This is a genomic window from Microvirga sesbaniae (assembly GCF_025460805.1).
Taxonomy (GTDB): Bacteria; Pseudomonadota; Alphaproteobacteria; order Rhizobiales; family Beijerinckiaceae; genus Microvirga; species Microvirga sesbaniae.
Genome location: NZ_JAMXFJ010000005.1, coordinates 1 through 43,540, shown reverse-complemented (window position 1 = coordinate 43,540; position 43,540 = coordinate 1). Strand labels below are relative to the sequence as shown.

Annotated in this window: 42 protein-coding genes; 17 read left to right on the top strand and 25 right to left on the bottom strand. The window is 68.3% G+C overall.

Going from position 1 to position 43,540, the window contains the following annotated elements; all coding sequences use genetic code 11:
• Positions 1-139: 139 nt before the first annotated feature.
• Positions 140-1,084, bottom strand: coding sequence for a glutathione synthase (gene gshB, locus OCW50_RS09890; RefSeq protein ID WP_262297370.1), 945 nt, complete (start codon positions 1,082-1,084; stop codon positions 140-142).
• Between the two features lie 163 nt (positions 1,085-1,247).
• Between gshB and OCW50_RS09885 the strand changes: the two genes are divergently transcribed.
• The gene (locus tag OCW50_RS09885; protein WP_262269374.1) at positions 1,248-2,129 is read left to right on the top strand and encodes a lipid kinase; all 882 of its coding nucleotides are present in this window, start codon (positions 1,248-1,250) and stop codon (positions 2,127-2,129) included.
• On the opposite strand, the gene OCW50_RS09880 is transcribed toward OCW50_RS09885, so the two are convergent.
• Positions 2,126-2,335, bottom strand: coding sequence for a DUF1127 domain-containing protein (locus OCW50_RS09880; protein WP_262297369.1), 210 nt, complete (start codon positions 2,333-2,335; stop codon positions 2,126-2,128). The two genes, OCW50_RS09885 and OCW50_RS09880, sit on opposite strands and share 4 nt — an antisense overlap.
• A gap of 104 nt (positions 2,336-2,439) precedes the next feature.
• Here OCW50_RS09880 and OCW50_RS09875 point away from each other — a divergent pair, with 104 nt between their 5' ends.
• Positions 2,440-3,312: a LysR substrate-binding domain-containing protein gene (locus tag OCW50_RS09875; protein WP_262297368.1), complete on the top strand. Its 873-nt coding sequence runs from the start codon at positions 2,440-2,442 to the stop codon at positions 3,310-3,312.
• Here OCW50_RS09875 and OCW50_RS09870 read toward each other — a convergent pair.
• Positions 3,309-3,686 (bottom strand): YraN family protein, encoded by a 378-nt coding sequence (locus OCW50_RS09870; RefSeq protein ID WP_262297367.1) that lies wholly within the window; start codon positions 3,684-3,686, stop codon positions 3,309-3,311. The two genes, OCW50_RS09875 and OCW50_RS09870, sit on opposite strands and share 4 nt — an antisense overlap.
• Positions 3,683-4,621, bottom strand: coding sequence for a 16S rRNA (cytidine(1402)-2'-O)-methyltransferase (gene rsmI / locus OCW50_RS09865; protein ID WP_262297366.1), 939 nt, complete (start codon positions 4,619-4,621; stop codon positions 3,683-3,685). Before rsmI ends, OCW50_RS09870 begins: the two co-directional genes overlap by 4 nt.
• A gap of 137 nt (positions 4,622-4,758) precedes the next feature.
• Between rsmI and OCW50_RS09860 the strand changes: the two genes are divergently transcribed.
• Positions 4,759-6,057: a penicillin-binding protein activator gene (locus OCW50_RS09860; protein WP_262297365.1), complete on the top strand. Its 1,299-nt coding sequence runs from the start codon at positions 4,759-4,761 to the stop codon at positions 6,055-6,057.
• A gap of 257 nt (positions 6,058-6,314) precedes the next feature.
• On the opposite strand, the gene OCW50_RS09855 is transcribed toward OCW50_RS09860, so the two are convergent.
• The 4 genes from OCW50_RS09855 to OCW50_RS09840 all read right to left on the bottom strand — a co-directional run bounded on the left by OCW50_RS09855 (position 6,315) and on the right by OCW50_RS09840 (position 9,589).
• Positions 6,315-6,824, bottom strand: a complete 510-nt coding sequence (locus OCW50_RS09855; RefSeq protein ID WP_262269380.1) for an OsmC family protein — start codon at positions 6,822-6,824, stop codon at positions 6,315-6,317.
• A 19-nt stretch (positions 6,825-6,843) separates the two neighbouring features.
• Positions 6,844-7,632 (bottom strand): ABC transporter ATP-binding protein, encoded by a 789-nt coding sequence (locus OCW50_RS09850; RefSeq protein WP_262297364.1) that lies wholly within the window; start codon positions 7,630-7,632, stop codon positions 6,844-6,846.
• Positions 7,632-8,537, bottom strand: coding sequence for an ABC transporter permease (locus OCW50_RS09845; RefSeq protein ID WP_262297363.1), 906 nt, complete (start codon positions 8,535-8,537; stop codon positions 7,632-7,634). Before OCW50_RS09845 ends, OCW50_RS09850 begins: the two co-directional genes overlap by 1 nt.
• 83 nt (positions 8,538-8,620) lie before the next feature.
• On the bottom strand, positions 8,621-9,589 hold the full coding sequence (locus OCW50_RS09840; protein ID WP_262297362.1) for an aliphatic sulfonate ABC transporter substrate-binding protein: 969 nt from the start codon (positions 9,587-9,589) through the stop codon (positions 8,621-8,623).
• A 264-nt stretch (positions 9,590-9,853) separates the two neighbouring features.
• On the opposite strand from OCW50_RS09840, the gene OCW50_RS09835 reads away from it, so the two are divergent.
• The 3 genes from OCW50_RS09835 to OCW50_RS09825 all read left to right on the top strand — a co-directional run bounded on the left by OCW50_RS09835 (position 9,854) and on the right by OCW50_RS09825 (position 13,816).
• A complete protein-coding gene (locus tag OCW50_RS09835; protein ID WP_262297361.1) occupies positions 9,854-12,604 on the top strand; it encodes a [protein-PII] uridylyltransferase in 2,751 nt (916 codons plus the stop codon).
• Positions 12,605-12,669: 65 nt separating this feature from the next.
• Positions 12,670-13,287 (top strand): nucleotide exchange factor GrpE, encoded by a 618-nt coding sequence (gene grpE / locus OCW50_RS09830; protein ID WP_262297360.1) that lies wholly within the window; start codon positions 12,670-12,672, stop codon positions 13,285-13,287.
• A 229-nt stretch (positions 13,288-13,516) separates the two neighbouring features.
• A complete protein-coding gene (locus OCW50_RS09825) occupies positions 13,517-13,816 on the top strand; it encodes a hypothetical protein (RefSeq protein WP_262297359.1) in 300 nt (99 codons plus the stop codon).
• On the opposite strand, the gene OCW50_RS09820 is transcribed toward OCW50_RS09825, so the two are convergent.
• The 10 genes from OCW50_RS09820 to dnaK form a co-directional block, all read right to left on the bottom strand.
• Positions 13,813-14,751, bottom strand: coding sequence for a hypothetical protein (locus OCW50_RS09820; protein WP_262297358.1), 939 nt, complete (start codon positions 14,749-14,751; stop codon positions 13,813-13,815). The two genes, OCW50_RS09825 and OCW50_RS09820, sit on opposite strands and share 4 nt — an antisense overlap.
• A gap of 42 nt (positions 14,752-14,793) precedes the next feature.
• Positions 14,794-15,414: an alpha-ketoglutarate-dependent dioxygenase AlkB family protein gene (locus OCW50_RS09815; protein WP_262297357.1), complete on the bottom strand. Its 621-nt coding sequence runs from the start codon at positions 15,412-15,414 to the stop codon at positions 14,794-14,796.
• Positions 15,415-15,561: 147 nt separating this feature from the next.
• Positions 15,562-16,182, bottom strand: a complete 621-nt coding sequence (locus OCW50_RS09810) for a 2,3-bisphosphoglycerate-dependent phosphoglycerate mutase (RefSeq protein WP_262297356.1) — start codon at positions 16,180-16,182, stop codon at positions 15,562-15,564.
• A 37-nt stretch (positions 16,183-16,219) separates the two neighbouring features.
• Positions 16,220-17,026, bottom strand: coding sequence for a 4-hydroxy-tetrahydrodipicolinate reductase (dapB, locus tag OCW50_RS09805; RefSeq protein ID WP_262269412.1), 807 nt, complete (start codon positions 17,024-17,026; stop codon positions 16,220-16,222).
• 228 nt (positions 17,027-17,254) lie between these two features.
• Complete coding sequence (locus OCW50_RS09800) at positions 17,255-17,557, bottom strand: DUF1330 domain-containing protein (RefSeq protein WP_262297355.1); 303 nt, start codon at positions 17,555-17,557, stop codon at positions 17,255-17,257.
• 4 nt (positions 17,558-17,561) lie between these two features.
• Entirely contained in the window at positions 17,562-17,849 is a 288-nt protein-coding gene (locus OCW50_RS09795) for a DUF1330 domain-containing protein (protein ID WP_262297354.1), read from the bottom strand.
• Positions 17,850-17,903: 54 nt separating this feature from the next.
• On the bottom strand, positions 17,904-18,632 hold the full coding sequence (gene pyrF, locus OCW50_RS09790) for an orotidine-5'-phosphate decarboxylase (RefSeq protein ID WP_262297353.1): 729 nt from the start codon (positions 18,630-18,632) through the stop codon (positions 17,904-17,906).
• A gap of 8 nt (positions 18,633-18,640) precedes the next feature.
• Positions 18,641-19,264, bottom strand: a complete 624-nt coding sequence (locus OCW50_RS09785; protein ID WP_373371358.1) for a class I SAM-dependent methyltransferase — start codon at positions 19,262-19,264, stop codon at positions 18,641-18,643.
• Positions 19,265-19,440: 176 nt separating this feature from the next.
• On the bottom strand, positions 19,441-20,583 hold the full coding sequence (dnaJ, locus tag OCW50_RS09780; RefSeq protein WP_262297352.1) for a molecular chaperone DnaJ: 1,143 nt from the start codon (positions 20,581-20,583) through the stop codon (positions 19,441-19,443).
• A 325-nt stretch (positions 20,584-20,908) separates the two neighbouring features.
• Complete coding sequence (gene dnaK, locus OCW50_RS09775) at positions 20,909-22,825, bottom strand: molecular chaperone DnaK (protein WP_262297351.1); 1,917 nt, start codon at positions 22,823-22,825, stop codon at positions 20,909-20,911.
• Positions 22,826-23,163: 338 nt separating this feature from the next.
• Between dnaK and OCW50_RS09770 the strand changes: the two genes are divergently transcribed.
• Complete coding sequence (locus OCW50_RS09770) at positions 23,164-23,601, top strand: GFA family protein (RefSeq protein WP_262297350.1); 438 nt, start codon at positions 23,164-23,166, stop codon at positions 23,599-23,601.
• A 209-nt stretch (positions 23,602-23,810) separates the two neighbouring features.
• On the top strand, positions 23,811-24,203 hold the full coding sequence (locus tag OCW50_RS09765) for a hypothetical protein (protein WP_262297349.1): 393 nt from the start codon (positions 23,811-23,813) through the stop codon (positions 24,201-24,203).
• Positions 24,204-24,253: 50 nt separating this feature from the next.
• On the opposite strand, the gene OCW50_RS09760 is transcribed toward OCW50_RS09765, so the two are convergent.
• Positions 24,254-25,168, bottom strand: coding sequence for a methylated-DNA--[protein]-cysteine S-methyltransferase (locus OCW50_RS09760; protein ID WP_262297348.1), 915 nt, complete (start codon positions 25,166-25,168; stop codon positions 24,254-24,256).
• Positions 25,169-25,778: 610 nt separating this feature from the next.
• Positions 25,779-26,288, bottom strand: coding sequence for a DUF2244 domain-containing protein (locus OCW50_RS09755; RefSeq protein WP_262269396.1), 510 nt, complete (start codon positions 26,286-26,288; stop codon positions 25,779-25,781).
• Between the two features lie 20 nt (positions 26,289-26,308).
• Between OCW50_RS09755 and nth the strand changes: the two genes are divergently transcribed.
• Positions 26,309-27,064, top strand: a complete 756-nt coding sequence (gene nth / locus OCW50_RS09750; protein ID WP_373371357.1) for an endonuclease III — start codon at positions 26,309-26,311, stop codon at positions 27,062-27,064.
• Between the two features lie 129 nt (positions 27,065-27,193).
• Here the strand turns inward: nth and OCW50_RS09745 are convergent, their stop codons facing one another.
• Both OCW50_RS09745 and OCW50_RS09740 read right to left on the bottom strand, forming a co-directional pair.
• Positions 27,194-27,442, bottom strand: a complete 249-nt coding sequence (locus tag OCW50_RS09745; RefSeq protein WP_262269397.1) for a hypothetical protein — start codon at positions 27,440-27,442, stop codon at positions 27,194-27,196.
• A gap of 3 nt (positions 27,443-27,445) precedes the next feature.
• Positions 27,446-28,243, bottom strand: a complete 798-nt coding sequence (locus OCW50_RS09740; RefSeq protein WP_262269398.1) for an undecaprenyl-diphosphate phosphatase — start codon at positions 28,241-28,243, stop codon at positions 27,446-27,448.
• 178 nt (positions 28,244-28,421) lie between these two features.
• On the opposite strand from OCW50_RS09740, the gene OCW50_RS09735 reads away from it, so the two are divergent.
• Complete coding sequence (locus tag OCW50_RS09735; RefSeq protein WP_262297347.1) at positions 28,422-29,114, top strand: glutathione S-transferase family protein; 693 nt, start codon at positions 28,422-28,424, stop codon at positions 29,112-29,114.
• Entirely contained in the window at positions 29,012-30,238 is a 1,227-nt protein-coding gene (gene queG / locus OCW50_RS09730) for a tRNA epoxyqueuosine(34) reductase QueG (RefSeq protein WP_262297346.1), read from the top strand. The genes OCW50_RS09735 and queG overlap by 103 nt, the downstream gene beginning before the upstream one ends.
• A 4-nt stretch (positions 30,239-30,242) precedes the next feature.
• On the opposite strand, the gene olsB is transcribed toward queG, so the two are convergent.
• Positions 30,243-31,175 (bottom strand): l-ornithine N(alpha)-acyltransferase, encoded by a 933-nt coding sequence (olsB, locus tag OCW50_RS09725; RefSeq protein WP_262297345.1) that lies wholly within the window; start codon positions 31,173-31,175, stop codon positions 30,243-30,245.
• 40 nt (positions 31,176-31,215) lie between these two features.
• On the opposite strand from olsB, the gene OCW50_RS09720 reads away from it, so the two are divergent.
• Complete coding sequence (locus tag OCW50_RS09720) at positions 31,216-31,356, top strand: hypothetical protein (RefSeq protein ID WP_262297344.1); 141 nt, start codon at positions 31,216-31,218, stop codon at positions 31,354-31,356.
• Here OCW50_RS09720 and OCW50_RS09715 read toward each other — a convergent pair.
• Positions 31,353-32,891 (bottom strand): YifB family Mg chelatase-like AAA ATPase, encoded by a 1,539-nt coding sequence (locus tag OCW50_RS09715; RefSeq protein ID WP_262297343.1) that lies wholly within the window; start codon positions 32,889-32,891, stop codon positions 31,353-31,355. The genes OCW50_RS09720 and OCW50_RS09715 overlap by 4 nt on opposite strands.
• Positions 32,892-33,158: 267 nt before the next feature.
• Between OCW50_RS09715 and OCW50_RS09710 the strand changes: the two genes are divergently transcribed.
• Both OCW50_RS09710 and OCW50_RS09705 read left to right on the top strand, forming a co-directional pair.
• A complete protein-coding gene (locus OCW50_RS09710) occupies positions 33,159-34,259 on the top strand; it encodes a sensor histidine kinase (RefSeq protein WP_262297342.1) in 1,101 nt (366 codons plus the stop codon).
• Positions 34,252-34,704, top strand: coding sequence for a response regulator (locus tag OCW50_RS09705; RefSeq protein WP_262297341.1), 453 nt, complete (start codon positions 34,252-34,254; stop codon positions 34,702-34,704). Before OCW50_RS09710 ends, OCW50_RS09705 begins: the two co-directional genes overlap by 8 nt.
• Positions 34,705-34,727: 23 nt before the next feature.
• On the opposite strand, the gene mutS is transcribed toward OCW50_RS09705, so the two are convergent.
• Positions 34,728-37,454 carry a DNA mismatch repair protein MutS gene (gene mutS, locus OCW50_RS09700; protein ID WP_262297340.1) on the bottom strand — a complete coding sequence of 909 codons (2,727 nt, stop codon included), beginning with the start codon at positions 37,452-37,454 and terminating at the stop codon, positions 34,728-34,730.
• A gap of 149 nt (positions 37,455-37,603) precedes the next feature.
• Here mutS and OCW50_RS09695 point away from each other — a divergent pair, with 149 nt between their 5' ends.
• The 3 genes from OCW50_RS09695 to hrpB all read left to right on the top strand — a co-directional run bounded on the left by OCW50_RS09695 (position 37,604) and on the right by hrpB (position 43,363).
• The gene (locus tag OCW50_RS09695) at positions 37,604-39,895 is read left to right on the top strand and encodes an NADP-dependent malic enzyme (RefSeq protein ID WP_262297339.1); all 2,292 of its coding nucleotides are present in this window, start codon (positions 37,604-37,606) and stop codon (positions 39,893-39,895) included.
• A gap of 146 nt (positions 39,896-40,041) precedes the next feature.
• Positions 40,042-40,653, top strand: coding sequence for an HAD family hydrolase (locus OCW50_RS09690; RefSeq protein ID WP_262297338.1), 612 nt, complete (start codon positions 40,042-40,044; stop codon positions 40,651-40,653).
• A gap of 187 nt (positions 40,654-40,840) precedes the next feature.
• Positions 40,841-43,363, top strand: a complete 2,523-nt coding sequence (hrpB, locus tag OCW50_RS09685; protein ID WP_262297337.1) for an ATP-dependent helicase HrpB — start codon at positions 40,841-40,843, stop codon at positions 43,361-43,363.
• Positions 43,364-43,540 lie beyond the last annotated feature (177 nt).

The window sequence follows — 43,540 nt, the reverse complement described above, 5'->3', positions numbered from 1 at the left end:
ATCGTCCCAACAATTTTCTTTTCACGTCCGAGGCTCCCTCTCTTGATTGGCGCATCGGATGAGGCGGACCCAGCGGGCCGCGCAAGCGAAAACCGGTTCCACTTTTCGCTGACGCGGCCCGCTGGGTCCGTCCGATGCGCTAGCGGCCCACCTTGCCCTCGATCACGTCCCAGACCCTCACGGCGAGATCGGGCCCGCCGAGGCGCTTGATCGCCCGGATGCCCGTGGGGGCCGTCACGTTGATCTCCGTGAGGTTGCCGTCGATCACGTCGATGCCCACCAGGATCAGGCCCATGCGCTTGAGATCGGGGCCGATCGTCTCGCAGATCTCGCGCTCGCGCGGCGTCAGGTCGGTCGGCTTCGCCGCGCCGCCGCGCACCATGTTGGAGCGGATGTCGTTGGCCGCCGGCACCCGGTTGATCGCGCCCGCCGCCTCGCCGTCGATGAGGATGATGCGCTTGTCGCCCTCGGTGATCTTGGGCAGGAAGCGCTGGATCACCCAGGGCTCGCGGAACAGGTTGGCGAAGAGGTCGTAGAGCGAGCCGAAATTCGGGTCCTCGCGGCCGACCTTGAACACGCTCGCGCCGCCGTGGCCGTAGAGCGGCTTCATCACCACGTCGCCGTGCTCGCGCCGGAACTCGTCGATCTCCTGCCTGTCGCGGGAGATCAGGGTCGGGGGCATCAGGTGCGGGAAATGGGTGACGAAGATCTTTTCCGGCGCGTTGCGCACATGGGTCGGATCGTTGACCACCAGGGTCTTGGGATGGATGCGCTCGAGGAAATGGGTGGCCGTGATGTAGGCCAGATCGAAGGGCGGGTCCTGGCGCATGAGCACCGCATCGACACCTGACAGGTCGATCCGCTCGGGCGTTCCGAGGGTGAAATGATCGCCTTCCACGTCGCGCGCCTCGATGGTCTCCGCCATGGCGACCACCGCGCCGTCGCGCAGGGAAAGCCGGTCGGGCGTATAATGCAGGACCCGGTGTCCGCGCCGCTGGGCTTCGAGCAGCAGCGCGAAGCCCGTATCGCCCGCGATCTTGATGCTGCGGATGTGATCCATCTGGAACGCAACGGTGAGGGTCATGCGTCAGGTCTCCTTGGGAAGCAGGGTTATTGGCCTTAAAAAGCGGGATGGCAACTCTTCATCGCGGGCCGCGTGAACGAAAAGCCGGGAGGCGGGTTATCCCACGGCCCCGCTTCGACGATGCCCCTTGCGGATCCCCTCAAGCTTTTCCATGTAGTCGAGCATGCCACGCCGCGCCCTTCTGATCGTCAATGCCAAGAGCCGCAGCGGCGCCGCCCAGTGCGAGATCGCCATCGAGCGCCTGAAGGATCATGGCATCGAGCCCGTTCATCTGGAATGCAGCCGACGGGAAGACCTGTCGCCGCTCATCGTCAAGTATGCGAAAGATGTGGACTGCGCCGTCGTGGGCGGCGGCGACGGCACCTTGAACGCGGCGGCCTTCGGCGTGATCGAGGCGCGATTGCCCCTGGGAATTCTGCCCCTGGGCACGGCCAACGATCTCGCCCGCACGCTGGGCATTCCCTTCGATCTCGACGGGGCCGCCCAGGTCATCGCGGACGGCCTGACGCGCAAGATCGATCTCGGCATCGTCAACGGCGAGCCCTTCTTCAACGTGGCGAGCCTCGGGTTGTCGGCGGAGCTGGCGCAGAAGCTGACGCGGGACATCAAGCGCCGCTGGGGACGCCTCGGCTATGCCCTGGTGGCCCTGAAGGTTCTGGCCCGGGCGAAGCCCTTCCGGGCCACCATCACCAGCGAGAACGAATCCGTTCGCGTGCGGACGCTGCAGATTGCGGTCGGCAACGGGCGCTTCTATGGGGGCGGGAACGCGGTGGAGAAGGATGCCGCCATCGACGACCAGCATCTCGATCTCTACAGCCTCGAACTGGAGCGCGCCTGGAAGCTCGCCCTCATGGCACGCTCATTCCGCCATGGGCAGCATGGCGCCTGGAACGAGGTCCGGGCGGTCCGGGCTCAGGAGTTCGACATCCGCACGCGCAAGCCGAGGCCGATCAATGCGGATGGCGAGATCGTGACCCGGACGCCCGCCCATTTCTCGATCCGGCCGGCGGCCGTGACCGTGTTCGCTCCGAAATCCGGAGATTAATGTCGGCCGCACCGGACCACGTCCTCGACGTTGCCGGGGGTGAGGCCGATGTCGTGCATCGCGGCGTCGTCCAGGGCGCTGACCTCGCGCAGGGCGCGGCGGATCTCGATCTCGTGCATGAGCGAGGCAAAGAGGCTGCGGATGCGCGACGGCTTGCCGGACGATGGGTGAGAGGTCCGAAGAAGGGTGACCGGATGGGTTGTCATGGCTGTCTCCTCAAGTTCGATGAGACCAGGATGCGCCTACCCCTTGCATAACGGAAACGAATGTTCATTATGTTGATGATAATGATCCGTTATTGAGGCCGATCATGGCGCGCAATCTCGATGTCAGCCTTCTGAGAGCCTTCGTGGCCGTGGTGGATGCCGGCGGCATGACGGCCGCCACGGGGGTTCTCAACCTCACCCAGGCGGCCGTGAGCCAGCAGATCAAGCGGCTCGAGGAGACGCTGGGCGAAGAGCTCATCGTCCGCGACCGGCGCGGCGTCACCCTGACCACGGCCGGCGAGCGCCTGTTCGGGCGGGCCAAGCGGATGCTGGCCCTCAACGACGAGATCTGGACCGAGATGACCACGCCCGAATTCGAGGGCGAGGTGAGGCTCGGCATCCCGAGCGACATCATCACCACCTACCTGCCGACCTTCCTGAAGGATTTCGCCCGCCTTTATCCGCGGGTGCAGATCTCGCTCAACAGCGGCTCCAGCGCGTCGCTGCGCGCGAAGCTCTACGACGGCAAGGTCGACGTGGTGCTGGCCACCGAGATGGCCTGCGATTCCGACGGCGAGAATCTCGTGATGGACCGGCTCGTGTGGGTCGGAGCCCGAGGCGGCGATGCAGCGCGCCAGCGGCCTCTGCCCGTCTCCGTCGGCTGTTCCGACTGCGCGTTCCGGGCTCCGATCCGCGAGGCCCTGCAGAAGGCGGGGATCGAATGGCGTTCGGTCTCCGAAGTGACGAACACCTCGGCCCAGGTGGCGACGGTCGCGGCCGACATCGCCGTGATGGCCTGGATGGCCTCGACCGTGCCGGGCGGGTTCGACGTGCTGGGAGCGGATTCGGGCCTGCCGGCCCTGCCGCCCTTCATGGTCAATCTCTACCTGCCGCGCGACGGCGGCAATCACGTGGTGCAGGAGCTGGCCCGGCACATCCGCGAAGCCGTCGCGGATCGGCACCGGATGGCTGCCTAGAGCATCTCCAGCTCGAAGGCCGACACGATGTGCCGCGGCCATCGTCGGGGCGCCAGGAACACCGCATCGGCCCGCCAGGTCCTGCCCGCCGCCCACGGATTGCGGGAGAGCCACGCGCGCGCCGCCCGCGAGAACCGTTGGCGCTTCCTGGCCGTGATGGCCGAGAGCGCATCGTCCATCAGGCCCCGAGCCTTCACCTCGACGAACGCGACGGTGTCGCCGCGCATGACGATCAGGTCGATCTCGCCGCCCGCGGCCGCGTAGCGGCGGGCGAGGGGGCGATAGCCTTTGGCCAGGAGGACCAGCAGGGCGATCCATTCGGCGCGATGACCGCGCAGAAAAGTCGCCTGCCGACGCTCCAGGGCGCTCTTCATGGGTCCTTCTTCGCAAGCGCCAGCGCGCGGGCATAGACCTCGCGCTTGGGCAGGTCGAGGTCCGCTGCGACGAGGGCCGCCGCGTCCTTGATCGAATGGTTCTTCAGGGCCGCTTCGAGCCGGCCGTCGAGCGCCGCATCGGCCTCGGCCGCGTGCATCTCTTTCGTCGACTCGCCGATCAGCACCACGATCTCGCCCTTGGGCGGGCCCTCCTGGGCGAATTGCTGGGCCAGCTCGGGCAGGGTGCCGCGCCGGATCGTCTCGAACATCTTGGTGAGTTCGCGCGCCACCACGGCCTGGCGCTCGCCGAGAACCTCCGCGGCATCGGCCAGCATCTCGGGCAGGCGATGCGGTCCCTCGAACAGCATCAGCGTGCCGGGGATCGCGCCGATCTCGGCAAGCCTCGCGCGGCGCGCGCCGCTCTTCGAGGGCAGGAAGCCCTCGAAGAAGAAGCGATCCGTCGGCAGGCCCGAGGCGACGAGGGCAGTCAGCACCGCGGAGGGGCCGGGAATCGGGGTGACCGGCAGGCCTTCCTCGATCGCCGCCTGAACGAGCTTGTAGCCCGGATCCGACACCAGCGGCGTGCCGGCATCCGACACGAGGGCCAGCGCCTGGCCTTCGCGGATCCGGTGGATCATGCGCTCGCGCACGGCGTCGTTGGAATGCTCGTGATAGGACACGAGCGGGGTGGTGATGCCGTAATGGGCCAGGAGGGTCTTCGTCACCCGCGTATCCTCGGCCAGAACCGCGTCCGCGGCGGCCAGCACGTTGAGCGCCCGGAAGGACACGTCCTGCAGGTTGCCGATGGGGGTCGCGACCACGTAGAGGCCGGCCGACAGGGGCTTGGCCTCGGCCGCGAGGCCGAAGGCCGTGAAGGTGGCGATCCGGTCGGTCGGCTCGCGCCGCTTGGTTCTGTTGTCGATTCTCTGGCTCATCGTCGGTCACTGTCGCATGAGGGGCGTCGGCGCGGAAGCTGGGACGTCGGGGCCTCGGCCCCGCATTGGAAACAATGTTTACCTTTTGCTGTCACGCTTCCCTCCATTGCCAGGGCTGTTTCCAAAGGGGGGTGGAGATGGCGCGCTTCATCGATCGACCAGGCGGCGGTTCCGGCCGCGCGGCCTGGATCGCCGCTGTGTCCGCGGCGCTGTTTGTGCCCGCAGGCTTCCGTTCCGCCAGCCGCGGGCCGGCCCGCAAGCCGAGCCGGCCCGCCGCGACCGCACCGGCCGAGCCGCTCTATGCGGCCGATATCCCGCCGTCCGGCGCTCCGCTGCCGGGCGCTCCGCTGCCGGACGCTCCGCCCGTCCGGGCGATGCCGGGCACCACCATCGGCAGCGGCCCCGTCAAGGTCGCGTTGGTCCTGCCCATGACCGGGGCCGGGCAGGGCGCCGTGGCGGCGCAGAGCCTGCGCAACGCCGCCGAACTGGCGCTCAGCGAATTCCAGGGCTCGGACCTCACGCTTCTCGTCAAGGATGACGGCGGCACACCGGAGGGCGCGCAGGCGGCCGCGCAGCAGGCCTTCGCCGAGGGAGCCGAGCTCATCGTCGGGCCGCTCTTCGCCGGCTCCGTCCAGGCCGTCGGCCAGGTGGCGCGTCAACGGGGCAAACCGGTCATCGGCTTCTCGACGGATGCGAGCGTCGCCACCCAGGGCGTCTATCTCCTGAGCTTCCTCGTGCAGGAGGAGGTGGACCGCATCGTGTCCTTCGCGGCCAGTCAGGGGCGTCGCTCCATCGCGGCCCTGATCCCCGAGACCCAATACGGCCGGGTGGCCGGAGCGCGGCTGCAGCAGGCGGCCGCCCGGCAGGGAATCCGCATCGCGGCGCTCGAATCCTATCCGCCGGGGCAGCCTCAGGATGCCGTGCGGCGCTTGACCGGCGTGATCGGCGGCCCCGCGCCGCAGGCCGACGCCCTGTTCATGCCCGACAACGGCGACGGGCTGCCCGCCGTTGCTCAGGCGCTGCAGATGGCGGGCTTCGATCCGCTGCGCGTCAAGCCGCTCGGGACCGGCCTGTGGGACGAGCCGCGGGTGACGGCTCTGCCCGTTCTGCAGGGCGGCTGGTTCGCGGCTCCCGACAAGCGCGGCTTCACGGCTTTCGCCGAGCGCTACCGCGCGCGCTTCAACGTCGATCCGATCCGGCTCGCGACCCTGTCCTACGACGCCGTGACCCTGGCGGCGGCGCTCGCCCGGATACAGGGGGCGCAGGCCTTCACCGACGGGATGCTCACGAACCCCGCAGGCTTCGCCGGGGCCGACGGGGTGTTCCGGTTCAATCCCGACGGCACCAACCAGCGCGCTCTGACCGTGCAGGAGATCCGCGGCGGTACCGCCGTTGCGATCAGCGGCGCGCCGCGGACCCTGGTGGCTGGGAACTGAGGCCATGGCAACGTCCTGGAGCATTTTTCGGCGAAGTGGATCCGGTTCGCGGTCAAAAATGCGGCGAGGCAAGGAAGAGAGGTGATTCCACGCCAGTGGAAGCAGCTCTCGCCCTTGCTCGACCGTTCTCCTCGTCATCACGGGCCTCGTGCCGGTGATCCCGGTGGATCGAAGCGCTGCGCTCCACCCCATCGGGATGGCCGGGACAGGCCCGGCCACGACGTCAGAACCTCACACGGGCGAGCGAACAGACCGCCTTACTTGCGCGTCAGCGTGGCGCTCAGCTCGGGCTTGTTGTTGAGACTCTGGAAGACCACGCAGTAGCGCTCGGTGAGCTTGAGCAGCTGGTCGACCTTCTCCTGCGGGGCGTCCGTGTCGACCTCGAAGGAGAGGCGGATGTTCCGGAAGCCCACGGGCGCGGTCTTGTCGACCCCGAGGGTGCCGCGGAAATCGAGGTCGCCTTCCGCCTTCACGGCGCCGTGGCGCAGGTCGATCTCGAGGGCGGTCGCGACCGCCTTCAGGGTCACGCCCGCGCAGGCGACGAGCGCTTCGAGCAGCATGTCGCCCGAGCACAGCTCCGCGCCGGAGCCCCCGGTGGCCGGATGGAGGCCCGCGACGGCGAGCGCGCGGCCGGTCTCGACCTTGCAGGCGATGTGCTGGTCGTCGAGCGTGCCCTGAGCCTTCAGGGTGATCACGGCGGAGTTCGGGTCGCTGCGGTATTGATCCTTCAGCGGCGCCTGGAGGGCGCGAAGCGCAGTCGCATCCATGATGATGTCCTTGAGAGAGTTACCACCACAACGCGGCGGCCTGGCGGTCGCGCTCGCGTTGCGGCTGCTGCTGGGGAGCTTTGAGGGAATGGTCCAGGGCCGTCAAGACGCGGCGCACGGAGGTCTCGAAGGGCAGGCCCGTCCGGTCGCGCGGGCGCGACAGCGTCAGCGGCAGTTCGTCGAAGATGCGGCCGGGCTTCGGCTGCATGACGACGGCCCGGTCGGCCAGCGTCACCGCCTCCTGCACGTCGTGGGTGACGAGAACGACGGTGGGGCGCGTCTCCTCCCACAGGCCGAGCAGATGCTCGTGCAGGCTGGCGCGGGTGAAGGCGTCGAGCGCCGAGAACGGCTCGTCGAGAAGCAGCACCTTCGGGTTGGTCACGAAGGCGCGCGCAATGGAGACGCGCTGCTGCTGGCCGCCCGACAGGTCGCGGGGCCAGCGGTTCGCGTGCTCGGACAGGCCGATCTTGTCGAGCGCATGGGCGACCCGCGCCTTCCTCTCGGCGGCGACGACGCCGTCGAGACCGAAGGCGATGTTGTCGGCAACGGACAGCCAAGGCAGCAGGCGCGGCTCCTGGAACACGATGCCCACGGAGGGGTGAGGGCCCGACAGCACCTCGTCGTCGAGGCGGATCCGGCCCGCGCTCGCCCGGTCGAGCCCGGCGATCAGGCGCAGCAGGGTGGTCTTGCCGCAGCCCGAGCCGCCGATCAGCGAGACGATCTCGCCTTCCTGCACGGTCAGGTTGATGTCGGAGAGCGCGCGGGTGCCGTCGGCATAGGTTTTCGAGAGGTGCTCCAGGTTCAGCATCACAACCGCTCCCGCACGGTGTCCTGCCAGCGCACGAGCGGCTTCGTGCCCGCGACCAGGAGGCTGTCGGCGATCTTGCCGAGAAGCGCGAAGGCGATGATCGCCGCGAGGATCTGATCGGGCTTGCCCATCTGCTGCCCGTCCACGAGCAGGTAGCCGAGGCCCTCCGAGGCGCCCATGAACTCGGCCGCGACCACGAACATGAAGCCGAGACCGAGGCCCGAGCGCAGGGCAATGACGGCCTCGGGCAGGACCGCCGGCAGCAGGATGCGGCGGGCGAGCTGAACGCGCGAGAGACGGAACACGTGGCCCACCTCCACGAGCTTGCGGTCGACGGACAGGATCGCGCCCGCGATCCCGAGATAGACCGGGAAGAACACGCCCACGGCGATCAGCGCCACCTTCGAGGCCTCGAAGATGCCGAGCCACAGGATGAAGAGCGGCACCCAGGCGATCGAGGGAATTGCCCGCAGGGCCTGGAGGGTCGGGTCGAGAAGGTGCCGGATGGTCTTGCTGGAGCCGGACAGCGCTCCCAGCACGATGCCGGCGACGGCCCCGATCACGAAGCCGACGAGGACGCGCCAGAGCGTCATCCAGGCATGGGTCCACAACTCGCCGGTCTGCGCCAGCCCCCAGAGCGTCGCGACGATGCGGCTCGGCGGCGGAACGAGGCGGCCCTGCGCGAGGCCGAGACGAACGGCGGCCTCCCAGAGAAGCGCCACACCGATAGGCAATAAAAAGCCGAGAAGGAGGCGCCAGTCGAAGGCGCGTCGCTTCTCGGTCGAGGCAGGGGCCGCGAGAGCGGCGGCACCCTCATGGGAGGACCAGGCTTGGCCGGCGTGTCGTGCGGAAAAGTGGTTCGGGTTTTCCGCACTCGATGACACGCCCTTCGAGAAAGCAGGCATCGGATCGATCCCAAAAGTGGGGACCACTTTTGGGTCCGATGCCGTGGCTTGGCCTGTCACGGCGCTCTCCCGTGATGAAGTCATCAGCGCGATGCGGTGGCGAAGCGGCGGTCGATGAGGGAATCGACGGCGGTGCGCACATTGGTGTCAGGGGTGATGACGCCGGCCTGCTGCAGGGCCAGGCCCGCGGCGAGGATCGTGTCGACCTGGGGCTGACCGATATTGGAATGGGTCAGCTCCGTACGCTCGAGCTGGCGCTCGATCACCGCGTCGGACAGCTTGGTGTAGGCGACCAGGGTCTTCTTCAGCTCGTCCTTGTTGGTGAGCGCATATTTGCGGGCTTCCTCATAGGCCTTGAGCACGCGCTGCACGAGGGCCGGATTGTCCTTGGCGAAGGATTCCGAGACGTTGAGCACGCCCCAGGTGTTGGCTCCCGCATTGCGGTAGAAGAGCTGGGCGCCGCTTTCCACTTCCGCGGCTGCCATCAGCGGGTCGAGGCCGGCCCAGGCGTCCACGTCGCCGCGCTCGAGAGCGGTGCGGCCGTCCGGGTGCTGGAGAAGAACGAGCTTCACGTCCTTCTCGGTGAGCTTGGCCTCCTGCAGGGCGCGCACCAGGAAGATGTGCGGATCGGTGCCGCGGGTCACGGCGACGCGCTTGCCCTTCAGGTCCTCGACCTTCGTGATGCCCGTGTCCTTGCGGGTGACCAGCGCCGTCCATTCGGGCCGGGAATAGACGTAGATCGACTTGATCGGGTTGCCGTTGATCTTGCCGATCAGGGCGGCGGCGCCGGCCGTGGAGCCGAAGTCGATCGAGCCGGCATTGAGGAATTCGAGCGCCTTGTTGGAGCCCAGCGACTGCACCCAGCGCACGCTGATGCCGTCCTTCTCCAGTTCCTTCTCGAGGAAGCCCTTGTCCTTGAGGACGAGGCTGACCGGATTGTAGGTCGCATAGTCGATGCGGATTTCCTTCACCTGCGCGGAGGCGGCGGTTGCGAAGGAGGCGAGTCCCGTGGCCAGGGAAGCGGCGATCAGGAGGCGGCGGGTCAGGCTCATCGTGTTCGGTCCCATGTTCCGCGCATGGGAGCCTGGACCGTTATGGCCTTCACGCACCCGGCGCTTTAGCTGCACTTGTTTCGCGCCCGCAATCTGCATGCTCAAATCGGCGCGTGTCCGGTTTATAGAACCGGTTGTTTTTTATGTCAAACACTATCTCTTATAAAGAACAGGCTATCCGGATCGGCGGACCCTGTCACTCCGCCCTTGGGCGGAACCCTCATCCGGTGGTAAGTCAAACGGTTCCTCGTGCGCGGTTGTTCCATGACCCTTCCCAGTCCCAAGAGCGTCCTCAAGAACCTCGGCAGCCAACCGATCGGCGATGCGGCGGAGTTGCGCGCGAGGCTCGTCCCGGAGCTGAAGGTGCTGCTCGACCGGGGCCATGAGGAAGCTCAGGAGAAGCTCCTGGAGAACCAGAACGGTCTCGTCTGCGCCCGCTATCTCTGCGACCGCATGGACGACGTGGTGCGCATCGTCCACGACGCCGTGGTGCACCATCTCTATCCGGCGGCCAATCCCTCGGCCGGCGAGCGGCTCGCGGTGGCGGCGACGGGCGGCTACGGGCGCGGGACCCTGGCGCCGGGCTCCGACGTCGACCTCCTGTTCCTGCTGCCCTACAAGCAGACGGCCTGGAGCGAGAGCGTCGTCGAGGCGATGCTCTACGTGCTGTGGGACCTCAAGCTGAAGGTCGGTCACGCGACCCGCTCGGTGGAGGAATGCCTGCGCGAGGCCCATGCGGACATGACGATCCGCACCTCCCTGCTCGAGGCCCGGTTCCTGTTCGGCGACCGGGAGCTCTTCGACAATCTGGAGAAGCGCTTCGACCAGGAGATCGTCGCCACCACGGCGGCGGCCTTCGTGGACGCCAAGCTGAAGGAGCGCGATGCCCGCGTCGCCAAGGCGGGCGCGTCGCGCTACCTGGTCGAGCCGAACGTAAAGGACGGCAAGGGCGGCCTGCGCGATCTCAATACGCTGTTCTGGATCGCCAAATACGTCTACCGGGTCAAGGAGCCCAAGGAGCTGGTGAAGGCCGGGCTCTTCACTCAAGGAGAGTTCAACCTGTTCTCGCGCTGCGAGGAGTTTCTGTGGCGCGTGCGCTGCCACATGCACTTCGCCACCGGCCGCGCCGAGGAGCGCCTGACCTTCGACCTTCAGCGCACCATCGCGGAGCGCATCGGCTTCGCGCCGCGCGGCGGCCTGTCGGCGGTCGAGCGCTTCATGAAGGCGTACTTCCTGATCGCCAAGGATGTGGGGGACTTGACCGCCATCGTGTGCGCCGAGCTCGAGGCCCGGCAGACCAAGCGGCGCCCCATGCTCGACCGGATGTTCGGCCGCTTCCGCCGCCGCAGCGGCGGCGCGCAGGTGAGCGAGGGCTTCATCATCGACAACAACCGCCTGAACGTGGAGAACGAGGAGACCTTCGCGCGCGATCCGGTCAACCTGATCCGCCTGTTCTGGCTCGCCGACCGGCGCAATCTCGCCATCCATCCCGATGCGACCCGCCTGGCGACGCGATCGCTCCGCCTCATCGGCCACACCCTGCGCAACGATCCGGAGGCGAACAAGCTGTTCCTGGAGATCATCACGTCCAAGAACGCCCCCGAGGTGGTGCTGCGGCGCATGAACGAGACAGGGGTGCTCGGCCGCCTGGTTCCGGATTTCGGCCGCATCGTCGCGATGATGCAGTTCAACATGTACCATCACTACACGGTGGACGAGCATCTCATCCGCGCGGTCGGCGTGCTGACCGAGATCGAGGCCGGCCAGCTCGGCGGCGAGCATCCGCTGGCCAACCAGATCTTCCCCACCATCCGCAACCGCCGGGCGCTCTACGTGGCGGTGTTCCTGCACGACATCGCCAAGGGCCGGCCCGAGGACCATTCGGAGGCCGGCGCGGCGATCGCCCGCAAGCTCGGGCCGCGCTTCGGCCTGACGGACGCGGAGACCGAGACGGTGGCGTGGCTGGTCGAGCATCACCTGCTCATGTCGAACACGGCCCAGAGCCGCGATCTGTCCGATCCGGCCACCATCAAGAGCTTCGCCGAGGTGGTGCAGACCATGGAGCGTCTGAAGCTCCTGCTCGTGCTCACCATCGCGGACATCAAGGCGGTCGGGCCCGGCACCTGGACCGGCTGGAAGGGCCAGCTCCTGCGCAACCTCTACCAGGAGACGGAGGTGATCCTCGGCGGCGGCGCGGTCGATCTCGCCCGCTCCGAGCGGGTGCGCCTGGCGCAGGAGCGGCTGCGCCAGGAACTGCCGGACTGGTCCGATGCGGAGTTCGAGGCCTTCGCGTCGCGCCATACGCCGGGCTACTGGCTGAAGACGGACGAGACCCGGCGGGCCAAGCAGGCGAGGCTCCTCCGGGAGGCCGAGAAGGGCGGGCGCACGGTCACCACGACCTACGAGACGGACCAGTTCCGCGGTGTCACGGAGCTCACCATCCTGTCGCCGGACCATCCACGCCTGCTCGCCATCGTGACGGGCGCCTGCGCGGCGGCGGGCGGCAACATCGTCGATGCGCAGATCTTCACCACCACGGACGGCATGGCGCTGGACACCATCGTGCTCTCCCGCGCCTTCGACCGGGACGAGGACGAGCTGCGCCGGGCCGAACGGGTCGCCAAGGCCATCGAGCGGGCCCTGAAAGGCGAGGTGAGGATCGCCGATCTCGTGGACGGCAAGCGCCCGGCCAAGGAGCGCTCCAAGGCCTTCCACGTGCCCCCGGAGGTGAACATCGACAATTCCCTGTCGAACCGCCAGACCGTGATCGAGATCTCGGGCCTCGACCGGCCCGGCCTGCTCTACGATCTCACCACGGCCCTGGGGAAGCTCAACCTCAACATCGCCTCGGCCCACATCGTGACCTTCGGCGAAAAGGCCGTGGACGTGTTCTACGTGACCGATCTGACGGGCACGAAGATCACCCATGCGGGCCGCCAGGCCACCATCACCCGCACCCTGCTGGAGGTGTTCAAGACCGAGGAAACCGAGCCGCTCCAGCGGCGAAGCGCTTGATTTGTTGGGCCAGGGACCTGATATGTGCCCCGAACCTTTCGTTTCCCACCTTTAGTTGATCGACCATGAATCCGAACGACACGGAAAACCAGAACGCGGCCCCGCAGGCCGAGCCCGCCAACGACGTGGCCCCCGAGGCCGACTCCGCGGCCGATCCGATTGCCGTTCTCGAGGCCGAGAAGTCGGACCTGAAGGACAAGCTCCTGCGCCTGATGGCCGACATGGAGAACCTGCGCCGCCGCACCGAGCGTGAGATGGCGGATGCCCGCACCTATGCGGTGGCGAACTTCGCCCGCGATATGCTGAATGTGGCCGACAACGTGCGCCGCGCCATCGAGAGCGTGCCGGACGAGGCCCGCAGCACCGCCGAGGGGGCCTTCAAGGGCCTGATCGAGGGCATCGACCTCACCGAGCGCGACCTGCTCAAGACCCTCGAGCGGCATGGCGTGAAGAAGCTCGACCCGCAGGGCCAGAAGTTCGACCCGAACGTGCATCAGGCCATGTTCGAGATCCCCAACGCGGAGGTGCCGAATGGCACCGTCCTGCAGGTGGTCCAGTCCGGCTACGTCATCGGCGAGCGCGTCCTGCGCCCGGCCCTGGTCGGCGTCTCCAGGGGCGGCCCGAAGGCGCCCGCCAACGGCAACGGCGCCGAGGCCGCGGACAATTCCTCCACGGCTTCCTGAAGAAGCCCCGACGGGACAGCCTGAGGGCTTCCATCCCGAGCATCGCGCCCGTCCGTGACACCGCCCCGTCACGGCCGAGCTTGTCCCAGCCATCCCGACTGGAAAATCCCGGCGCTCGTCCCATCGGGGTCGCCGTCTTCGCTCTCGGGCGCCCTCATGGCGGCCCGCAAGGGCATGGACCCGTTCGCCTTCGCCCTGCTCGCCACCCTCACGGGCACCGGCAAGGCGCTTGCCGCGGGCGTCCCGGCCCTCCCAGCGGTTGCGCTCGGCACCACCACGGCCACCTTCGGGGCATCATCCGCGACATCTTCGCCGGAACCACCCCTCTGGTGCTGCGTCAGGAGATCTCTGTCACGAGGAGATCTATGTCACGGCCGCGACGCTCGGCGCCTCCGTCATGGTCGCCCTGCAGGCGGCGGGCATGGAGCCGTTCCTGAGCGGCGCGGCGGGCTTTGCCGCGGCCTTCACCCTGCGGGCCCTCCCCCTGCTGCGCGGCTGGTCCCTGCCGGCCTTCCCGCGGCGCGTTTAGGGGTTCATGTCGATGCCGTCGATCATCGTGCGGAAGCGGGGCAGGTTCTGGTCGCGCTGCTCGACCCGGGTGAGGCCGACCATGCGCACGTAGCGGTCGGTCTCGAAGCGGATGGTCTGCATCACGATGACCGGCTGGCCCGACGCCGCCTCCACGGCCTTGGCGACGATCTCGTGCCAGTCCTGTCCCTTGAACCGGAAGGACTCGGACCGTTCGACCTTGATGTCCTTCAGGATCTGGTTGGAGTTCAGGGCCGCGTGGGCGAACTGGCTGCGCCGCTCGGCCGGCGGCACGGGAACGTTGAGGGTGGCCGCCAGGATGACCATCGGCTGTTCCACCGCCTTGATCGCGTCCTGAGGGCCGTCGGTCAGCAGGACCGAGTTGCCCGACATCACCCGCACCGGACGGAATCCGGCCTTGTCGCCGAGCCGGAAGGGCAGGGCGGAGACCTGCTCGTCGATGGACACGGGGCCGCGCAGGGCGATGCTCTTCAGGGCGTTCTGCATCTGGGCGTCGCTGTATCCGTCCTGGCCGCCGCGCACCTGCGCGATCACGAGGGCGGTGAGGTCCTCGTCCTTGACCGCCATCACCCATTTGCGGCCCTGAACGGCCCCGCCCATGGTGCCGCCGACCAGAACGCCCGTCCTGGAGCCGAGCTTCAGGGTCTCGCGCGACGTCTCGCTCATGCCCTGGCGCTTCAGGGCGTCCCTGGTGAGGCCGCCGACCAGCTGCCCGTAGGCCGCGGCGGGCATTTCCACGAAGGTGATGGCCGCGGCCTTCTCCTCGCTCTCGAACCCGCTGAAGCGCTTCGAGACGATCATGTCCTCGGGTGGGACGATGCCGATGCGGGACGCCGGCGGAAAAACGGGATCGGCCGCAAAGGCGGCCTGGACCGACAGGAGGATGCCGAGAGCGGCGGCTGCGAAGGCTTTCATGGATGCCCCTCCAGGAAATGTGCGAGGTTCGTACGCAGAAGGCTAGAGCGGCTTCTCGACCCTACGCAAGGTGAGATTGAGACGCCCGCCTTGCGGCAGCAGGTCCGCGCTTCCCGGCACCAACCGGTCGATGCCATGATAGATCAGCCGCGCGGGACCGCCGAACACGATCGCGTCACCGGAGCGGAGCTTGACGGAGCGGGTCGGGTCCCTGCGCTCGAGGCCGCCATAGCGGAACAGGGCCGTGTCGCCGAGGGACAGGGACACGACGGGAGCGTCGAACTCCTCCTCGTCCCGGTCCTGGTGCAGGCCCATGCGGGCGGCCGGCTCGTAGAAATTGATCAGGCAGGCGTCGGGCGGGTGCGGATAGCCGCTCAGCTCTTCCCAGGCGCGCAGCACCTGCTCGGGCATGGCCGGCCAGGGCCGGCCGGTCTCGGGATGGGTCGGCTGGTAGCGGTAGCCGTTCACGTCCGAGACCCATCCGAGCCGGCCGGCATTGGTCATGCGCACCGAGAAGGGTTTTCCCGTGCGTGGCATGCGCGGACTGTAGAGCGGCGCCTGGCGGGTGATCCCGCGCAGAGATTCCAGCAGCCGCTCCTGGGCCGCACGGTCGAGATAGTCGGGGTAATAAGTCAGGCCGGGCGCGAGGGGGAGGGAGGACATCGTCTATCCTGATCCATGCCATCTGTGGTCATCATCGGCCTTGTGCCGGTGATCCCGACGCGGTGGAGCACAGCGCCGCAAGCGATCGGGATGGCCGGGACGGGCCCGGCCATGACGTGACAGGGGGCAGCACGATCGAAGCGTCCCTTACCCCTCCAGCACCTGCTTGCCGGCGACGGTGGTGTCCTCGTTGAGGGTGTAGACCAGCGGGATGCCCGTCGCGAGCTCGAGGCTCGGGATCGTCTCGGAGGTCAGGCCGTCGAGCACCATCACGAGGGCGCGCAGGGAATTGCCGTGGGCGGCGACCAGGACGCGTTCCCCACGCATGACCCGGGGCAGGATCTCGCGGATGTAATAGGGCAGCACGCGGGCCACCGTGTCCTTCAGACTCTCGCCGCCGGGCGGCGGCACGTCGTAGGAGCGGCGCCAGACATGGACCTGCTCCTCGCCCCAACGGGCGCGGGCGTCGTCCTTGTTGAGGCCCGAGAGGTCGCCGTAATCGCGCTCGTTCAGGGCCTGGTTCGCGATGGTCTTCAGGTCAGGCTGGCCGATCTCCTCGAGGATCAGCTTGCAGGTCGCCTGGGCGCGGGAGAGGTCGGACGTGAAGGCCACGTCGAACTGGACGCCCATCTCCTTGAGCCGGCGGCCGGCGTTGCGCGCCTCCTCGATGCCGAGGGCGGTTAGCCCCGGATCCTTCCAGCCGGTGAACAGGTTCTTGAGGTTCCATTCGCTCTGGCCGTGGCGTGCAAGGACGAGAAGGCGGTTCATGTCGCGGCGTCTCCGAAAAAGTAGGGTGGGGCGTGATTTAGAGCCGATCGAGGCCAAGGACATTGGCCATGGTGTAATAGCCGGGCTTCTTGTCGAAGCCCCAAAGCGCGGCCCTGACGGCCCCGCGGGCGAAGATGCTCCGGTCCTCGGCCCGGTGCGCCAGCTCCAGGCGCTCGCCCTGGCCGGCGAAGATCACCGAATGCTCGCCGACCACAGACCCCCCGCGAAGCGTCGCAAAACCGATATCGCCGGGCGTGCGGGCGCCGGTATGCCCGTCGCGGCTGCGCACGGAACGCTCCTTCAGGGAAATCTGTCGCCCCTCGGCGGCGGCTTCGCCCAGGAGCAGCGCGGTGCCCGAGGGCGCATCCACCTTCATGCGGTGGTGCATCTCCAGAATCTCGATGTCGAAATCCTCGCCCAGCGTCGCGGCCACTTTGCGCACGAGGCCGGCGAGCAGGTTCACGCCGAGCGACATGTTGCCGGACTGGACGATGCGCGCATGGCGCGCGGCCGCCTCCAGCCTGACGAAATCGGCCTCCTGCAGGCCGGTGGTGCCGATCACGTGGACGATGCGCGCCTGTGCGGCGAGGGCCGCGAAGGCCGTCGTGGCGGCGGGCGCGGTGAAGTCGAGGACGCCGTCGGCCTGGGCGAAGACGGCGAGCGGATCGTCGGTCACGTCCACGTCGAGCAGCCCGATGCCGGCGAGCAGACCGGCGTCGTGCCCGAGCGCCGGGGAGCCCTCCCGCTCGATGGCGCCGACGAGGGTGCAGCCCTCGGTCTCGGCCACGGTCTTGATGAGCATGCGCCCCATGCGTCCGGCTGCGCCCACCACGACGAGTCGCATCTCGCTCATGCCGCTCTCCTGCTGTTACGGGCTCCGGGTATAGCCGCTTCGGGTGGGGCTGAGAAGCGTCGAGGTTGTTCTCCCGACCTCGCCCCGCGACCGGCAAGTCCGGGGCGACGAATGCAGCCCCGTCACGTCATCACCGGCCTCGTGCCGGTGATCCCGGTCCGGAAAGCTCGGCGCTTCGGACGAGCGGGATGGCCGGGACAGGCCCGGCCATGACGGGCACTAACCCGGCTGCGGGCCCTCATAGGCCTCGATGATGATGATGTCGGCCACCGCATGGCCGTCGCGCTCGGCCTTTGCCGCCTGATATTCGGGCGAGTCCCAGCATTCCAGGGCCGCCTCGTAGGTCGGAAACTCGATCACCACGTTGCGGGCGCGGGCCGCGCCCTCGGCGACCCGATAGGCGCCGCCGCGCACCAGGAAGCGGGCGCCGTATTTGGCGAACGGGACCGCATTGGCCCTCACGTAGTTCTGGTAGGCGTCGGGATTCGAGACATCGACGCGGCCGATCCAATAGCCCTTCATCGCTTCAGGCTCCTTCCACGAGAACGAATTCCGCCACGCAGGCGCCTTCGCGCTTGGCCTTGGCCACCTGGTATTCCGGCGAGTGGTAATAGGTCCGGGCCTGCTCCACCGAGTCGAACTCGATCACCACGTTGCGGGCGCGCGCCTCGCCCTCGAGCGCCTCGTAGGCGCCGCCGCGCACCAGCGGCCGCCCGCCATACTGGCGGATCGCCTCCGTGGCGCCCTTGGCGTATTCCGCGTAGGCTTCGGGGTTCGTGACGGTCACGCGGGCAATGACATAGCCTTTGGGCATGGGCGCTCCTCTCGATTGACGGGACGCGCAGCGAACGCCAGAGGCGTCCGAGCGTCAAGCCTTCACGCCGGCGATTTCCCGGACAATCGCTTCCGCGGCGGCACGCGGATTGGCCGCTTTGACGATGGGACGAGCCACCACCAGGTGGTCGGCGCCGAGCCGGATCCCCTCGGCGGGCGTCACGACGCGCTTCTGATCGCCCGCGTCCGCGCCCGCGGGCCGAATGCCCGGCGTGACGATGAGCCGGTCGGGCCCGACGACCGTGCGCACGCGCTCGGCTTCCGTCGCCGCGCAGACGATGCCGTCGATGCCGAGATCGCGCGCCTGTCCGGCCCGGCGGGCGACGAGGTCGGCGGCCGGCCCGGGAGCATAGCCCGCCTCGGCGAGATCGTTGTCGTCGTAGGACGTGAGCACGGTCACGGCGAGGATCCTGAGGGAGGAGCCGGCCTTCCCGGCCACCGCCGCCCGCATGGTCTGGGGATAGGCGTGGACGGTCAGGAACGTGACGCCGAGGCGCGCCACCGAGCGGACGCCTTCCTCCACGGTGTTGCCGATGTCGTGGAGCTTGAGGTCGAGGAAGACCTTCTTGCCCTGGCCGATCAGCTCGCGGGCGAATTCGAAGCCGCCCGCATAGGCGAGCTGGTAGCCGATCTTGTAGAAGGTGCCGGCCTCGCCGATGCGCTCGACGACGGCGCGGGCCTCTTCCACGGACGGGAGGTCGAGGCCGATGATGAGCTTGTCGCGAATGTCTCCTGCGGGAACGGGATTCGTCGGAAGAGACATCGCGGCGCTCATGGATGGTTGACCTTGTTGTAGACCCAGACCCGGGCCGGGGGCAGGTTGCGCCAGATCCGGTTGGAGGCTTTGGACCGGTAATGCGGCGACCGCGCCGGGATCGGCGGCACCACCGCGTAGGTGAACTGGATGAAAGGCGCGCTCGGATGCATCAGGCCCTGGGCGGTCTCCAGGAGCTCCAGGCGCTGGTCCATGGGCTTGGTGAAGAGCGGCAGGCTCGACACGGTGGCGGCCGCCGGCTCCTTCAGGATGTCGCCGAGGGTTTCCTTGAGGTCGTAGGCATCGCCCTGGATGATCGTCGCCTTCGGGAAGCGGCGCTTCAGGAGCTGGCAGAACTCGGGATTGTACTCGATGAGGACGAGCCGCTCCTGAGCCACCCCGCGCCGGATCAGGGCATCGGTCACCGGGCCGGTGCCCGGGCCGAGCTCGATGACGGGGCCGGGGATGCGAGGATCGACGAAGGACGCCATGGTCCGCGCCAGGATCTTGCCGGAGGGCGTGACCGCTCCCACGACGAGCGGCCGCTCGAGCCAGGATCTCAGGAAGCGGGCTTCGTCAGCGAAGCGATCCTTCTTGAGGGGAATTTTCCGGGCGGTGGGCCGTTGGAACGACTGGTGCACTGAGAAGACCCCTTGCGCGGCGCATCACGCTGGCTGTTTAGAACCCCGAAGCCTCGGACCCGGACGTGGAAGCCACGTCCGGGTCCGATGCTTCTCATTTAACGTGCGCATCGTCTAGAGCGGAAAAACCGGATCCGCCTTTTCCGCACGATGCGTTGAGGAAAACGACCGTCCAGTTAAGTTGATCCGCCCAAGCCATCGATAAACTCCCGGAAGCGCGAGAAAAATCCCGAACTTTCAGGATGGTTTTCCTTGGAGCACTCCTGATCGAACTCCATCAGGAGCTCGCGCTGGCGCTTGGTGAGCTTCTGCGGGGTTTCCACAACGACCTGGATGTAGAGGTCGCCCACGTCCCGCGAGCGCAGCACCGGCATGCCCTTGCCCTTCAGGCGGAACTGCTTGCCGGTCTGGGTCCCCTCGGGCACCTTCACGAGGGCGTCGGCGCCGCTCAGGGTCGGCACACTGAACTCGCCGCCCAGCGCCGCCGTCACCATGGAGATCGGCACCCGGCAGAACAGGTCCGCCCCGTCGCGCTGGTAGAACGGATGGGGCTTCAGGGACAGGAAGATGTAGAGATCGCCCGCGGGCCCGCCGCGCAGGCCGGCCTCGCCTTCGCCGGCGAGCCGGATGCGCGTGCCGTCCTCGACACCCGCCGGGATGTTGACCGAGAGCGTGCGCTCCCGGGTGACCCGGCCCGCGCCGCCGCACTGGGCGCAGGGATCGTCGATGACCTCGCCGCGTCCGTGGCAGTTGGGGCAGGTGCGCTCGATGGAGAAGAACCCCTGCGTCGCCCGGACCCGGCCGGCGCCCCCGCAGGTCGGGCAGGCCTTGGGCTTGGAGCCCGGCTTCGCGCCGGAGCCCGAGCAGGACTCGCAGGTGATCGAGGTCGGGATCTTCAGTTCGGCGGTCTTGCCGTTGAAGGCCTCGTCCAGGGAGATCTCGAGGTTGTAGCGCATGTCGGCGCCGCGCTCGCGCCCGCCGGTGCCGCGCCCGCGCCCGCCGCGCCCGGCCTCGCCGAAGAAATTCTCGAAGATGTCCGACATGAAGTCGGAGAAGTCGCCGCCGAAGCCCGGGCCGCCGGGCCCGCTGCCATTGGCGAAGGCCGCATGGCCGAAGCGGTCGTAGGCCGCGCGCTTCTGGCCGTCGGACAGGGTCTGATAGGCCTCGTTCAGCTCCTTGAACTTGACCTCGGCCTCGTGATCGCCCGGGTTGCGGTCCGGGTGATACTGCATCGCGAGCTTGCGGAAGGCGGATTTCATCTCCGCTTCCGTGGCGGTCCGCGAGACGCCGAGAACCTCGTAATAATCGCGCTTGGACATGTCAGGCGCCCCTCGGAGCGGTGGGCCGCTCCGTCATTCTGCCGGATCGTTTCGCCTGCGCTGCACGGGAAAAGGCTCCGGAAGCCTTTGCCAGCGCATCGTACGGAAAAGTGGGTCCGGTTTTCCGTGAGGAACGATGCGCCGGCCAGGAGCTGGAGCATCGGGTCGATCCCAAAAGTGGTGTCCACTTTTGGGTCCGATGCTCAAGCGCATCGTGCGAAGAAGCGGTCGTTCGATCGGTCATGGATGTTTTGAAGCTCGTTTCATGAAAACGGCACCCGGTCATGAAACCGGGTGCCGGATTCGTCAGAGAAGGGCCATCGTCTTAGGCGCGCTTCTTCTTGTCGCCTTCGTCGACTTCCTGGAAGTCGGCGTCGATGACGTCGTCCTTGCTCGCGGCTTCGCCCTCGGGCTGCTCGCCGCCTTCGCCGGCACCCGCCTGGGCGGCGTACATGGCCTCGCCGAGCTTCATGGAGGCCTGCATCAGGTCCGTGGTCCGGGCCTTGATCACCTCGGCGTCGTCGCCGGCCAGGGCCTGGCGCAGCGCGTCGATGGCGGTCGTGATGCCCTGCCGGTCGGCCTCGCCGACCTTGTCACCGTATTCCGTCATGGACTTCTCGGTGGCATGGATCAGGCTCTCGCCCTGGTTCTTGGCCTCGACGACCTCGCGGCGCTTCTTGTCTTCCTCGGCGTGAGCCTCGGCGTCCTTCACCATCTTCTCGATGTCGGTGTCGGACAGGCCGCCGGAGGCCTGGATGCGGATCTGGTGCTCCTTGCCGGTCGCCTTGTCCTTCGCCGTGACGTTCACGATGCCGTTCGCGTCGATGTCGAAGGTCACCTCGATCTGCGGCACGCCGCGGGGGGCCGGCGGAATGCCCACGAGGTCGAACTGGCCGAGCAGCTTGTTGTCTGCGGCCATCTCGCGTTCGCCCTGGAAGACCCGGATGGTCACCGCGTTCTGGTTGTCTTCCGCGGTCGAGAACACCTGGCTCTTCTTGGTCGGGATCGTCGTGTTGCGGTCGATCAGGCGGGTGAACACGCCGCCGAGCGTCTCGATGCCGAGCGACAGCGGGGTCACGTCGAGGAGCAGCACGTCCTTCACGTCGCCCTGGAGCACGCCGGCCTGGATCGCCGCCCCGATGGCCACGACCTCGTCCGGGTTCACGCCCTTGTGGGGCTCCTTGCCGAAGAAGGTCTTCACGACCTCCTGGATCTTCGGCATGCGGGTCATGCCGCCCACGAGGACCACCTCGTCGATGTCGCCCGCCGAGATGCCGGCATCCTTGAGGGCCTTGCGGCAGGGCTCGATGGTCTTCTGCACGAGATCGTCCACGAGCTGCTCGAACTTGGCGCGCGAGAGCTTGAGGGCCAGGTGCTTCGGACCGGAGGCGTCAGCCGTGATGTAGGGCAGGTTGATCTCGGTCTGCGACGCGGAGGAGAGCTCGATCTTGGCCTTCTCGGCGGCTTCCTTCAGGCGCTGCAGGGCGAGCTTGTCCTTGGTCAGGTCGATGCCCTGCTCCTTCTTGAACTCGGCCGCCAGGTACTCGACCAGGCGCATGTCGAAGTCCTCGCCGCCCAGGAAGGTGTCGCCGTTCGTGGACTTCACCTCGAACACGCCGTCGCCGATCTCGAGGACCGACACGTCGAAGGTGCCGCCGCCGAGGTCGTAGACCGCGATCATGCCGGTCTGCTTCTTGTCCAGGCCGTAGGCCAGGGCGGCCGCGGTCGGCTCGTTGATGATGCGCAGGACCTCGAGGCCGGCGATCTTGCCGGCGTCCTTGGTGGCCTGACGCTGGGCGTCGTTGAAGTAGGCCGGAACCGTGATCACCGCCTGGGTGACCGGCTGCCCGAGATAGGACTCGGCGGTCTCCTTCATCTTCTGCAGGGTGAAGGCGGAGATCTGCGAGGGCGAATACTGCTTGCCGTCGGCCTCGACCCAGGCGTCGCCGTTGGGACCCTTGATGATGTGATACGGGACGAGGCCCATGTCCTTCTTGGTCATGGGATCGTCGAAGGTGCGCCCGATCAGGCGCTTGATGGCGAAGAAGGTGCGCGACGGGTTTGTGACCGCCTGGCGCTTGGCCGGCTGGCCGACGAGGCGCTCGCCTTCGTCCGTGAAGGCCACGATGGACGGGGTCGTCCGGGCGCCTTCCGCGTTTTCGATGACTTTGGGCGTCGTGCCTTCCATGACAGCGACGCAGGAATTGGTGGTGCCGAGGTCGATACCGATGACCTTACCCATGGCGGGATCCCTCACTTTCAAGCAGACCGCCGAGCCCTGAAAGCAGCTCGGCCCATGGCTTACATGTTGATGACTGACTTGCCGGGGGCGGCCCAACCCGAGCCGTTCCCCATGCTGGCGCTGATATAAGAAGGGGTTTTCGACGCTGCAAGACAATCCTCGCAGCCAGATTGCCTCATTTCGTCGGAGTCCGCCCCTGTTGCATGGCTGCCATGGCGGAGCTTGCCGGCCCGACGCCAGCCGAACTATGAGACGGCTCAGGATATGTCGTTACGGCAGGAGGGCGACGGCGGGATCGTCCGCGCTATCTCTGCCTGACGGCGAGGAGAGGAACGATCATGGAAGCCTATTCCCTCAAGGGCGGCTGCCAGTGCGGCCAGGTGCGGTACGAGCTGACCGGCGAGCCGCGCGAGATCTATGTCTGCCACTGCCGGGAGTGCCAGAAGCAGTCGGCCTCGGCCTTCGGGGTCTCGGTCGCGGCCCGCAGCGCCGAGGTCAGGCTCCTGTCCGGCGGGCTCGGCCATTGGACCCGGGCGACCGACAGCGGCGGAACCCTGACCTGCTTCTTCTGCCCGGATTGCGGGTCGCGGGTCTGGCATGGGGACCGGGAGCGGGAGGACGAGATCAGCATCAAGGGCGGGTCCCTCGACGAGCCGGTCGACCTGACCGGCGCCGTCCACATCTGGACCTCGCGCAAGCTCAAGGGCGTGGTCATCCCCGAGGGCAGCCGGCAATTCCCGAGGGAGCCCGAGGAGAGCCCGCCTGTTTCCCGGTGAGGACGCCATAGACCTGCAGCCAGAACCGCACGGAGGCGGGGTTCCCGTCCTGCCGATGGACCTCCCACGTCATAGCCGGGCCCGTCCCGGTGATGACCGGAGGGGCTCACCCCTGGTGTCCGGGTCCGCTCCTGCGCTAAGATGAGCCTCCGTGGCGTTCGCTCGGCGCCCTGGCGAGCGCCGTCCCCCTGCCTTCATGGAAGCGGCCCATGTCGACCAGGCTTTCCCTTTCCGCGATCCTTCTCCTGTTGGCCGGGAGCCTTCCGGCCTGGTCCCACGACATCTACTCGCATCTGACCGATTCATGGGGCAACAGCTGCTGCAACGACCAGGATTGCCGGCCGGCGCCCTACCGGGTGACCCCGACGGGCGTCGAGATGCTGGTCGACGGCGAATGGGTCGAGGTGCCGGGCTACACGATCCAGTACCGGGCCCTGCTCGGCGACACCGGCCAGACCGGCGGGGGGCATTGGTGCGGGCGCGCCTACCAGAAGGTCGACAACAGCGTGTTCCACGTCACCCAATGCGCGGTGCTGCCGCCGAGCACCGCGGCCCTGTCGCGGCGCGAGTCCGGCGCCATGAGTCTCCGGGGCAGCCCCTGAGGCGGCGTGCGGCGCGGCCGAGGACGGATGTCCCGGGTCCGTCTAATGCTTCAAGCCGCCGTGCCGAAGGCCTGCCCGGCCTCCCAGCCCAGGATCGCCTGCTTGCGGGTCAGGCCCCAATGATAGCCGGTCAGGGCTCCGGAGCGGCCGAGCACCCGGTGGCAGGGGACCACGAAGGAGACCGGGTTCTTGCCCACCGCCGCGCCGACAGCCCGGCATGCGGAGGGCCGGCCGATATGGCGGGCGATGTCGGAATAGGTGGTGGCCCGGTCGCGGGGGATGCGCAGGAGGGTCTGCCAGACCCGCACCTCGAAATCCGTGCCGATCAGCACCACCCGCAGGGGCTGCTCCGCCTGCCATTGCGACGGGTTGAAGATGCGCCGGGCGAGCGGCGCGGTGGCGGCCTCGTCCTCCAGGTAGGTGGCCCTGGGCCAGCGGCGGGTCAGGTCCGCGAGCGCCGCCGTCCGATCGCCGTCATCGACGAAGCCGAGGCCCGCCAGCCCCCGGTCGGTGGCGATCAGCACCGCCTCGCCGAAGGGGGAGGGGTGGAAGCCGTACCGCATGGTCAGCCCCTGTCCGCCCGCCTTGTAGTCCCCCGGCGTCATGGCCTCATGGGTGACGAACAGGTCGTGCAGCCGGGCCGGTCCCGACAGGCCGACCTCGTAGGTGGCGTCGAGCACGCTGGCGGAATCGGCCAGCAGCGCCTTGGCGTTGTCGAGGGTCAGGGCCTGCAGGAAGGCCTTCGGGCTCAGGCCCGCCCAGCGACGGAAGAGATGGTGCACATGGGTGGTGGAGAGCCCCACATGGTCGGCGATGGCTTCCAGAGAGGGCTGGTCGCGCCAGCGCTGCGAGATGAACGCGATGATCCGGCGCACCCGCTCGTAGTCGGAATGGGGCTCGTCCGGCACGGTGATCGCGCCCGGTTCGATGGTGATGTCGCGCAAGGTATCGAGCATGGCTGTCATCCTGATTGACGCTCATCCTAGCGGGCCGGGCAGGGGGGTGACACCCGATTTCTGTGACGCTCGCGCGCCTTTCCACGGGGCCCTTTGAACCCCGGATCGGACGCCGCCGACAGCCGCCCGGCCGCCATCCCGCGGCCGCTCCGTCGTCCTCCGCCCGTTGGGCCAAGTCCGCGCGTCATGGCACCTTCCGCCCGGTCTGTCCCCCTCCACGTCATCACCGGCCTTGTGCCGGTGATCCCGATCGGAAGGGCGCGGCGCTTCGGACCATCGGGATGGCCGGGACAGGCCCGGCCATGACGTGGGGAGGGTGGCAGGAAGGGCGGAGGTTGCCATGACCTGGGAGGGTGTTGTCACCGGCCCAGACCACCTCTCCCCGTCATCACCGGCCTTGTGCCGGTGATCCCGATGCGAGAGGCGCCACGCCCTTCCGATCGGGATGGCCGGGACAAGCCCGGCCATGACGGGGAGGGTGGGGTGCGTGCGAGAGGGGCCGTCCGGCTCGTCCGTCTCCCACCCACAGGCATCGAGGCGGCCCGCCCCTCTCGCCACCCTCGATCCCGCTTCAGGCTCGCAGCCAAACGGCTGCGGGCCTCCAGGTGCTGGAGTTGTCTCAATGACCCCGTTTCACGTCCGCCAGGGCCCGGCCGAGGGCCTCCGCCAGGGTCTCGCGTTCGGGCGGGGACAGGTCACGGGCGATCTCGACCTGCCTGTTGCGGGACGTCAGGGAGAGGTGCTGCATGCCGTATTCGTCGTCGATCTGGCGGTCGAGCCGGGTCCAGAGCGGGTTGAACTGCCAGTCCCTTACCTCGCCGCGGGGACTGACCTTGCGGAACAGGAGGCGGATCGGGGTCAGCTCCAGGAGTTCGAAGGCCTCCCCCTGGCGGTAGCTGACCCGGAAGGCGATGTAGAGGCCGAGGAAATCGAGGCCGAAGAAGCCGGCGACCGGCCAGAAGCCCATGATCACGAAGGGCAGGCTCGCCACCACCGAGACGAGGCAGACCAGCACCATGACAATCCTGAACCCCTGCGGGCTCAGGGACCGGTGCGGGCGGATCACGGCCGAAAACACCGGCTGCTCGAACCGGTCGATCCCGCCATCTGTTGCCTTGCCGCTGGTCATACCTCAAGTATAACGCAGAAATGTCCGATCTGAAGCCTGCCCGCCGCCGCGATTCCAAGCCCAGAGCCAAGCCCAGGACCAAGCCCGCCGTCCCGGCGAAGGCGGTCGGCCGGGCCCTGAAGGCGCGCACCCCGAAGCCCGTCGACCGGGCCACGATGGTCGAGATCTTCCGGCGCCTGCACGCAGCCAATCCGGAGCCCCGGGGCGAGCTCGACTACACGAACCCCTATACGCTGCTGGTCGCCGTGGCGCTCTCCGCGCAGGCGACAGACGTGGGCGTCAACAAGGCGACGAAGGCGCTGTTCCCCGTCGCCGATACGCCGCAGAGGATGCTCGACCTCGGCGAGGAGGGACTGCGCGAGCATATCCGGACGCTGAACTTCTTCAACACCAAGGCGAAGAACGTGATCGCGGCGGCCCGGCGCCTCGTGGAGGAGTTCGGCGGCGAGGTCCCCAATTCCGTCGAGATCCTGGAGACCCTGCCGGGGGTCGGGCGCAAGACCGCGAGCGTCGTGGTCAACATCGCCTTCGGGGATCCGCGCGTGGCGGTCGACACGCACATCTTCCGGGTCACCAACCGGCTGCCGCTGGCGATCACCCGGACGCCCCTGGAGACGCAGGAGGCGCTCGAGGCTCTGATCCCGGACGAGTTCCGGCTCCACGCCCATCACTGGCTGATCCTGCACGGCCGCTACATCTGCAAGGCCCGCCGGCCCGAATGCTGGCGCTGCCCGGTCAACGACCTGTGCCGCTACCCGGACAAGACGATCCCGTAGGGTGTCTTGATGATCCCGTAGGGTGTCCTGCCTGGTGGCGCTCGACGTCATCGCCGGGACACGCTCGGTCATGACGTAGCGGGGTGAAGCGGCGGGGTCAGAAGCGGCCGGTCGATTCGCCGAAATCCGCTACCGCCGCAGGCAGCGCGGCGCGCCCCGCGTGCAGGCGATCCCCGGCGTCGAGCAGGCGAGGCCGCCCGGCGCCCGGGAGCAGACCACGCAGCTGTCGGTCCATTCGACACAGGCGGGATCGGGCGGCCCGGCCTCGGCCGTCGGCGCCGGCCCGGCGCTCGCCCCCGCGACGACCGCGAGGACCACCATCAGCAGGGCAACCGCGATGGAGAGGGTGACCGCCAGGGCCTCGTCGCGCGTGGGCATCGCTCAGCCGTAGACGATCAGGCCGGCAAGGCCGGCCGCGCCCACGAGGATTCGCCAATAGGCGAAGGGCGTGAAGCCGTGGCGAGACACGTAGTCCAGGAGCAGCTTCACCACCAGGAGCGCCGCGACGAAGGCGGAGAGGAAGCCCGCCCCGATGATCGCCGCATCGTTGGCGGAGAGGAACTTGTAGTTCTTCAGGAGGTCGTACGCGAAGGCCCCGGCCATGGTCGGCATGGCGAGGAAGAACGAGAACTCGGCCGCCGCGCGCTTCGAGGCGCCCATCAGCATGGCGCCCACGATGGTCGCGCCGGACCGCGAGACGCCGGGAACCATGGCGGCGCACTGGATGAGGCCGATCTTGAAGTACATCGAGAGCGGAAAGCGGGTCGCGTCGGTCTTGGTCGCTTCGAGCGGCAGGCGGTCGATGGCGAGAAGCACGAAGCCGCCGACGATCAGGGTCGTGCACACGATCCAGGGATCGAAGAGCACCTCCTTGATGAAGCCGTGCAGCGCCGCGCCGATCACGGCCGCCGGCAAAAAGGCGATGAGGACGCCGACGACGAAGTGGCGCGCCATCGGATCGTGCGGCAGGGCCCGGGCGATGGACCAGAGCTTGTTGAAGTACACGGACAGGATCGCCAGGATCGCGCCGAGCTGGATCAGGACTTCGAAGGTCTTGCCCGTCGACTCGAAGCCGAGAAAGTGGCCGACGAGGAGCAGATGGCCCGTGGAGGAGACCGGAAGAAATTCCGTCAAGCCTTCGATGAGGCCGAGAAAGAGCGCCTCGATGATTTGCGACATCGTTGAAAATCCTGAAAACGGCGCCAGATGCGGGAGCAGGCCGTGTCTGTCAAGCAAGGTTTGCGCTGTCAGCGTGACCCTTGTGCATCACGGACATGAGATTCACCAATATTCCTTACCAACCCTTAACGAAGCACGGCCTTATTCTCGCCGCCTGTTTCGCATCACTCATAGATTCATGGCCATCCTGCATTCTTACCCGTTCTGTCCGCAGTCGCGGTTCGCGCGCCTCGTCTTCGCGGAGCTCGGCCTCGAGCCGGATGTGATCGAGGAGAAGCCGTGGGACCGGCGCATTGCCTATCTCGAGATCAACCCGGCCGGAAACCTGCCGCTCTTCGTCGACGATAGCGGGATCGCCGTCGCAGGGCCCATGGGTCTTGCGGAGTACATCGACGAGACGCGGGGCGAGGATCTGCGGGACCGGCGCTTCCTGCCGCGGGATCTCCTGCCGCGGGTCGAGGTCCGCCGCCTGCTCGACTGGTTCCTGGTGAAGTTCCACGGCGAGGTCTCGGACTATCTCGCCACGGAAAAGATCTATAAGCGGTTCATGCCCATCGAGCTGGGCGGCGGCCCGCCCGACATGGGGGCGATTCGCGCCGCCCAGACCAATGTGCGATACCATCTCAAATATATCGGTTTTCTGATTTCCCAGCGGAATTGGTTGGCCGGCGACCAGATGACCTATGCGGATCTGGCGGCGGCCGCCCATCTGTCGGTGGTGGATTATCTCGGCGACGTGCCATGGGACGAGGACGAAACAGCGAAGCATTGGTACGCCAGGATCAAGTCCCGGCCGTCCTTCCGCGCGCTCCTCGCGGACCGGGTGCCGGGGATGGCGCCGGCGGAGCATTACGACAACCTGGATTTCTAGACGGCGCGGCTCTCAAGCAGGCGTTCATCGCGCGTGCGACGGCGCTCGGCTTCGAGGCGGTCCGCATCGCCAGGCCCGACGCGATCCCGCTGGCGCCCGAGCGGCTCAACGCCTGGCTCGCGGCCGGCCATCACGGGTCGATGGACTGGATGGCCGAGACGGCGGAGCGCCGCGCCGACCCGCGGGCCCTGTGGCCCGAGGTGCGCAGCATCATCCTGCTCGGGCTGAACTACGGCCCCGACAGGGACCCGCTGGCCGAACTGGCCGACAGAGATCGCGGCTACATCTCGGTCTATGCCCGCAACCGCGACTACCACGACGTGATCAAGGGCAAGCTCAAGGAGGCGGCGGGCTTTCTCGCCGCGAAGGCCTCGTCCGACGTGAAGGTCTTCGTCGACACGGCGCCCGTGATGGAAAAGCCGCTCGCGGAGGCGGCCGGCCTCGGCTGGCAGGGCAAGCACACGGTCGTGGTCTCGCGGGAGTTCGGCGACTGGCTGTTCCTGGGCGCCATCTTCACCACGGCGGAGCTGCCGGCGGACGAGCCCGAGCGCGACCGCTGCGGCTCGTGCCGGCGCTGCCTCGACGTCTGCCCGACCAAGGCCTTTCCCGCGCCTTATCAGCTCGATGCGCGCCGCTGCATCTCGTATCTCACCATCGAGCACAAGGGGCATATTCCGGAGGAGCTGCGGCCGGGCATCGGCAACCGCATCTTCGGCTGCGACGATTGCCTCGCGGTCTGCCCGTGGAACAAATTCGCCCAGGCGGGACGGGAGGCGCGGCTCGTTCAGAGGGAGGATCTGGCCTCGCTCCCGCTCAAGGAGTTGGCGCGGCTCGACGACCCGGCCTTCCGCACCCGCTTCGCCGGCACCCCGATCAAGCGCACCGGCCGCGACCGCTTCATCCGCAACGTGCTCGTCGCCATCGGCAACTCGGGCGAGGCGGACCTGGCCGACGAGGCCCTGCGCCTCCTCGACGATGCCTCGCCCCTGGTGCGCGCCATGGCCGTCTGGGCCATCGGCCGGCTGCTCCCGCCGGAAACGGCCGCCCGCCATGCGGCCGGGCGCCTGGAGCGAGAAGAGGACCCGGACGTGCGTGAGGAGTGGCGCCGCGCCGTCGCGGCGTGAGCCTTCAGGCCGCGTGGCGGTTCGCCGTCGGGCCGAAATGGTCGATGTAGCGCGGGTTGATCGCCGCGACCGGCAGGACGACGAGCACGTCCGTGGTGCCGAACTGCCGGTCGATCACCGCGCCCGTGCCGAACGTGGCGCCGAGGCGCAGATAGCCCTTGATCAGAGGCGGCAGCGCGTGAAGCGCGGCCTTCGGATCGACGGCGTCCTTGGGCAGGATGTCCATCGCGGTGAAGCGCTCCGGCAGCGCGCGGGCCTGCCACTCGGCCGGGGCGGCCGCGTAATGGTGCAGGAAGCTCAGGGGCAGGGCCAGATCCCGCGGCTCGGTGCCCTCGAGGCTCGCGCAGCCCAGCATCACGTCGATCTTGTGGTGGAGGACATAGGCCCAGATGCCGTGCCAGAGCAGCTCGACGGTGCGCCTGGTGCGGTAGGCCTCGAGCACGCAGGAGCGCCCGAGCTCCAGGAAACGCAGACCGGGATGCGCCTTGAGCAGGGGTGCGATGTCGTATTCCCCGCGGGTGTAGAAGCCGCCATGCCGGGTCGCCACGTCCTGGCGCAGCAGCCGGTAGGTCCCGATCACCTTCGGTTTGGCCGGGCGGAAGGCCTTGGGCTTCACATCGTGGTCGAGCACGAGAAGGTGGTCGCAGATGAAATCGTACGCATCCACGTCCCGGCGCGAGATCAGGGCTGCGCCGCCGGGGGAGGCCGACATCTCCTCGTAGAAGACCTTGAAGCGCAGGCGCTGGGCCCTCCTGATCTCCCTGGCGGTGGTCGCAAGGCGCACTTCCAGCGAGCCGATCCGGCCGAGCACGGGATCGAGGTTGCCGTAATCGCGCACGACCCGGTCCTTGCCGGGAATGAGCTGGGTCAGGCCCTGCGGGCGCATGCCCGGCCCAACGGGACGATCGGCCGCCTCGTTCAACGGAGATAGGTTCATCGCTGCCTCACAGGGTCGTGCCTCCGGGAAGGACTCAGCCGTGGCGCCGTCCCGCTTCAACCCTGACATAAAACCCATTCCAAACTGTTTTGTGACAGAAAACATAAGCGTCCCGGTGGAAAATATCGAGATCGGCACCGGCGCCCGCAAGGCGGCGCGCGGCGCCCACGAGATCCTCTAGGCAGCCGCGGGGCGCCGGTCCGCATGGGCGCGGTAGGACAGGGCTTCGGCCACGTGGATGCGCCGGACGCGATCCTCCCCGTCGAGGTCGGCGAGGGTGCGCCCCACCTTGAGCACGCGGTGGAAGCCGCGGGCCGACAGGCGCATGGCGTTGGCGGCGTCGCGGATGAGGGACAGGCCTTCCGGGTCGGGCCGCGCCACCTCCTCCAGGAGAGCCGGCGGGCAGGCCGCATTGGTCGCGACCCCTGCGAGGTTCAGGCCCGCATAGCGCTTCGCCTGCCGCTCCCGGGCCCGGGCGACCCGGGCCGCCGCCTCGGCCGAGCCCTCCACGGGCGGCGGCAGGATCAGGTCGGCCGCCGTAACGGCCGGGACATCGATGGCGAGATCGATGCGGTCGAGGAGCGGGCCCGACAGGCGCGCCTGGTACTGCGCGACGCAGCGCTCGTTCGGCTGGCGCCGGCACACATGGCCCGGCTCGGTCGCCTGCCCGCACCGGCAGGGATTCATCGCCGCCACGAGCTGGAAGCGCGCCGGGTAGGTGACGCGATGACTGGCCCGGGCGATCAGGATCTCGCCGGCCTCCAGCGGCTGGCGCAGGGAATCGAGGACCTGCGGCTGGAACTCCGGCAACTCGTCGAGGAAGAGCACCCCGTGATGCGCCAGGGAGGCCTCGCCGGGACGGGCATTGGGCCCGCCGCCCACGAGCGCCGCCATGGAGGCCGAGTGGTGCGGAGCCCGGAACGGGCGGCGGTCCGAGAGAGCGCCGTCCGCGAGAAGACCCGCCACCGACTGGATCATCGACACCTCCAGCAGTTCCCGCGGCGACAGCGGCGGCAGAATGGACGGCAGGCGCTGGGCGAGCATGGACTTGCCGGCGCCGGGAGGGCCGTTCATGAGCAGGTTGTGGGCGCCGGCCGCGGCGATCTCGAGGGTGCGCTTCGCACTCTCCTGGCCCTTGATGTCGCGCAGGTCCGGCAGGGAGCCGGTGGCCGGCAGGATGGCCGGTTCCGGCCGCGCCATCACCTGGGTGCCCTTGAAATGGTTGGCGAGCTGGATCAGGGAGCGCGGCGCCAGGATCTCGATGTCGCTGCCGGCCCAGGCGGCTTCGGACCCGCAGGCCTCGGGACAGATCAGGCCATGCTCGCGCTCATAGGCCGCCATGGCGGCAGGCAGGACGCCCGCCACCGCGGTGATCGTTCCGTCGAGCGCGAGTTCGCTCAGGACCGTGAAGCCGTTCAGCGCGTCCGCCGGGACGGCCCCGATGGCCGCCATGACCGCGAGGGCGATGGGCAGGTCGTAATGGCTGCCTTCCTTCGGCAGATCGGCGGGGGCCAGATTGACCGTGATGCGCTTCGCCGGCAGGGCGAGGCCGGAGGCGATCAGGGCGGAGCGGACCCGCTCGCGGGATTCCGCCACCGCCTTGTCGGGGAGGCCGACGATCATGAAGGTCACCGATCCGGGGGTGACCTGGACCTGCACATCGACTGCGCGCGCCTCGATTCCTTCGAACGCAACGGTGGAAACGCGCGTCACCATTCGGCTTCATCTCCTTGCCGGCCCCGATGTTAGCGCAGTTGCCCGAAACGCGATAGTGTTGCGCTTTGGGATCTGCCAGGCAGGGGAGCCGGTCGACCGGGAGCGGAACCCCGCGGCCGTCGTCGCGTTGAGTCCTACTGCGTTGCGAGCCGAGCCTCGGAAAAATCGCGCAGGCGCAAGGGTTCTACCATCGATGGGGCAGATAGACTTCTCAGGCGGGAAAGCGCGGTTCGTCCAAAAGATCTCGATCGGCGTCCAGAGATCGTGATGCTGGCCGAATCCCCCGTCGCACCGTGGGACTCCCAGGAGGCCTCCTTCAGGGCCGCCTTCCATTCCCTGCGGGTGCCCGTCCTGATGATCGATCCCAGCCGGACGCCTGCTCCCATCGTCTTCGCCAACCCGGCCTTCTTCGATCTGACCGGCCATTCTCCCGGCGAGGTGCTCGGCCGCGGCTGGCACCTGCTCCAGGCTCCCGATGCGGGTCCGGCCTCCGTCGGCGCGATCGATGCCGCGCTGCATCGCGGAGAGCCGCTCGAAACCCCATTCCGTGGGCGCCGGACGGATGGATCCCCGTTCTGGAGCACCCTGTCCCTGTCGCCGGTCCATGACGCCACCGGCCAACTGCGCTCGGTGACCATGCTGCTGAACGGCGCCGGCGCGACGCCGCAATCCGACCGGGATCGTCTCGAAGCGGGCGCGTTCATGGAGGAGAAGGTCGAGCGCCGGACCCAGGATCTGCGCCTCGCGCTCGAGCAGAAGACGGCGCTGCTCCACGAAGTCGAGCATCGGGCCAAGAATTCCCTCCAGATGATCGCCTCCCTGGTCCTCCTGAAGGCGCGACGCCTTCAGGACCCGGAGGCGCGAAAGGTCCTCCAGGACCTTGCCGAGCGGGTCGGCGCGCTCGCGGCGGCGCACCGGCTCCTCCATGGCGCCGGGGACACGACCCGGTTCAACCTGAAGGAGTTCGCCACGGAACTCGCCGGCGACCTGACCGCGACCCTGCCGAACGGACAGGTCGATCTCAACCTCCAGGTGGAGCCCCTCGGCGTCCCGGCCGCCAAGGCGGCCGCTCTGGCTCTTCTGCTGAACGAGGTCGTGGGCAATGCCGTTAAGCATGCTTTTCCGGACGGGCGCCGGGGCCAATTGACAATCGCGATCGAGCGGGTCGAAAACGGCGTGCAGATCGCCGTCGAGGACGATGGCGTCGGCCTTGATCATTCGCCTCCGCCCGAGGGAAGTTTTGGAAGAACCTTGATCACGATGTTGGTCCATCAGTTGAAGGGGCGGTTGACTTGGCACGACAGGGAGCCAGGTACACGCGCTGAGATCGTGATACCCGTCGACGCGGAGGAGACCCGGTTTGAGTAGCGAGCAGCCGTTGCGTATCCTCGTCGTCGAGGATGAGATCCTGATCGCGCTCGAGCTCGAAAGCCTGCTGCAGGATCTGGGCCACGATGTCGTGGCGATCGCGGCATCCTCCGGGGATGCCCTCGCACGCGGCCGCGAACTCAAGCCCGACCTGGCCTTCGTCGACATCCATCTGTCCGATGGTCCGACCGGGGTCGACGTGGCGCGCCGCCTGGCGGGCGAGCTCCAGGTGACCGTGCTGTTCATGACGGCGAACACCAAGCGCATTCCCGAGGATTTCGCCGGGGCCTGGGGGGTCATCGCCAAGCCCTACACGGAACGCGGCGTCCGTGAGGCCCTGGGCTATGTCACGGCCGGGCAGCTGCGTGAGCCCGACGAAGCGCGGACGGTGACCTTCGTCCCTTTCGGCGCAGCCCCACGCGAGCGTAGCCCGCAGGTCTCCTGACCGGCCTTTCCCGATGCCGCCGGCTATCTCTGCGCCTTGAGGCGGTAGAGCGCATCGAGCGCCTCGCGCGGCGTCATCGCATCGGGATCCAGGGCATCGAGCGCCTCCCGCAGGACGTCCTGCTTCGGAGGCGGCGCCGGCTCGGCGCGGACGGGAGCCGCAAACAGGGGCAGGTCGTCGACAAGGGCCCGCTTGGGCGCCTCGCGGTCCGATTTCTCCAACTCGCTCAGGATCGTCTTCGCCCGTTCGACGACGGGAGCGGGCAGGCCGGCCAGACGCGCCACCTGCAGCCCGTAGGAGCGGTCGGCGGCGCCCGGCACCACCTCGTGCAGGAACACCACCTCGCCGTTCCATTCGGTCACCTTCAGGGTCGCGTTGGAAATGCGCGGCATCCGTTCGGCGAGGGCGGTCAGCTCATGGAAATGGGTGGCGAACAGGGCCCGGCAGCGATTGGCCTCGTGCAGGTGCTCGATGGCCGCCCAGGCAATGGAGAGGCCGTCGAAGGTGGCGGTGCCGCGGCCGATCTCGTCGAGGATGACGAGCGAATGCGCGGTCGCCTGGTTGAGGATGGCGGCGGTCTCCACCATCTCGACCATGAAGGTCGAGCGGCCCCGCGCCAGGTCGTCGGCGGCGCCCACGCGGGAGAAGAGCCGGTCGACGATGCCGATATGGGCCTCCCTGGCCGGCACGTAGGATCCCATCTGGGCCAGCACCACGATCAGGGCGTTCTGGCGCAGATAGGTGGACTTGCCGCCCATGTTGGGACCGGTGATCAGCAGGATGTGGCCGGCGCTTTTCCCCGAGAGGTCCGAATCGTTGGCGATGAAGGGCGTGCCCTCGCGCTTGAGGGCGGCCTCGACGACCGGGTGGCGGCCGCCCTTGACGGCGAAGGCGAGGCTGGTGTCGACGACGGGCCGCGTCCAGTCCAGTCGCATGGCGAGGTCGGCGAGAGCCGCCGTCACGTCGATGACCGCGATGGCCTCGGCCGCCGCCGCCACGTCGCCCGCCAGGTCCAGCAGGGCCTGGACCATCTCGTCGAAGAGGGCGAGTTCGATCTTCAGCGCCCGGTCGGCCGCAGACGCGATCTTCGCTTCGAGCTCGCCGAGCTCCAGGGTCGAGAAGCGCATGGCGCCCGCCATGGTCTGGCGGTGGACGAAGATATCCTTGAACGGTTCCTTCAGCAGGTCCTCGCCCACATTCTGCGGCACCTCCACGAAGTAGCCGATCATGTGATTGTGCTTGACGCGCAGGGAGCGGCAGCCGGTCTCGGTGGCGTAGCGCGCCTGAAGGGCCGCGATGAAGCGGCGGGAATCCTGCTGCAGCTCGCGCAGCTCGTCGAGAGCGGGGTCGAAGCCGGCCCGGATGAAGCCGCCATCGCGCCTGAGCAGGGGCAGGTCGTCGGCAAGGGCTGCCGCAAGCCGGTCGGCCACGTCCGTGCGGAGACCCTGGAGCACCTGCGCGGCCGCCGCCAGCTCCGCCGGCAGATTGGGGGCGATCGCCAGTTCGAGACCCAACTCGCGGGCAGCGAACAGGCCGTCGCGCACGCAGGCCAGGTCGCGCGGTCCACCGCGCCCGAGACTCAGCCGGGACAGGGCGCGGGCCAGATCGGGCGAGCGCTTGAGGATGCGCCGCAGGCGGTCGCGCAGGTCGTTGGTCTCGACGAGGGCCGTGACCGAATCCTGCCGGTCGCGGATCTGGCCCGGATGGGTGAGGGGGCCGGCGAGCCGCTCGGCGAGAAGCCGGGCGCCGCCCGGCGTCACCGTGCAGTCGATGGTGGCGAGCAGGCTGCCGGCCCGTTCGCCGGAGAGGGTGCGGGTCAGCTCCAGATTGGCCCGGGTCGCGGCGTCGATCGCAAGCGCCGCCCCGGAGGCGTCCCGGGCGGGCGGGTTCAGCGCTGGGCGGCTGTCGATCTGCGTCTTCTCGACGTAGAAGAGCACGCTGCCGGCCGCGGTGATCTCGGCCGGGCTGAAGGCCCCGAACGCATCGAGCGTCGCGACCCCGAAATAATCCTTGAGCCGCCGCTCGGCGGAGGCCGGATCGAGGCCCTCGCGGGACAGCGGCGTGATGGACGCGCGGGTCTCCTGCCAGAAGCCCCTGAGGTCGGGATCGTCGTGGATGACGTCGGGCACCAGGATCTCGCGCGGCTCGAAGCGGGCGATCTCGGCGGACAGGCCCGTGCCGTCGGTTTCGCTCAGCACGAAATGGCCTGTGGATATGTCGACGGCGGCCAGGCCGTAGCACCATTGCGTATCGGAGGCGCGGCGGCGGGCGATGGCCAGCAGGTAATTGGCCCGTCCCGGCTCCAGCAGGCGCTCCTCGGTGATCGTCCCGGGGGTGACGAGGCGGACCACGTCGCGGCGCACGACGGATTTCGAGCCGCGCTTCTTGGCCTCGGCCGGATCCTCGGTCTGCTCGCAGACCGCGACCCGGTGGCCGAGGCCGATGAGCCGCTGCAGGTAGTCGTCCGCCCGCTCCACGGGCACGCCGCACATGGGGATGTCCTGCCCCTGGTGCTTGCCCCGCTTGGTCAGCACGATCCCGAGCGCCTGGCTGGCGATCTCGGCATCCTCGAAGAACAATTCGTAGAAGTCGCCCATCCGGTAGAAGAGCAGGCTGTCCGGATTGGCCGCCTTGATCTCGATATATTGCGCCATCATGGGCGTGACGCGGCTGTCCTGCGCGGCGGAGGAGGCCGGCGCGGGGTTCGGCGGTGGGGTCTCGGGGGATTTGTAGGCGGCTTGGGACGACATCCGTCCTGTTTAGCAAAGCCTGCCCGCCCTTTCATCCGCGTCATGGGGTCCGAAGGGCGGATGTGGACAAGTCTTGAGGAAGGCGCCCCCTATGCCTTAAGGTCGCATCCCCCTTTGGAAACGCCCCGCAACAAAAGAAACCATATCTCATGACCGACGATCAGCGCCCGATCCGCCGCAAGCGTCCCACCTTCACCGATCAGGAGGCGCTGCAGTTCCACGCCCAGGGACGACCCGGAAAGCTTGAAGTCGTCCCGACGAAGCCCATGGCGACCCAGCGCGATCTGTCGCTCGCCTACTCGCCGGGCGTCGCGGTGCCGGTGCTGGCCATCGCGGAAAACCCGTCCCTGGCCTTCGACTACACCACCCGGTCCAACATGGTGGCGGTGATCTCGAACGGAACCGCGATCCTGGGCCTCGGCAATCTCGGGGCGCTCGCCTCGAAGCCGGTCATGGAGGGCAAGTCGGTCCTCTTCAAGCGGTTCGCCGACGTGGACTCGATCGACCTCGAGGTCGACACGGAGGATGCGGACGCCTTCATCAACTGCGTGCGCTATCTCGGCCCGTCCTTCGGGGGCATCAACCTCGAGGACATCAAGGCGCCGGAATGCTTCATCATCGAGGAGCGCCTGCGGGAGCTGATGGACATTCCCGTCTTCCATGACGACCAGCACGGCACGGCCATCATCGCGGCCGCGGGCCTCATCAACGCGCTCCATCTGACCGACCGCGACATGGCGAAGACCAAGCTCGTGGTGAACGGCGCGGGCGCCGCCGGCATCGCGTGCACCGAGCTCCTGAAAGCCATGGGCTTTGCGCCCAACAACGTCATCCTCTGCGACACCAAGGGCGTGATCTACCAGGGCCGCACCGAGGGGATGAACCAGTGGAAATCCGCTCATGCGGCCGATACGAGCGCGCGCACTCTCGCGGATGCGCTGAACGGCGCCGACGCGGTGTTCGGCCTCTCGGCCAAGGGAGCGTTCACGGACGACATGATCCGCTCCATGGCGCCCAACCCGATCATCTTCGCCATGGCCAATCCGGACCCGGAGATCACCCCGGAGGAGGTGGCGCGCATCCGCGACGACGTGATCATCGCGACGGGCCGCTCCGACTATCCGAACCAGGTCAACAACGTCCTGGGCTTTCCCTACATCTTCCGCGGCGCGCTCGACGTTCAGGCCACGACCATCAACATGGAGATGAAGATCGCCGCCGCCCAGGCGCTGGCGGAGCTCGCCCGCGAGGACGTGCCGGACGAGGTGGCGGCCGCCTATCAGGGCTCCCGTCCGCGCTTCGGGCGCGAATACATCATTCCCGTGCCGTTCGATCCGCGTCTGATCCACACGATTCCCATGGCAGTGGCGCGGGCCGCCATGGACACGGGGGTCGCGCGTCGTCCGATCGTCGACATGCGATCCTACAAGGCGCAGCTCTCCGCGCGGCGCGATCCGGTGGCCGGCACGCTCAACCGCATCTTCGAGCGCGTGCGCAAGTTCCCGAAGCGCGTCGTGTTCGCGGAGGGCGAGGAGGAGCAGGTCATCCGCGCGGCCCTGTCCTTCGTCAACCAGGGGCTCGGCAAGGCCATCCTGGTCGGGCGCGAGGATCGCATCCAGGAAACGGCCAACCAGGCGGGGATCGAGCTCGAAGGCCGCGAGGGCATCGAGATCCACAACGCGCGCCTGTCCCAGCGCAACGCGACCTACGCGCAGTTCCTGTACGAGCGCCTGCAGCGCAAGGGCTATCTGTTCCGCGACTGCCAGCGCATGATCAACCAGGACCGCAACCACTTTGCCGCCTCCATGGTGGCCCTGGGGGATGCGGACGCCATGGTGACGGGCGCGACCCGCAACTACTCGACGGCGCTCGCCGACGTGCGCCACGTGATCGATGCCAAGCCCGGACACCGCGTGATCGGCGTGTCCCTGTGCCTTGCGCGCGGGCGCACGGTTCTCGTGGCCGATACGGCCATCCACGAGATGCCGAGCGCGCAGGAGCTCGCGGAGATCGCCATCGAGTCCGCTGGCGTCGCCCGCCGTCTCGGCTACGAGCCGCGGGTGGCGCTGCTCTCGTTCTCGACCTTCGGCCATCCGAGGGCGGAGCGCGCGGAGAAGATCCAGGAAGCCGTCGAGATCCTCAACGACATGCGGGTCGATTTCGAATACGACGGCGAGATGTCGGCCGACGTGGCGCTCAACCGGGACGTGATGGCGCAATACCCGTTCTGCCGCCTCACGGGACCGGCGAACGTGCTCGTCATGCCGGCGTTCCATTCGGCGTCCATCTCGACCAAGCTGCTGCAGGAGCTCGGCGGCGCGATGGTGCTGGGCCCGCTCGTGGTCGGCCTCGACAAGCCGGTGCAGATCGTCTCCCTCGGGGCGACCGACAGCGACATCGTCAACATGGCGGCGCTCGCGGCCTACAACATCGGCGGCTGATCGTCGCTCTCCGGCTCCCTCGACGCCGAGGGAGCCGGCTTGACAGCCCCTCGGCTTTCGAGGGCGACCTGCCCGTTCGGGGGGTGGTGCGGGTGCCGCCGCACGACTAAACCGGTGCGGACGAAATCGAAGGAAGCACTTTGACCATGGGGCAGCCCACGACCGTCGTGTTCGACATCGGCAACGTCCTGCTGCGCTGGGACCCGCGCAACCTCTACTGCCGGATCTTCGACGACGAGGCGCAGATGGAGTGGTTCCTCGCCCATGTCTGCACCCCGGACTGGAACGTGGAGCAGGACCGGGGCCGCGACTGGGACGAGGCCGTGGCTCTGCTGGTCAAGGATCATCCGAGGCACGAGCCCCAGATCCGGGCGTTCCACGAGCGCTGGGACGAGACCGTGTCCGGGGTCTTCGAGGAACACGTGGCCCTGCTGCTGCGCCTGCGGGACGCCGGCGTGCCCAATTACTGCATCACGAACTTCTCCGGGCCCAAATTCATCCAGTCCCAGAGACGCTTCCCGTTCCTGTCGGGCTTCGACGGCATCGTCGTGTCGGGCGACGAGCGCCTCCTCAAGCCCGATCCCGCCATCTACCGTCTCCTGCTCGACCGCTATGGGCTGAAGGCGGAGGACTGCGTATTCATCGACGATTCCCAGGCCAACGCGGAGGCCGCCCGCGCCATCGGCATGCGGGCGATCCACTGCGTCGAGGGGATCGATCTGGCGGCGGAGCTGCGGGGATACGGCTTTCCGGTGTGACGTCGCACCCAGGTCGTCACCGGCCCTGTGCCGGTGACGCCGATTGTTTGAAGCGCCGCGCTCTTCCGCATCGGGATGGCCGGGCCTGTTCCGGCCATGACGAGGCGGGCCTTGCCCCGCCGGCCACAGGCCGGCAATGACAAGCGAGCACCCTTGCTCTCCCGGCCCGCTTGCGTCATCAGGCGGCATGCGGGTTTTCGACACCTCCCTTCCCATCGACGATGTCCTCGCGGACCTGACGGCGCGCCTGCGCACGGGTCCCAACGCCGTGCTCGTCGCCCCTCCGGGTGCCGGCAAGACTACCCGGGTGCCGCTGGTGCTTCTCGACGAGCCGTGGATGAACGGGGGAAGGATCATCGTGCTCGAGCCCCGGCGCCTGGCCGCACGGGCCGCGGCCGCCCGCATGGCGCAGACTCTCGGAGAGGCGGTCGGAGAGACCGTGGGCCTGCGCGTCCGCCTGGGCTCCAAGATCAGCCGCAGGACCCGCATCGAGGTCGTCACCGAGGGCGTTTTTGCCCGCATGATCTTGGACGATCCGTCCCTCGACGGCGTCGCGGCCGTGCTCTTCGACGAGTTCCACGAGCGCTCCCTCGATGCGGATCTCGGCCTCGCGCTCGCGCTCGATGCGCAGGGCGGTCTCAGGGAGGACCTTCGCCTCCTCGTCATGTCGGCGACCCTGGACGGGGCCCGGGTGGCCCGTCTCCTCGGCGAGGCGCCCGTCGTGGAGTCGGAAGGCCGCGCCTATCCGGTCGAGACCCGCTACCTGGGGCGTGATCCCAACCGGCGCATCGACGAGCAGGTGGCGGATGCGGTCACGCGCGGCTTGCGGGCCGAAGGCGGCTCCATCCTGGTCTTCCTGCCAGGTCAGGGGGAGATCCGACGGGTCGAGACCCTGCTGCGCGAGCGCATCTCCGATTCCGCGGTCGACCTCGCGCCCCTTTACGGCGCCCTCGAACGGGGCGAGCAGGATCTCGCCGTCAGTCCGGCCAAGCCCGGACGGCGCAAGGTGGTGCTCGCCACCGCCATCGCCGAGACCTCGCTGACCATCGAGGGCGTGCGGGTCGTGATCGATTCGGGGCTGGCCCGCGTGCCGGTCTACGAGCCGAATATCGGGCTCACGCGCCTGGAGACGGTGCGGGTCTCCCGCGCCGCCGCCGATCAGCGCCGGGGCCGCGCCGGCCGCACCGAACCGGGCGTGTGCTACCGGCTCTGGGAGGAGGCCGCCACCGGCGCGCTCGAACCCTTCGCCCGGCCGGAGATCCTCTCCGCCGATCTCGCACCCCTGCTCCTCGACTGCGCCGCCTGGGGCGTCGCCGATCCCACGACGCTCGCCTTCCTCGACCCGCCGCCGGCCCCGGCCCTGAAGGAAGCCCGCACGCTGCTCCAGCAGCTCGGCGCTCTCGATCCGGACGGGCGCATCACCGACACGGGCCGCCGCCTGCGCGACCTGCCCCTGCCGCCGCGACTGGCGCGCATGGTTCTTGCGGCGGGCGAGAGCCGGCAGGCGCGCGACGCGGCGGATCTCGCGGCCGTTCTCGTCGAGCGCGGCCTGGGCGGCGACGGGGTCGACCTCGCCGACCGGGTCGAGCGCTTCCGACGCGACCGGTCGGGCCGGGCGCAGGACATGCGGCGCATGGCGGAGGGCTGGTCCCGGGCGGCGGACCCGAAAGGGGACCCGGCTTTCGGGAACAATTCGAAGCCGAGCAAACCGAGCGGCGTGGCACGGCCCTCGGGCGAGCCGCATTCTCTCGGCGCCCTGCTGACGCTGGCTTTTCCCGACCGGATCGCGAAGGCGCGGGGCAAGCCGGGCGAGTACCTCATGGCCAATGGGCGCGGCGCCGCGCTCGAGGCGCATGAGCGGCTGGCCCGGGAGCCTTATCTCGCCGTTGCCGAAATCGCCGGCGGCGCCGCGTCGGCGCGCATTCTGGCGGCCGCCGCCCTGTCGCCCGAAGAGATCGAGAGCCTGTTCGGCGAGACGATCGAGCAGCGCGACGAGGTCGCCTTCGACCGGCAGGCCAGGGCCCTGCGAGCGCGCGGCGTCCGCCGTCTCGGGGCCCTGCTCCTGAACGAACGGCCTCTGAAAGTACCGGCGACCGACGAGGCGGCACGGGCCCTGGCCGAAGGTCTCGCGTCCCTGGGGCTCGATGCCCTGCCGTGGTCGAAGGCGCTCGCGCAGTGGCGCGAACGCGTGATGTTCCTCCGGAAGGCCGAGGGCGAGGAATGGCCCGATCTGTCCGACGAAGCCCTGATCCGGACGGCCGAGGAGTGGCTGGCTCCCCATCTCGTCGGCAGAACCGGCTTGAACGACATCGGTCCCGATCTCCTGAGCGAGGCCCTGCGCGCGCTCCTGCCCTGGAACCTGCAGCGGCGTCTCGACACGGAGGCCCCGACCCATGTGGAAGTGCCGACCGGATCGCAGATCCCGATCGATTACGGAGCCGAGGAAGGGCCCGTTCTGGCCGTGCGCGTACAGGAGCTGTTCGGCCTCGACAAGCATCCGACCATCGCGGCCGGGCGGGCGCCGCTCATCCTGCACCTACTGTCGCCGGCCCAACGCCCGATTCAGATCACCCGTGACCTGCCGGGCTTCTGGCGCGGCTCCTGGGCGGCCGTGCGCGCGGACATGCGCGGGCAGTATCCCAAGCATCCCTGGCCCGAGGATCCGCTGACGGCTCCGCCGACGCGGCGCGCCAAGCCGCGCGGGACCTAAAGCATCGGACGTGAAAAGTGGACTTGCACTTTTGGGATCCATCGGATGCTCTAGGTCCAATCGACATTCAGGATTCACTTTGAGGGTGATTTGTGATTCCTGGGGCCCTGGATTTGCTGATCTGGTGCCTGACCCATGGCCAAGCCGAAGCGTTATGAGCTGACAGCCGTCCAGTGG

Coding starts and splice junctions, on each gene's coding strand:
- gshB (WP_262297370.1), bottom strand. CDS start 1,084: ATGACCCTCACCGTTGCGTTCCAGATGGATCACATCCGCAGCATCAAG.
- OCW50_RS09885 (WP_262269374.1), top strand. CDS start 1,248: ATGCCACGCCGCGCCCTTCTGATCGTCAATGCCAAGAGCCGCAGCGGC.
- OCW50_RS09880 (WP_262297369.1), bottom strand. CDS start 2,335: ATGACAACCCATCCGGTCACCCTTCTTCGGACCTCTCACCCATCGTCC.
- OCW50_RS09875 (WP_262297368.1), top strand. CDS start 2,440: ATGGCGCGCAATCTCGATGTCAGCCTTCTGAGAGCCTTCGTGGCCGTG.
- OCW50_RS09870 (WP_262297367.1), bottom strand. CDS start 3,686: ATGAAGAGCGCCCTGGAGCGTCGGCAGGCGACTTTTCTGCGCGGTCAT.
- rsmI (WP_262297366.1), bottom strand. CDS start 4,621: ATGAGCCAGAGAATCGACAACAGAACCAAGCGGCGCGAGCCGACCGAC.
- OCW50_RS09860 (WP_262297365.1), top strand. CDS start 4,759: ATGGCGCGCTTCATCGATCGACCAGGCGGCGGTTCCGGCCGCGCGGCC.
- OCW50_RS09855 (WP_262269380.1), bottom strand. CDS start 6,824: ATGGATGCGACTGCGCTTCGCGCCCTCCAGGCGCCGCTGAAGGATCAA.
- OCW50_RS09850 (WP_262297364.1), bottom strand. CDS start 7,632: ATGCTGAACCTGGAGCACCTCTCGAAAACCTATGCCGACGGCACCCGC.
- OCW50_RS09845 (WP_262297363.1), bottom strand. CDS start 8,537: ATGCCTGCTTTCTCGAAGGGCGTGTCATCGAGTGCGGAAAACCCGAAC.
- OCW50_RS09840 (WP_262297362.1), bottom strand. CDS start 9,589: ATGAGCCTGACCCGCCGCCTCCTGATCGCCGCTTCCCTGGCCACGGGA.
- OCW50_RS09835 (WP_262297361.1), top strand. CDS start 9,854: ATGACCCTTCCCAGTCCCAAGAGCGTCCTCAAGAACCTCGGCAGCCAA.
- grpE (WP_262297360.1), top strand. CDS start 12,670: ATGAATCCGAACGACACGGAAAACCAGAACGCGGCCCCGCAGGCCGAG.
- OCW50_RS09820 (WP_262297358.1), bottom strand. CDS start 14,751: ATGAAAGCCTTCGCAGCCGCCGCTCTCGGCATCCTCCTGTCGGTCCAG.
- OCW50_RS09815 (WP_262297357.1), bottom strand. CDS start 15,414: ATGTCCTCCCTCCCCCTCGCGCCCGGCCTGACTTATTACCCCGACTAT.
- OCW50_RS09810 (WP_262297356.1), bottom strand. CDS start 16,182: ATGAACCGCCTTCTCGTCCTTGCACGCCACGGCCAGAGCGAATGGAAC.
- dapB (WP_262269412.1), bottom strand. CDS start 17,026: ATGCGACTCGTCGTGGTGGGCGCAGCCGGACGCATGGGGCGCATGCTC.
- OCW50_RS09800 (WP_262297355.1), bottom strand. CDS start 17,557: ATGAAGGGCTATTGGATCGGCCGCGTCGATGTCTCGAATCCCGACGCC.
- OCW50_RS09795 (WP_262297354.1), bottom strand. CDS start 17,849: ATGCCCAAAGGCTATGTCATTGCCCGCGTGACCGTCACGAACCCCGAA.
- pyrF (WP_262297353.1), bottom strand. CDS start 18,632: ATGTCTCTTCCGACGAATCCCGTTCCCGCAGGAGACATTCGCGACAAG.
- dnaJ (WP_262297352.1), bottom strand. CDS start 20,583: ATGTCCAAGCGCGATTATTACGAGGTTCTCGGCGTCTCGCGGACCGCC.
- dnaK (WP_262297351.1), bottom strand. CDS start 22,825: ATGGGTAAGGTCATCGGTATCGACCTCGGCACCACCAATTCCTGCGTC.
- OCW50_RS09770 (WP_262297350.1), top strand. CDS start 23,164: ATGGAAGCCTATTCCCTCAAGGGCGGCTGCCAGTGCGGCCAGGTGCGG.
- OCW50_RS09765 (WP_262297349.1), top strand. CDS start 23,811: ATGTCGACCAGGCTTTCCCTTTCCGCGATCCTTCTCCTGTTGGCCGGG.
- OCW50_RS09760 (WP_262297348.1), bottom strand. CDS start 25,168: ATGACAGCCATGCTCGATACCTTGCGCGACATCACCATCGAACCGGGC.
- OCW50_RS09755 (WP_262269396.1), bottom strand. CDS start 26,288: ATGACCAGCGGCAAGGCAACAGATGGCGGGATCGACCGGTTCGAGCAG.
- nth (WP_373371357.1), top strand. CDS start 26,309: ATGTCCGATCTGAAGCCTGCCCGCCGCCGCGATTCCAAGCCCAGAGCC.
- OCW50_RS09745 (WP_262269397.1), bottom strand. CDS start 27,442: ATGCCCACGCGCGACGAGGCCCTGGCGGTCACCCTCTCCATCGCGGTT.
- OCW50_RS09740 (WP_262269398.1), bottom strand. CDS start 28,243: ATGTCGCAAATCATCGAGGCGCTCTTTCTCGGCCTCATCGAAGGCTTG.
- OCW50_RS09735 (WP_262297347.1), top strand. CDS start 28,422: ATGGCCATCCTGCATTCTTACCCGTTCTGTCCGCAGTCGCGGTTCGCG.
- olsB (WP_262297345.1), bottom strand. CDS start 31,175: ATGAACCTATCTCCGTTGAACGAGGCGGCCGATCGTCCCGTTGGGCCG.
- OCW50_RS09715 (WP_262297343.1), bottom strand. CDS start 32,891: ATGGTGACGCGCGTTTCCACCGTTGCGTTCGAAGGAATCGAGGCGCGC.
- OCW50_RS09710 (WP_262297342.1), top strand. CDS start 33,159: ATGCTGGCCGAATCCCCCGTCGCACCGTGGGACTCCCAGGAGGCCTCC.
- mutS (WP_262297340.1), bottom strand. CDS start 37,454: ATGTCGTCCCAAGCCGCCTACAAATCCCCCGAGACCCCACCGCCGAAC.
- OCW50_RS09695 (WP_262297339.1), top strand. CDS start 37,604: ATGACCGACGATCAGCGCCCGATCCGCCGCAAGCGTCCCACCTTCACC.
- OCW50_RS09690 (WP_262297338.1), top strand. CDS start 40,042: ATGGGGCAGCCCACGACCGTCGTGTTCGACATCGGCAACGTCCTGCTG.
- hrpB (WP_262297337.1), top strand. CDS start 40,841: ATGCGGGTTTTCGACACCTCCCTTCCCATCGACGATGTCCTCGCGGAC.